The 51,044-nt window shown below is 71.5% G+C and carries 45 protein-coding genes and 1 pseudogene (1 of these 46 running past the window's edge); 18 read left to right on the top strand and 28 right to left on the bottom strand.

Annotation, left to right across the window (positions count from 1 at the left end; all coding sequences use genetic code 11):
* The 3 genes and pseudogenes from ACWD01_RS25930 to ACWD01_RS25920 all read left to right on the top strand — a co-directional run.
* Positions 1-483 (top strand): annotated as a pseudogene (locus ACWD01_RS25930) (2-oxoacid:ferredoxin oxidoreductase subunit beta); the annotation flags it as partial.
* A gap of 167 nt (positions 484-650) precedes the next feature.
* Positions 651-1,754: an EamA family transporter RarD gene (rarD, locus tag ACWD01_RS25925; RefSeq protein ID WP_451165196.1), complete on the top strand. Its 1,104-nt coding sequence runs from the start codon at positions 651-653 to the stop codon at positions 1,752-1,754.
* Positions 1,755-1,981: 227 nt separating this feature from the next.
* A complete protein-coding gene (locus ACWD01_RS25920; RefSeq protein ID WP_451165195.1) occupies positions 1,982-2,869 on the top strand; it encodes a membrane protein in 888 nt (295 codons plus the stop codon).
* 34 nt (positions 2,870-2,903) lie between these two features.
* Here the strand turns inward: ACWD01_RS25920 and ACWD01_RS25915 are convergent, their stop codons facing one another.
* Together ACWD01_RS25915 and ACWD01_RS25910 are read right to left on the bottom strand one after the other, a co-directional pair.
* Complete coding sequence (locus ACWD01_RS25915; protein WP_451165194.1) at positions 2,904-3,266, bottom strand: DUF6401 family natural product biosynthesis protein; 363 nt, start codon at positions 3,264-3,266, stop codon at positions 2,904-2,906.
* A 100-nt stretch (positions 3,267-3,366) separates the two neighbouring features.
* Positions 3,367-4,020, bottom strand: a complete 654-nt coding sequence (locus tag ACWD01_RS25910; protein WP_451165200.1) for a CGNR zinc finger domain-containing protein — start codon at positions 4,018-4,020, stop codon at positions 3,367-3,369.
* Positions 4,021-4,045: 25 nt separating this feature from the next.
* Here ACWD01_RS25910 and ACWD01_RS25905 point away from each other — a divergent pair, with 25 nt between their 5' ends.
* A complete protein-coding gene (locus tag ACWD01_RS25905) occupies positions 4,046-4,495 on the top strand; it encodes a VOC family protein (RefSeq protein WP_451165193.1) in 450 nt (149 codons plus the stop codon).
* Positions 4,496-4,688: 193 nt separating this feature from the next.
* Positions 4,689-6,020 carry a M28 family metallopeptidase gene (locus ACWD01_RS25900; protein ID WP_451165192.1) on the top strand — a complete coding sequence of 444 codons (1,332 nt, stop codon included), beginning with the start codon at positions 4,689-4,691 and terminating at the stop codon, positions 6,018-6,020.
* A gap of 55 nt (positions 6,021-6,075) precedes the next feature.
* On the opposite strand, the gene ACWD01_RS25895 is transcribed toward ACWD01_RS25900, so the two are convergent.
* Positions 6,076-6,579 (bottom strand): Pycsar system effector family protein, encoded by a 504-nt coding sequence (locus tag ACWD01_RS25895; protein ID WP_451165191.1) that lies wholly within the window; start codon positions 6,577-6,579, stop codon positions 6,076-6,078.
* Positions 6,580-6,846: 267 nt separating this feature from the next.
* Here ACWD01_RS25895 and ACWD01_RS25890 point away from each other — a divergent pair, with 267 nt between their 5' ends.
* From ACWD01_RS25890 to ACWD01_RS25860, 7 genes are all read left to right on the top strand, one after another.
* Positions 6,847-7,500 carry a Crp/Fnr family transcriptional regulator gene (locus ACWD01_RS25890; RefSeq protein WP_451165190.1) on the top strand — a complete coding sequence of 218 codons (654 nt, stop codon included), beginning with the start codon at positions 6,847-6,849 and terminating at the stop codon, positions 7,498-7,500.
* A 147-nt stretch (positions 7,501-7,647) separates the two neighbouring features.
* Complete coding sequence (locus ACWD01_RS25885; RefSeq protein WP_451165189.1) at positions 7,648-8,508, top strand: hypothetical protein; 861 nt, start codon at positions 7,648-7,650, stop codon at positions 8,506-8,508.
* Positions 8,508-10,694, top strand: a complete 2,187-nt coding sequence (locus tag ACWD01_RS25880) for a hypothetical protein (protein ID WP_451165188.1) — start codon at positions 8,508-8,510, stop codon at positions 10,692-10,694. Before ACWD01_RS25885 ends, ACWD01_RS25880 begins: the two co-directional genes overlap by 1 nt.
* The gene (locus tag ACWD01_RS25875) at positions 10,691-12,061 is read left to right on the top strand and encodes a hypothetical protein (RefSeq protein WP_451165187.1); all 1,371 of its coding nucleotides are present in this window, start codon (positions 10,691-10,693) and stop codon (positions 12,059-12,061) included. The genes ACWD01_RS25880 and ACWD01_RS25875 overlap by 4 nt, the downstream gene beginning before the upstream one ends.
* A gap of 632 nt (positions 12,062-12,693) precedes the next feature.
* Positions 12,694-13,494, top strand: coding sequence for a protein phosphatase 2C domain-containing protein (locus tag ACWD01_RS25870; protein WP_451165186.1), 801 nt, complete (start codon positions 12,694-12,696; stop codon positions 13,492-13,494).
* Positions 13,491-14,885, top strand: coding sequence for a hypothetical protein (locus tag ACWD01_RS25865; protein ID WP_451165185.1), 1,395 nt, complete (start codon positions 13,491-13,493; stop codon positions 14,883-14,885). The genes ACWD01_RS25870 and ACWD01_RS25865 overlap by 4 nt, the downstream gene beginning before the upstream one ends.
* 50 nt (positions 14,886-14,935) lie before the next feature.
* The gene (locus ACWD01_RS25860; RefSeq protein WP_451165184.1) at positions 14,936-15,634 is read left to right on the top strand and encodes a vWA domain-containing protein; all 699 of its coding nucleotides are present in this window, start codon (positions 14,936-14,938) and stop codon (positions 15,632-15,634) included.
* Between the two features lie 87 nt (positions 15,635-15,721).
* Here the strand turns inward: ACWD01_RS25860 and ACWD01_RS25855 are convergent, their stop codons facing one another.
* The 4 genes from ACWD01_RS25855 to ACWD01_RS25840 form a co-directional block, all read right to left on the bottom strand.
* Positions 15,722-16,615: an ABC transporter permease gene (locus ACWD01_RS25855; RefSeq protein WP_451165183.1), complete on the bottom strand. Its 894-nt coding sequence runs from the start codon at positions 16,613-16,615 to the stop codon at positions 15,722-15,724.
* A complete protein-coding gene (locus ACWD01_RS25850; protein WP_451165182.1) occupies positions 16,602-17,564 on the bottom strand; it encodes an ABC transporter ATP-binding protein in 963 nt (320 codons plus the stop codon). The genes ACWD01_RS25855 and ACWD01_RS25850 overlap by 14 nt, the downstream gene beginning before the upstream one ends.
* Before the next feature lie 224 nt (positions 17,565-17,788).
* Positions 17,789-19,027, bottom strand: a complete 1,239-nt coding sequence (locus ACWD01_RS25845) for a LolA family protein (RefSeq protein WP_451165181.1) — start codon at positions 19,025-19,027, stop codon at positions 17,789-17,791.
* Positions 19,028-19,210: 183 nt separating this feature from the next.
* Positions 19,211-20,221 carry a polyprenyl synthetase family protein gene (locus tag ACWD01_RS25840; RefSeq protein ID WP_451165180.1) on the bottom strand — a complete coding sequence of 337 codons (1,011 nt, stop codon included), beginning with the start codon at positions 20,219-20,221 and terminating at the stop codon, positions 19,211-19,213.
* Between the two features lie 225 nt (positions 20,222-20,446).
* On the opposite strand from ACWD01_RS25840, the gene ACWD01_RS25835 reads away from it, so the two are divergent.
* Positions 20,447-22,420: a CocE/NonD family hydrolase gene (locus ACWD01_RS25835; protein WP_451165179.1), complete on the top strand. Its 1,974-nt coding sequence runs from the start codon at positions 20,447-20,449 to the stop codon at positions 22,418-22,420.
* A 111-nt stretch (positions 22,421-22,531) separates the two neighbouring features.
* A complete protein-coding gene (gene fahA / locus ACWD01_RS25830; protein WP_451165178.1) occupies positions 22,532-23,758 on the top strand; it encodes a fumarylacetoacetase in 1,227 nt (408 codons plus the stop codon).
* A 97-nt stretch (positions 23,759-23,855) separates the two neighbouring features.
* On the opposite strand, the gene ACWD01_RS25825 is transcribed toward fahA, so the two are convergent.
* The 17 genes from ACWD01_RS25825 to ACWD01_RS25745 form a co-directional block, all read right to left on the bottom strand.
* A complete protein-coding gene (locus tag ACWD01_RS25825; RefSeq protein WP_451165177.1) occupies positions 23,856-24,149 on the bottom strand; it encodes a hypothetical protein in 294 nt (97 codons plus the stop codon).
* Positions 24,150-24,296: 147 nt separating this feature from the next.
* Positions 24,297-25,166, bottom strand: a complete 870-nt coding sequence (locus ACWD01_RS25820) for a dioxygenase family protein (protein WP_451165176.1) — start codon at positions 25,164-25,166, stop codon at positions 24,297-24,299.
* A 42-nt stretch (positions 25,167-25,208) separates the two neighbouring features.
* Positions 25,209-26,162, bottom strand: coding sequence for an AraC family transcriptional regulator (locus ACWD01_RS25815; RefSeq protein ID WP_451165175.1), 954 nt, complete (start codon positions 26,160-26,162; stop codon positions 25,209-25,211).
* Positions 26,163-26,390: 228 nt separating this feature from the next.
* Positions 26,391-28,046: an NADH-quinone oxidoreductase subunit NuoN gene (nuoN, locus tag ACWD01_RS25810; RefSeq protein ID WP_451165174.1), complete on the bottom strand. Its 1,656-nt coding sequence runs from the start codon at positions 28,044-28,046 to the stop codon at positions 26,391-26,393.
* A complete protein-coding gene (locus ACWD01_RS25805; protein WP_451165173.1) occupies positions 28,043-29,614 on the bottom strand; it encodes an NADH-quinone oxidoreductase subunit M in 1,572 nt (523 codons plus the stop codon). The genes nuoN and ACWD01_RS25805 overlap by 4 nt, the downstream gene beginning before the upstream one ends.
* A 2-nt stretch (positions 29,615-29,616) precedes the next feature.
* The gene (gene nuoL / locus ACWD01_RS25800) at positions 29,617-31,560 is read right to left on the bottom strand and encodes an NADH-quinone oxidoreductase subunit L (protein WP_451165172.1); all 1,944 of its coding nucleotides are present in this window, start codon (positions 31,558-31,560) and stop codon (positions 29,617-29,619) included.
* A gap of 15 nt (positions 31,561-31,575) precedes the next feature.
* Positions 31,576-31,875 (bottom strand): NADH-quinone oxidoreductase subunit NuoK, encoded by a 300-nt coding sequence (nuoK, locus tag ACWD01_RS25795; protein WP_451165171.1) that lies wholly within the window; start codon positions 31,873-31,875, stop codon positions 31,576-31,578.
* Positions 31,872-32,729, bottom strand: a complete 858-nt coding sequence (locus tag ACWD01_RS25790; protein WP_451165170.1) for an NADH-quinone oxidoreductase subunit J — start codon at positions 32,727-32,729, stop codon at positions 31,872-31,874. The genes nuoK and ACWD01_RS25790 overlap by 4 nt, the downstream gene beginning before the upstream one ends.
* Positions 32,726-33,373, bottom strand: a complete 648-nt coding sequence (gene nuoI / locus ACWD01_RS25785; RefSeq protein ID WP_451165169.1) for an NADH-quinone oxidoreductase subunit NuoI — start codon at positions 33,371-33,373, stop codon at positions 32,726-32,728. Before nuoI ends, ACWD01_RS25790 begins: the two co-directional genes overlap by 4 nt.
* Positions 33,366-34,763, bottom strand: coding sequence for an NADH-quinone oxidoreductase subunit NuoH (nuoH, locus tag ACWD01_RS25780; protein ID WP_451165168.1), 1,398 nt, complete (start codon positions 34,761-34,763; stop codon positions 33,366-33,368). The genes nuoI and nuoH overlap by 8 nt, the downstream gene beginning before the upstream one ends.
* Complete coding sequence (locus ACWD01_RS25775) at positions 34,760-37,249, bottom strand: NADH-quinone oxidoreductase subunit G (RefSeq protein WP_451165167.1); 2,490 nt, start codon at positions 37,247-37,249, stop codon at positions 34,760-34,762. Before ACWD01_RS25775 ends, nuoH begins: the two co-directional genes overlap by 4 nt.
* Positions 37,250-37,346: 97 nt before the next feature.
* Positions 37,347-38,729 carry an NADH-quinone oxidoreductase subunit NuoF gene (nuoF, locus tag ACWD01_RS25770; protein ID WP_451165166.1) on the bottom strand — a complete coding sequence of 461 codons (1,383 nt, stop codon included), beginning with the start codon at positions 38,727-38,729 and terminating at the stop codon, positions 37,347-37,349.
* Positions 38,726-39,559, bottom strand: a complete 834-nt coding sequence (gene nuoE, locus ACWD01_RS25765; RefSeq protein WP_451165165.1) for an NADH-quinone oxidoreductase subunit NuoE — start codon at positions 39,557-39,559, stop codon at positions 38,726-38,728. The genes nuoF and nuoE overlap by 4 nt, the downstream gene beginning before the upstream one ends.
* Positions 39,556-40,878, bottom strand: coding sequence for an NADH-quinone oxidoreductase subunit D (locus ACWD01_RS25760; protein WP_451165164.1), 1,323 nt, complete (start codon positions 40,876-40,878; stop codon positions 39,556-39,558). The genes nuoE and ACWD01_RS25760 overlap by 4 nt, the downstream gene beginning before the upstream one ends.
* Positions 40,875-41,603, bottom strand: coding sequence for an NADH-quinone oxidoreductase subunit C (locus ACWD01_RS25755; RefSeq protein WP_451165163.1), 729 nt, complete (start codon positions 41,601-41,603; stop codon positions 40,875-40,877). The genes ACWD01_RS25760 and ACWD01_RS25755 overlap by 4 nt, the downstream gene beginning before the upstream one ends.
* A gap of 88 nt (positions 41,604-41,691) precedes the next feature.
* Complete coding sequence (locus ACWD01_RS25750) at positions 41,692-42,246, bottom strand: NuoB/complex I 20 kDa subunit family protein (RefSeq protein WP_031141109.1); 555 nt, start codon at positions 42,244-42,246, stop codon at positions 41,692-41,694.
* A gap of 18 nt (positions 42,247-42,264) precedes the next feature.
* Entirely contained in the window at positions 42,265-42,624 is a 360-nt protein-coding gene (locus ACWD01_RS25745; RefSeq protein ID WP_451165162.1) for an NADH-quinone oxidoreductase subunit A, read from the bottom strand.
* 734 nt (positions 42,625-43,358) lie between these two features.
* Here ACWD01_RS25745 and ACWD01_RS25740 point away from each other — a divergent pair.
* The 3 genes from ACWD01_RS25740 to ACWD01_RS25730 all read left to right on the top strand — a co-directional run bounded on the left by ACWD01_RS25740 (position 43,359) and on the right by ACWD01_RS25730 (position 46,024).
* Positions 43,359-44,174 carry a C40 family peptidase gene (locus tag ACWD01_RS25740; protein ID WP_451165161.1) on the top strand — a complete coding sequence of 272 codons (816 nt, stop codon included), beginning with the start codon at positions 43,359-43,361 and terminating at the stop codon, positions 44,172-44,174.
* Between the two features lie 231 nt (positions 44,175-44,405).
* Positions 44,406-45,197, top strand: coding sequence for a class I SAM-dependent methyltransferase (locus tag ACWD01_RS25735; RefSeq protein ID WP_451165160.1), 792 nt, complete (start codon positions 44,406-44,408; stop codon positions 45,195-45,197).
* A gap of 374 nt (positions 45,198-45,571) precedes the next feature.
* Positions 45,572-46,024, top strand: coding sequence for a hypothetical protein (locus ACWD01_RS25730; protein ID WP_451165159.1), 453 nt, complete (start codon positions 45,572-45,574; stop codon positions 46,022-46,024).
* Positions 46,025-46,057: 33 nt separating this feature from the next.
* On the opposite strand, the gene ACWD01_RS25725 is transcribed toward ACWD01_RS25730, so the two are convergent.
* The 3 genes from ACWD01_RS25725 to ACWD01_RS25715 all read right to left on the bottom strand — a co-directional run bounded on the left by ACWD01_RS25725 (position 46,058) and on the right by ACWD01_RS25715 (position 48,742).
* On the bottom strand, positions 46,058-46,801 hold the full coding sequence (locus ACWD01_RS25725; protein WP_451165158.1) for an SDR family oxidoreductase: 744 nt from the start codon (positions 46,799-46,801) through the stop codon (positions 46,058-46,060).
* Between the two features lie 88 nt (positions 46,802-46,889).
* Positions 46,890-47,459 carry a GNAT family N-acetyltransferase gene (locus ACWD01_RS25720; RefSeq protein WP_451165157.1) on the bottom strand — a complete coding sequence of 190 codons (570 nt, stop codon included), beginning with the start codon at positions 47,457-47,459 and terminating at the stop codon, positions 46,890-46,892.
* Entirely contained in the window at positions 47,456-48,742 is a 1,287-nt protein-coding gene (locus tag ACWD01_RS25715; protein WP_451165156.1) for a geranylgeranyl reductase family protein, read from the bottom strand. Before ACWD01_RS25715 ends, ACWD01_RS25720 begins: the two co-directional genes overlap by 4 nt.
* Before the next feature lie 122 nt (positions 48,743-48,864).
* Here ACWD01_RS25715 and ACWD01_RS25710 point away from each other — a divergent pair, with 122 nt between their 5' ends.
* On the top strand, positions 48,865-49,392 hold the full coding sequence (locus ACWD01_RS25710; RefSeq protein ID WP_451165155.1) for a GNAT family N-acetyltransferase: 528 nt from the start codon (positions 48,865-48,867) through the stop codon (positions 49,390-49,392).
* A gap of 21 nt (positions 49,393-49,413) precedes the next feature.
* Here the strand turns inward: ACWD01_RS25710 and ACWD01_RS25705 are convergent, their stop codons facing one another.
* Positions 49,414-51,044, bottom strand: the 3' portion of a protein-coding gene (locus ACWD01_RS25705; RefSeq protein ID WP_451165154.1) for a zinc ribbon domain-containing protein. It continues 808 nt past the right edge of the window; only the last 1,631 of its 2,439 coding nucleotides appear in the window; its start codon lies beyond the right edge, outside the window; it ends in the stop codon at positions 49,414-49,416.

Below are 51,044 nucleotides of genomic sequence, written 5' to 3'. Positions count from 1 at the left end.
CTCACCGAGGTACTGCGCCAGGCGGCCGACCACCAGGGCACGGCGCTCGTGGAGATCTACCAGAACTGCAACATCTTCAACGACGGCGCCTTCGACGTCCTCAAGGACAACGAGCAGGCGCTGGAGGCCGTCATCCGGTTGGAGCACGGGCAGCCGATCCGCTTCGGCGCGGACGGCGGGAAGGGCGTCGTGCGCGACCCGTCCACGGGCGACCTCGAGGTCGTCCGGGTCACGCCGGAGAACGAGTCGCGCGTCCTGGTCCACGACGCTCACTCCACGTCCCCGACCACGGCCTTCGCGCTCTCCCGGCTGGCCGACGCGGACACCCTGCACCACACCCCCATCGGTGTGCTCCGCAGCGTCGAGCGTCCCGTCTACGACACGCTCATGTCCGACCAGCTCGACGCGGCGGTCGAGCGCGACGGCAAGGGCGACCTCGCCGCGCTGCTCGCCGGCAACGACACCTGGACGGTCGTCGGCTGAGACCGGTCCACCAGCGGTGAGGGGAGGCTCCGGCCTCCCCTCACCGCTGTCCGGGGCCGCCTCGGGGACAGCCGCGGCCGTAATGACCGTATGGCAATACGGGCATGACGCCGGACCCTCGCCGGGCGTACCTTGAGGGGACGCGCGGACGCAGGGCAGGAGGGTCAGTGAAGTCGGAGACAGAACAGCGGGCAGGGCTGCTGTACGGGATCGGTGCCTACGGAATGTGGGGCCTGGTCCCTCTTTTCTGGCCGCTGCTCAAGCCGTCCGGCGCCCTGGAGATCCTTGCCCACCGGATGGTCTGGTCGCTGGCGATCGTGGCCGTCGCGCTCCTGGCGCTGCGGCGCTGGGGCTGGATGCGGGAACTGGTCCGCCAGCCGCGCAAGCTGGGCCTCGTCGCCGTCGCCGCCACGGTGATCACCGTCAACTGGGGCCTCTACATCTGGTCCGTGAACACGGGCCATGTCGTCGAGGCGTCGCTCGGCTACTTCATCAATCCGCTGGTCACCATCGCGATGGGCGTGCTGCTCCTGAAGGAGCGGCTCCGCCCGGCGCAGTGGGCGGCCGTCGGCATCGGCTTCGCCGCGGTCCTGGTGCTCGCCATCGGCTACGGGCAGCCGCCGTGGATCTCGCTGACGCTCGCGTTCTCGTTCGCCACGTACGGGCTGGTGAAGAAGAAGGTCAACATCGGCGGCCTGGAGTCGCTGGCCGCCGAGACCGCCATCCAGTTCCTCCCGGCGCTGGCCTTCCTTCTCTGGCTGGGCACGAACAGCACGGGCACCTTCGCCGCGCAGGGAGCCGGTCACGCGGCGCTGCTCGCCGCGACCGGTCTGGTGACGGCCGTGCCGCTCGTCTGCTTCGGCGCGGCGGCGATACGGGTGCCGCTGTCCACGCTGGGGCTGCTGCAGTATCTGGCCCCGGTGTTCCAGTTCCTGCTCGGCATCCTCTACTTCCACGAGGCGATGCCCGCGGAGCGCTGGGCGGGCTTCGCCCTGGTGTGGCTGGCTCTGACCTGCCTGACCTGGGACGCGCTGCGCACGGCCCACCGCAACAAGGCGGCGGCCCTGCGGCTGGCGGCCGCGGCGCCGGCCTCCGGCGCCCAGCCTGCGACTGGCGCGCCCGAGACCGGCGCCGCGGCGCAGGCCGGTACCGTCGCGCAGTCGGGGAGCGTCACGCCGCAGACCGGTACCGCATCGCAGGTCGGCGCCGTCGTGCCGGAACCGGTCGCGGGCGGCCCCCGTGCCGCGCAGGAGGCCGGCCCGGCGGCCTGACCGCCACGCCCGGCGCGGCCGCCGACGGCCCCAGGTCCACGAGACGCGGCGAGGCCCGACCTACCCGCGCGGCTCCCGGGCGGACGCACCCGTCGGCACCGAATCTCCACCCGAACAGCCCAGCTTCGCCCCTCGGCGCAGGCCGGGGCCGGCCGCCCGGTGCTACCACCGGAAGTCCAGGCCCCGGTCGCCGGACCGAGGTAGCCCAAGAGCGAAGAGAGTGCGTCATGCAGCAACCCCTCGCGCTATCGGTCGACTTCGGTCAAGGCATCAGCGACGCATGGTCGGCCGTGGCCAAGTTCATTCCGAAGCTCATCGCCTTTCTGGCGATCCTGGTCATCGGCTGGATCATCGCCAAGGCCATCGCCAAGGTGGTCGACAAGCTGCTGCGCAAGGTCGGCTTCGAGCGGATGTCGGAGCGCAGCGGCATCTCGAACACCCTCAGAAACTCCTCGTACGACGCCACCGGGGTCATCACCAAGATCCTTTACTACGCGATCCTGCTGATCGCCCTGCAGCTGGCCTTCGGGGTGTTCGGCCCCAACCCGGTCAGCAACATGATCAACTCGGCCGTCGCCTGGATCCCGAAGGCGATCGTCGCCTGTGTCATCGTCGTCGTTGCCATGGCCATCGCACGCGCCGTCCGCGACATCATCCAGGGGGCCCTGTCGGGGACCTCGTACGGCCGGACCCTGGGCACGATCGCCTGGGCCTTCATCGTGGCGCTCGGTGCGATCGCCGCGCTCAGCCAGGCGCAGATCGCCACCTCCGTCACCGGTCCGGTGCTCTGGGCGGTACTCGCCGCGATGGCCGGCGTCGTGATCGTCGGTGTCGGCGGCGGCCTCATCGGCCCGATGCGGCAGCGCTGGGAGGGCTGGCTCGCGACGGCGGAGGCCGAGACCGGCCGCGCCAAGGAGAACGTCTCCGCGTATCAGCGCGGCCGCGCCGACGCCGCCGCCGGCCAGCCGGCCGCCGAGCGCCAGGCCAGCAGGCAGGGCATGGGCCAGGGCGGACAGCCGGGCCGCGACACCGGAGGCAGCCACGACATGGGCCGCGGGCGCGGCACGGGACGTGACGAGGGCCCGCCGCTGGGCAACGGCCGCGACCCCATGTGACCCACGGCCGCGACCCGCGCACTGCCGCGAAACGTCAGTCGCCGAGCAGATCGTGCTCGCGGATCAGCCAGCAGACGGCGGTGAGCCGCAGCGTCGCGAAGTCGTAGCCGACCTGCTCCGACCAGTCCGTCTCCGACAGCCAGTCGGTGAACCCGAGCACATAGTCCGCGAGATCCTCGCGCCGCACCATGCCGTACGGCTCCTCCCGGGGAGCCTGGCCGGACCGGCGGGGAGCGGGCACCAGCGGTACGAGAGCATCGCGCACGGCCGCCGCGTGCTGGTCGACGGCCGCGACGAGCCCCGGCTCGAAGGAGAACTCCGAGAGCCGGGGCATGTACGTGGCGGCCACTCCGACCAGCGGGCAGCCGGGCGGCCCGCTGTGGGGCAGTGCGTCCATCCCTACACGGTAGACGCGAATCGGCACCCCCAAGACGTGACTTCCGTCGCAAACCGGCCCATGGATACGCGGCGCCCAGGGATCCGCACCCGTCCATCGCTCAGCGATCGGGCCGTTCCGGGTCGCCCCGGTCTCCTCCGCCCCCTCCGGCCTCTGCGTCCGGACGGCGGGCGCGGTGCGCCCGCGCCTTGTTGCGGTTGCCGCACCGCTCCATCGAGCACCAACGACGGCGGCCGGGACGCGAGGTGTCGACGAAGAGCAGCTGGCAGTCGTGCGAGCCGCATTCACGGACACGGTCCGCGTAGGGGCCGGTGAAGAGCTCCACGGCATCCCGGGCCACCGTCGACAGCAGCTGCGTGGCCGTCGCGCCCGGCGCCCACTGCCTGGAGCCGTCCGCTCCGATACCGGCCACCAGCGGCGGCGCCGCCGCTGCCGCGTTGACCCGCTCCACGTCGGCCGGGTCCGCATCGCGGCCGTGCGCCCTGGCCGCGGCCAGGCCCCACAGGGCGTCGCGCAGCGCCCGGGCGGCAGCCACGTCCGTGTCGTCCGGGGCCAGCCGCAGACCGGCCGGCAGCCGGCTTGCGGCCACCCAGCGCAGCACCGCGTCCGGGTGGTGCAGGACCTCGTACGCGGCGAGCCGGCCGGGACCTCCGGTGGTCAGCAACTCCAGGCACAGAGCGCCCGGGTCGAAGACGAAGGCGCCGCCGGAGGGCGGTCGCATCAGCAGTCCCGGCGTGTCCGTTGCACTCGTCATCACGTAACCAGTATAAGTGGTTACCATGACGATGCACTGGAAGCTCGTGATCGACGCCACCGACCCGCACGCCCAGGCCGACTTCTGGGCCGAGGCGCTCGGATATCTCGTCGAGGACAACAGCCCCCTCATCGAACAGCTCCTCGGGCAAGGAGCGGTGCCGGTCGAGGCGACGGTCGAGACGCACGGCCGGCGGGCATGGCGCGATCTGGCCGCGGTCCGGCATCCGGACGACGCCCACGACGAGCTGAGCGGCGCGGGACACGGGCGCAGGCTGCTGTTCCAGCGGGTGCCGGAGCCGAAGACGGTGAAGAACCGGCTCCACATCGACGTGCACGCCGAACCGGGACAGCGGGACGCCGAGACCGCCAGGATCGAGGCGCTGGGGGCCTCGGTGGTGCGGCGGGTCAGCGAGCCGGGCGGGGAATGGGTCGTACTGACCGATCCCGAGGGCAATGAGTTCTGCGTGCAGTAGGCATCCGCTATGCGAACGGGCGTGACCGATTTCCGCCCTTGACGCCACGTCAGACCGTCCTCGAACATCAGCACGCACAACGCACGTGTACACGCATCACGTTCGACATTCAGCTCCAGCGCCCCGGGATCAGCCGTCCCGGGGCGTTCCTGCACGTTCCGTCCTGTCCCCATACGGAATCCGGAGCCCCCACATGAACCTCTCCGTTCCCAGACGTGTCCCCGTGGTCACCGCGTTCGCCCTGGCCGGGCTGCTCGCGACCGCCGCCCCCGCGGTGTCGGCCGGGCCGACCGACGCACCGCCGGCGCCGATATCCGCGCTCGCCGCACCCGACATACCCCTCGCCAACGTCAAGGCGCACCTCAGCCGGTTCCAGTCCATCGCCGGCTCCAACGGCGGCAACCGCGCCCACGGCCGGCCCGGCTACAAGGCCTCGATCGACTACGTGAAGGCCCAGCTGGACGCCGCCGGATTCACCACCACCGTGCAGCAGTTCACCTCCAACGGCGCCGTCGGCTACAACCTGACGGCCGACTGGCCGGGCGGTGACGTGAACCAGACCGTGATGGCCGGCGCCCACCTCGACTCGGTCAGCTCCGGCGCCGGGATCAACGACAACGGCTCGGGCTCCGCAGCCGTACTGGAGGCGGCACTCGCCGTCTCCCGGGCCCAGTTGCAGCCCACAAAGCATCTGCGCTTCGGCTGGTGGGGCGCGGAGGAACTCGGCCTGGTCGGCTCGAAATACTACGTCAACAGCCTCTCCACCACCGAGCGTTCGCGGATCGCGGGCTATCTGAACTTCGACATGATCGGCTCGCCCAACCCGGGCTACTTCGTCTACGACGACGACCCCGTGATCGAGCAGACCTTCAAGGGCTACTTCGCCGGCCTCGGTGTCCCCACCGAGATCGAGACCGAGGGCGACGGCCGCTCCGACCACGCGTCGTTCAAGAACGTCGGCATACCGGTCGGCGGCCTGTTCACCGGCGCCAGCCGTACGAAGACCAGCGCCCAGGCCCAGAAGTGGGGCGGCACGGCCGGTCAGGCGTTCGACCGCTGCTACCACTCGTCGTGCGACACCACGGCGAACATCAACGACACCGCCCTGGACCGCAACAGCGACGCGATCGCCCACGCGATATGGACGCTCTCCGCGGGCGGCACGACCGAGCCGCCCGGTGACGTCTACGAGAACACGGCCGACGTCGCCGTCCCCGACGCCGGCGCCGCGGTCACCTCCACGGTGACGGTCTCCGGCCGCACCGGCAACGCCCCCGCCGCACTCAAGGTCGGCGTGGACATCAAGCACACCTGGCGCGGCGACCTCGTGATCGACCTGGTGGCCCCGGACGGCACCGCGTACCGGCTGAAGAACTCCAGCGGGAGCGACTCGGCGGACAACGTCATCACCACGTACACCATGGACGCGTCCGCGGAGACGGCGAACGGCGCCTGGAAACTGCGCGTACAGGACGTGGCGCGCTACGACACGGGCTACATCGACAGCTGGAAGCTGACCTTCTGACGGTTGCTCCCGTCCCGCCGCGGCGCCTGCACGTGACCGCGGCGGGATCCGTCTTTCAGGCGAGCACCCCGGCGAAGGCGACCGCCACCAGCCCGGCTGCGGCGAGCGCCAGGGACGCCTGGGTGCAGCGATGCTTGTACCAGGCGATCCTGGACATGGTGACCAGTTGCCTGCTGAGGGCAGGCAGCGGATCGGCGGTACGCAGGGTCTGAACCAACTCGTCCGGCTTCAGCGCGCGGATGTGCCCGAAGTAGATGAAGTCGGGCGTCGGGTGCCGGGCCGCCCGGTCGACGTTCATACGAGGTGCGACCGCGAGGACCGCGAGCAGTACAGCGGCCCCCAACAGGGCCGCTCCCGCGGCCAGGAGAACCGATGAGCCGGCCGACGGGCCGCCGAACGGCCGCGCTCCGGAGTGCAGGGCCGCCGTCGACGCGAGAGCCGCCGATTCAACGGTCAGCGCGAACGCGGCCTTGACATCCACCTTTCCCGTCCAGTCGACGAGCACGGAGTGAATACGCCAGGCGGTCTCCTGGCCGTGCCGGTCGGCCTCGTCCGGCACATGCGTATCGGACCGTGGAGGAACCGGAGGAACTTCGCCCACATTGTTCGATCGTATGGGCGACGGATGCGCTAAAAAATCGGACATGCGTTCCTCCATTGTGGCGCCGCTGCTTCGTCTTCGTTTCTATCCCGCTCTTCACGAGACCGTCTGCCGCATTCGACACATACCGACTCCCCGGCTGCATAGACTGATTCGGCCGCGCACAAGGGTTACGGGGGAGGCCTTTTCGTGCCAGGGGAGCATTCTGCGAATGACCGCCGTACGGTGTACGAGCCCTTCACCCCGGACGAGTTGCTGCTCTTCCGTGGCGCCGGCCGGGTCCGTAGCTGGGAGCGCGGCGACTCGCTGATGCGCGAGGGCGGCCGACCGGACCACATCGTCCTCATCGTGAGCGGACTCGCCAAGGTCACCGCCGAGTCCGACAACGGCTACACCAGCGTGCTCGCGCTGCGTGGCCCCGGTGAACTCGTCGGCGAACTCTCCTGCCTCGACGGCACCAAGCGTTCCGCGACGGTGACCGCTCTCGAACACCTCTCGGGAGTGGCCGTCGGCAGCGAGGCGTTCCACCGGCTCCTCGAGAACCACGCGACGCTCACCCTGGCTGTCCTGCGCAGCGTCGTGGCCCGGCTCAGGGACTCGGACAGCCTGCGTACTCAGCAGGGAGCCCGGTCCTCGCGCTCCATGCTCGCCCGGGTCCTGCTCGACACCGCCGTACGGCACGGGGTGGAGGTCGACGAACCGGCCGGCGCACTCGAAGTGCGGATGAACCAGCAGGAACTCGCGGGCGCAGCCGGTGTCTCGCGTGAATCCGTGGTGCGCTCGCTGCGCGCGATGCACGCGGCCGGACTGGTCACCACCAGGCGTGGCTCTACATATGTCCTGAACCTCACCGGCGTACGGCGCTGGGCCGAGGAATGACACCGGGGCCCGTTCCCGCCCCCCGAATGCGTCATCTGACGCTGTGCGGCACCCGGCCGCCGGATACCCATGACACCGGACGCCGTGGACCACCGGTCACGGGGGCGGTGGTCCACGACGTCGCACCGTGCGGAAGGACGGAATTACATGCGGCCAAAAGCCCAGCACTACTCGATACTCGTGGTCGACATCGCCGGATTCGGCAGCCGTGCCAATCCGATGCAGCTCTGGCTGCGGGAAAGGGTCTACGCGATCACCGAATCGGCATTCACGGAGGCCGGTCTCGATCACCGCAGCGCGCCTCGGCCCTCCGACCGCGGCGACGGTTTCTTCTGGCTCCTTCCCGGCACTGTCGACCGGACGGATCTCACCGGCCGGTTCGTCGAGGTCCTCAATCACCGGCTGAGGGACCACGCCAGAACCAGCAGTGAGGAGGGCGCGCTCCGGCTGCGAGTCGCGCTGCACCAGGGCGACGTGGCACGGGACGGACATGGATGGGCCGGAGCGGAACTCAACACCGCCTGCCGTCTGGTGGACATCGACCCCCTCCGCTCGGCGCTCGCATCCGGAACGCGCGCCGGACTCGCGCTCGCCGTCTCCGCGGACTGGCACCGACAGATCGTCCGGCACGACGATCCCTCGGTGGCGAGCGAGACGTTCCGCCGCGTGCCCTTCGACGCCAAGGAGATTCAGGGGGCGTACGCCTGGATCCGGGTGCCTGGGTACGACGCCCCGCCCGGTCTCACGGAGACGGAGACCGCGCCGCCCGCCGCGCCTTCGGGCCCCTCCCGTCCGGCGGCACCGGGTCGGGTGCCGCCCGGCCGGACGGCACCCGACCCGAACCGTTCCGGCACCGACGGCTCCGGCCCCTTCGCAGGCGCCGTGTTCGACCGCGTCGGCCAGGTGTTCGCGGGTGACCAAGTGGTCCACGGCACGCAGAACTTCCGGTGGAGCCCCGAACCGGAGGACGACGACGCCCCGGGCCGCACCCCGAAGGCAGGTGCCTGATGGCCGAAGAGCCACAAGGCGCCGCTCCGGACCCGGCAGCCGAACCCGCCCCCGACGGCCAACCCGCCGACGCCCGGCAGGGCCTGCGCGAGGGCATGTCGGCACTGCGTGGTGTGCGGGGCGCCTCCGGGGAGCGCCTCGACGTCGAGCGCGACGCCGTGAGCGGCCTGCGTGTCTCTGCCGACCAGGTGTTCGGCGGCGACAGCTATGTCTTCAACATGACTCCCGGAGCCACCGGGCTGCGCTCCTACCGGCTGACGGCAGAGGAACTCGACGAGGTTCAAGAGGCCTTCGTGGCACCGGACGGCTTCGAGTCCCTGGTCGGGGGGATGCGGCTCCGCACTGTCACCGTCCTGCGGGGGCTGCCCGGCACGGGCAAGGAGGCCGTGGCCCGCGCCGGTCTCGGCCGGGCCGGTCATCGCACGCTCCATCTGCTCGATCCCACCACTGATCTCGCCCGGATCGAAAGGGCCGATCTGCGCCGCGGCTCGGGCTACATACTCGCCGGCCTCACCCAGCGCGCCGCCGACGCGCTGACCCCGTTCGAACTGAGCCGGCTGGACGCAGAGTTGCGTGCATGCGACTGCCGGCTGGTCCTCACCGCCACGGCCGGCGTCCAGTTCGCCGATCCGCGCGTGCAGCACCACGTGGTCGACGTTCCCCGGCCGCCCGCGAGCGAGGGGATCGTCGCCGCCCACCTGGGCTGGCGGCTCGGCGTCGCCGCCGCCGCACGCGGCCGTCGGCTGCTGGCCCGGCGCGACCTGCGCGAACTGCTGCGAGAGGAGCTCGACAAAGGCGGGGCGGGCGCCGCGGCCGACCTGGGCCGTGCCCTCGCCGAGGCTGCCGGAGCCGTCGGCGACGACCAGGTGGCCGACCGCGTCCGTGAGCGCAAGGCGCTGCAGGGCGAACGGGCCGTCGCCCACTGGCTGCAGAACATGGAGAACCTGCCCCAGCAGTGCCTCGCCATCGGGATCGCGGCGTTCGGGGGCGAGGCGTACGAGATCGTCGCCAGCCTCGCCCGTGATCTGGAGGAGCGCCTGCAGGTCGCGGAGAGCCCCGACAATCCCGTACGGGCCAGAGGCGTCAAGCTCACCGGCACCAGGACGGCCCGGCTCGACGCCGTTCACGGCACCCTGGTCGACTCCGAGGTGGCCACCCGGCACGGCGGCGCACGCGGGAAGGTCGTCCGCTTCCGGGACCCCGGTCTCGCCGTGAAAGTGCTCGAACACATCTGGAGCGAGTACGACGAGATCCGTGAGGTGCTGCCCGGCTGGCTGCGCGACTCGGCGGCCGGCGTACTGCCCACCGTCGGGGTACGGGCCGCCGTCGCCGCGGGAGTCCTGGCGCGACACGGTTTCGAGACGGTACGGGCACGGATCCTGCAGCCCTGGGCCGCCGCCAAGAACGCCGAGCTGCGAGACGCCGCCGCGATCGCCCTCGGCGTCGCCGCGAAGGAGTCCGGGCACGCCGCCGCCGCCTACAACCTGGTGGTCGCCTGGTCGGCCGACAGCGCGTCGGCCCAGCTCCAGGCCACGGCCGCACGTGCCTGGCGGGTGGTCTTCGAGCACGACGGCGATGAGCAGGCGTGGGCGTGGCTGCACCATCTCGCCGGTATCGAGGAGGTACCCGTGGTCGAGGCGCTGTGCCGCAGCCTCACCGAGTACATGGCCCTGGACGGCGGACGCTACCGGTCCGACGCCCTTGACCTCCTCGACCAGTGGGCCGTCACCGGCATGCACGGCACCCTGCGCAGAGCGGTGGGCGAACTGGCCTTCCTCTATGCGGCCGGTGACCTGGTCGACTCACCGAAGGCCCCAGGAGACCCGTACGACACCGACGGGTCCGGCACCACGCCACGGCTCTGGCCGGCCCTCCTCACCGCGACAGAGCGGGACGGGGCACAGCGGGCGGAGATCGCCGCCCTGTGGTGCCAGACAGTCAACTCGGCTGTCAGCTACGGCGTCGCCCATGAGGTGCTGACCGACTGGGCGGCTCTCGTCGAGACCGATGCCCGTGGGCGTGCGGCACTGGCCGCCCTGCTCGACGTCACCGCCGCCGACCGGCGGACGGAAGTGATCGTCCGCCACCTGGCCGCGTCCTGGGTCAGCGGCGCCGAGGGCCGCGGAGCACCGCGGTCCGGACACCACGTCCTTGCCCATCTCGACGGAAGGATCGGCACGCCGTGACCGAACCCCAGACCCCCGTTCAGCAACTCTTCACCGGGCCGGCACCGGTGAGCATGGGCGACCGCGGCGGTCCCGTGCGCCCCGGCCAGACCCTGCTGTTCAGCACCGAGGACGGCGCGCTCGTCGAACTGCCGCGCAAACCCACCCCGTTCGGGTCGCTCCGCTACCGGTTCCGCTACGAGGTCGATCTCGTGGACCGCACGGTCAGCTGGTCGGAGGCGCTGCCCAGCGGTACCGGCGGATTTCCCTTCCAGGCCTCCTTCGAGGCCCGGTGGCGGGTCACCGAGGCCGCCGAGGTGGTCCGCCGGGGCATCCGGTCGGTTGCCGACGGGCACGCCGCCGTGTGTGTCGCCATGCGCGACCTGCTGTGGCCGCATGCCACGTCGTACGGCATCGAGCAGCTCCAGGAGTTCGCCGACTACGTCCGTACCTCCGTGTGCGACCGCCCCCACCGGCTGCCGGTCGGGCTCACCGTGGACACCCTCATCGTCCGCCTCTATCTCGACAGCCATGCCTCGGACCATCTCCGGGCCCTCAAGCAACGGGAGTTCGACACCCAGATCGCGGTGGCCGAGCGTGATGTCGCGCTCACCACGCACAGCGTGGAGGCCGAACTTCAGGCCAAGCGCGAGGAGGTGCTGCTCTCGGCCGCACGCGGCGAAGGGGGGCTGCTGCTGCACCTGATCGCGCAGGACCCGTCGAAGCTCCACGAGATCATGTCGGAACTCGGCAACCGGCACGACGTGGCGGTCGAGCAGAAGGCCCAGATGCTGCGGGAACTGGTCGGCGCAGGCATGATCCAGCCGGCGGAGGCGCAGCAGCTGTGGCACGAGATGCAGCGGCCTGCGCTGCTCTTCGACACCGGGACCGCCGCACTGCCGGCGCCGGGCGCGGGGACGTCGCACGCACCTGCCCAGCTACCGCCGGGTGCGGGACCGGCGCTGCCAGGGCAGCCGGGACCGGCCGGAGCACATCCGGCGGCGCATCCGACGCAGCACGCCGTGGTCGCAGGCATGGTGGTCCCGCAGGCCGGTCCAACCGCCCCGCCCCGCCCCCGGCGCCGTCCCGGCCCGGCCTCTCCGGCGCAGGCGCCGGCCGGCGACCCGCCTGCGGCGCCGCCGCAGGGACCGCCGCAGGGACCGGCGGCGGCCGGTCCGGGCGGGGCGGCCGACAACCAGAGCGCTGCCGTGCCGGACGGTGCGGCGCATGCACCCGCTTCCTCCACCGAGCCGTCCCCGCCGGGCGGCGGCTCCTCCGGCGGAAGCGCGACCGGGGGCGGCTCCGCCAATGTCACCGGAGCGACCCGGGTCGGGCAGCGCCGCAACGGCCAGGGCGGCGGGCAGAGCGGGCCGGGGGCCGGGTCATGAGGGCACATCAGGGCCAGCACCGCGCCACTGATCCGCCCTGGGAGCTCGCGGGTGGTGGTGCCCGTCCGGGCACGGGCCGCCTTCCCCGTCGTGCCCGGTTGACGCTGACCTTCGTTGTGGCCGCCACTCTGTTCATCGCGGGAGGAAGCCTCTTGTTCGGATGGAAGGGTCTCGGCGTCACGGCCCTGACCACCGGTGCAGTGGCCGGAGTCTGCCGACGGCTCCTTCGGCCTGCAACGCCCGACGGGCCCGGGGACCACGGTCACGGCCGGTCCCGGGCCCCGCACGGAAATCCGCAGGCACCCGGGGCCGAAGACCGGCACCAGGATCCCGGCCCGGCCGCTCCGCGGTACGGACCGCAGGAGGACGCCGTCGGTCCGTACGGCGAGGGGGTCGGGCGGCACGACCCCGCCGGGTGCGACCCGTCCCGCGGGCATCACGCCCCGCACGTCTCCGGCTCGCCGGACGACGGGCCGGCCCCCCTCCACGAGCCCGGCCTTCGCCGGCTCCCGCCGTCCGGTGCGGCGGTTCCCGCCGGGTTGGCGCCGGACGGACCGGCCTCGCCGGCGCCCCCGAAGGACGACGGCCCGCCCGTCCTGCTGAAGGCCTCGCGTGCCTCGCGGGCACCCTGGTTGCTGCCTGCCGAGCCGGGCCCGCCGGGCCTGGCGGCCGACGAGGCCGTGCTCGGCGGGCTGGTGGTCCGGGCCGCGTCCGTGATCGGCCCCGGTCACCGGAGTCAGGGGAAACCGCGGCAGGACGCCTACCGCATCGGCAGGGACCGCGCCGGCCGGCATCTGGTGATCGCCGTGGCGGACGGCATGTCCGACAGCGTGCACTCGGACGTCGGCGCGCAGGTGGCCGTGTCGGCCCTGGTCAACTGGCTGCGTACGGCGCTGGACTCGGGCACCCCGCTGGAACGGCTCGACCATCGTGAGGCGTTTCTCGCCGCCGCCGGCCAGATGGACGCCGTGGCCGAGCAGCGCCACTGGGACGCGGACCAGGTGCGGGCCGTCGCGCTCGCGGCGGTGGTACCCGCGCTGCCGCACGAGAACGGCAAGCGCAGGGTCTGGCTCGCCGCGGTCGCCGACGTGAGCGCCTGGCGGCTGTTTCAGGGCCGCTGGGAGCGGCTCATCGGCGAGGAGAAGAGCGGCTTCGACCCGTCCGCCGTCTCGCAGTTCCTGCCGCACCGTCCGGACGGCGTCTCGTGGGGGATCGCCGAGTTGGAGCCCGAGTGCGCGTTCGCGGTGACGACCGACGGAGTGGGTGACGCCCTCGCCGCCGGCCCCGGGCCGCAACAGTGGTTCGCCGAGCGGTGGGCCGCCCCGCCCGCCCTCGGGACCTTTCTGGGGGAGGTCGGATTCGATCAGGTCCAGATGCACGACGACCGCACGGCCGTCGTCGTCTGGTGCGGGAACGGGGGGCGGCACGCGTGAAGGCCTGGTCCGACAGCCCCTTCCGGTCCCGGGTGGAGGTCGGCGACGTCCCGCAGGGGACGGTGATCGCCCGGGACAACGGGGAGTCCCGGCTGGTCTACGAGATCGCGGGACATCCCGGCTGGCTGGCCAAGATCTACAAGGAACCCGCCGGAGCGGCGCGTTCCTCCGATCTGCAGCGCCTCGTCTATCTGCCGACCGTCATGTCACAGGCCGACCAGGTGCTGGTCGACCGCTCCCTCTCCTGGCCGACGACGCGCGTCTACGACGGCACGGAGCTCGTCGGAGTCGTGATGGCCAAGGCGCCGGACCCGTTCTACGCCCGGCTCAAGGCGCCGTCCGGCCGACAGGATTCGGCGCCGCTCGAAGTGGACTGGCTGGCCATGTCCCCGGCCAAGTGCGAGGCCGCCGGACTCCGGCCGCCCGACACCGGCGTGCGCATCCGAGCGGTGCGCGAACTCCTCGAAATCGGTGCGCTGTTCGCCCGCCACAACCTCGTGTACGGGGACTGGTCGTACCGCAACGCGCTGTGGGACCACCGTACCGGCCAGGTCTTCGTCATCGACATGGACTCGTGCGGAATCGGCAGCAGGGACTGGGTCGAGTCGTACGGCTGGCAGGACCCGCTGTTCCAGGACCGGTCACGGCGGCTGACGGTCCACAGCGACCGGTACAAGCTCGCCATGATGGCGGTGCGCTGCCTCACCGCCGTCCGCCACGACCCATTGGAAGCGCACCGCGAACTGGTGGCCACCACAGGTTCCGACGCATTCACCGACGCTCTCGGGGAAGCGCTGAAGGCCGCCTGTGAAACCGACCGGCCGGACCCCGACCACCTGCTGGCCGCGCTTCGGCGAACCCGCGACACGACGGCCACCGCCTCGACCGCCTCGACCGCCTCGACCGCCACGTCCCCGCGTGCGGCTGCCGGCAACGTGACAGGAGGGATCAAGGTCGGGCCCACGAAAGCGGCCCGCAAGGCGCCGCCCCGCCCCGGCCGGACCGAGAACGGGGCGGCCAACGTGACGGGAAGCGTCGATCTGCGGGGCCGTCTCGTCACCGAGGGCCGGAGTGCGCAACGGCCCGCCGAGCCGACCGCGCCGCCCGAGCCCGAGCCCGCACCGGCACCGGCACCCGCACCCGCACCCGCACCACCGGAACCCGCCGGCGTCACCCCCCCGAGTACGTCCCGTGCTGCGGCCCGCCGGGAGGCCGCGCGCACCGCGTCCCAGAGTTCCCGCCCGGCCGCGGCCGGCGGCCGCCGCCCCGCTTCTGCGCTTCGGCCTCGGCCTCGGCGAAAGAGCTTGGTCTCGCCGACGCGCATCGCGGCCCTGTTGTTCGTGGTCGCCGCCCTGTACTGCATCGCCCGCTTCGTCCTCGGCTGGATATGACCCGGCCGGGCCGAACACGCGGACACGAGAAGGAAAGAGAAGGAGAAACAATGAGCGAGTACGGCCCGGAGACACCGCCGACCGGATTCAAGGCGAAGGGACTACCGACCTATCTGGTCCTGGACACGTCGGGGTCGATGAAGCGCCACGAGCAGCTGCTGAACGCCACGCTGCTCAAGATCTACGACACCCTCTACACCAGCCCGCAGTTGTCGGAGTTCATCCACCTCTCGGTGATCTCCTTCAACACGCAGCCTCATGTCGTGACAGCGATGACGGACATCGAGATCTTGGAGAGCCTGCCCACGGTGACCTGCGAGGGCCTGACCAACGTAGGCCCGATGCTGGAGCTCGTACGCGGCCGGATCGTCGAGGACGTCAGGACCCTGTCCGAGGCCGGCACCGAGGTGCTGCGCCCCGTGGTGTTCCTGCTGACCGACGGCATTCCGACCGACGACCCCCGGGGCGCCTGGAAGCGTGACCTGGACGCCCTGCAGGACCGCTCGTGGAAACCCCGGCCGAACATCATCACCTACGGATTCGGGGATGCGAGCGAGGCAGTGCTGAGCACCATCGCCACGGCGGCCGCCTACATCGCCGAGGACGACGGGGAACACACCGGGGCGGCGCTCTCCGAGGCCATGAGCAGCCTGCTGAACTCGTTGGTGGCATCCGCACGTGTGCAAAGCCTGCAGGTGCCGGAGAAGGTCAAGGGGTACCGGACCCTGCCGCTGGACTTCGTGGGCTGACGATCCGGTTCGGGAAGCGGCGCGGCTGCGTGCGTGTGCTGGATGGGCCGCGCACGCACGCAGCCGGCCTCCGCGGACGGTGCCCGGCTACGAGGTGACGTCCTTCGAGGTGAAACGGGCCCAGGCCGCGGAACCGAAGACCGCCGCGTACACGGCCTGCAGGCCGAGGTTCCGCAGGACCTCGTCCCACAGGAGCGGCTCGCGCATCAGGTCCGCGAAGGACAGCCAGTAGTGCGGGAAGAGATAGGGGTGGACGGCGTCCAGCTGCGGGATCGTGTCCAGGATCTGCACCGTGATCAGCAGCCCCACGGTGGTCGCCATCGCCGCGACGCCGCTGCCGGTGAGGGTCGACACGAACAGTCCGATCGCGGCCAGCCCCACCAGTGACCCGGCGACGACCGCCGCGATCAGCAGGGCGCGCCACAGCCCCTCCGTGAACGGCACGGGGACGCCCGAGATCGTCGTGACCTCCCCGAGCGGGAAGAACAACGCCCCCACTGCGAGCGCGGACAGCGCCACGACCAGGGTCGCCACCAGGCAGAAGACGCAGACGGCGGCGAACTTGGCGAGCAGCAGCCTGGTACGTCCGGCCGGAGCGACCAGCAGATAGCGCAGCGTGCCGGAGTTCGCCTCGCCCGCGACGGCGTCGCCGGCGACGACACCGACCGCCATCGGCAGGAACACGGGCAGCGTCGCGGCGAGGGCCGCGAAGACCAGGAACAGCCCGTTGTTGGTGATCTGGGTGACGAAGGCCGGCCCGCCGCCGCCCTCGGGACCACCCCCGCCCGCCGTGCCGCCGCCGCTCGTCTCGATCCTGACGGCGACGCCGATCAGGACCGGTACGGCCGCCAGCACCCCGAGCAGGGCGAGCGTGCGCCAGCGGCGGAAGGTCAGCGTCAGCTCGGAGCGGAACAGCCCGAGCGAACGCAGCGGGCGGCGGATCCGCGGGGTGGCCTGCGCCGCCGTCTCAGCCTGCGACATCGAAACCCTCTCCGGTCAGCGCCACGAACGCGTCCTCCAAAGAGGCGCGTTCCACTCCGAAGCCCCGTACCCGCACTCCGCCGTGCACGAGGGCGGCGTTGAGCTCCGCCAGCTCGGCGTCGTCCGCCGGCGGGTCACAGGTCACCCGCTCCCCTTCGTGGCTCACCGCGACCAGGCCGCGTTCCTTGAGGATCCGGGCCGCGTCGGCCGCGTCCGGGGACAGGACGGTGAGCCTGCCCCGGGCGCCCGCGGCGAGCTCCGCGACCGGGCCCTGGGTGATCAGCCGCCCCTGCGCCATGACGGCGGCGTGCGTGCAGACCTGCTCGATCTCGTCCAGCAGATGCGAGGACAGGAAGACCGTGGAACCGTCCGCGGCCAGCTCGCGCACCAGGGCACGGATCTCGCGCATGCCCTGCGGGTCGAGCCCGTTCGTCGGCTCGTCCAGCACCAGCAGCCGCCGGGGCTGGAGCAGCGCCGCGGCCAGGCCGAGGCGCTGCTTCATCCCGAGGGAGTACGCCTTCGCCTTCTTGCCCGCCGCCTGGCTGAGCCCCACCCGGTCCAGCGCGGCCGCGACCCGCGCCCGGCGGGTACGGGGGTCGGCGGTGGGATCGGCCGCGTCGAAGCGCAGCAGGTTGTCCCGGCCGCTGAGGAACCCGTACAGCGCGGGTCCCTCGATCAGCGCGCCCACGTGCGGGAGCACGGTGCCCGCCGAGCGGGGCATGGGCCGGCCGAGGACCGTGGCGCGGCCGGCGGTGGGGGCGATGAGGCCCATCAGCATCCGGATGGTGGTGGTCTTGCCGGACCCGTTCGGCCCGAGGAAGCCGAAGACGCTGCCGGCCGGCACGCTGAGGTCCAGCCGGTCGACGGCCAACTGCCCGCCCCGGTAGCGCTTGGTGAGCCCCGTCGTCTCAATGACGGCCGTCTGCGTCTCTTCAAGGGCTCGGTTCACCTCCGGGGCGCTCTCAGCGTCTGCCGACGGTCGATCGTGCTCGATCACTCGTACCTCGCGATCTCCGCGCTCCCCCTGCCTTCGGCGGGGGTACCCCCACTCTCTTTCGGCAGCCGCGCGCCCTTCGGTTCGCTCGCCGGCCTTCCGGCGGCTCCGTCCCTACGCCCCGCCGCAGCGAGCCTACGACGGGGCGCGGAGCCGACTCGCCGCCCCGACCGGTTGTGCTACTTGCCTTCGTTCGCTGCCTTGACCAGGGCGTCCTTGGTCACCGCGCCGGCGTAGACCGTGCCGTCGTCCGTCATCAGGACGTTGACCAGGCGCGTGGTGAAGACCGTGCCGGAGCCGAACTTGCCCTGGACCTTGTCGCCGAGCGCGTCGAGGAACTGCTGGGCCTCCGCCGGGACCTCGTTCTCGGCGTCCTTGCCGCCGGTCGGGCCGCCCGCCTCGCCGCCCGGGCCCTCGATCTTGGCGATGGACGTCCAGCCCTCGCCGATCACGTTCAGGCCGCCCAGGTCCTCGAGGCCCTCGAACTCCTCGGGGGCGTGCTCCGGGGCCCGCTCGTGCTCGGTCTCGTCGGCCTCCGTCACCTTGGCGCCCTTGGGCGGGGTGAAGTCGAAGGTCGAGGCGGCCGGCCGGGAGAAGTCGACCTTGGTGAAGCCCGCGTCGATCACGGCCTTGCCGCCGCTGCTCGGCGTGAGCGTGAACTTGAGCGGCACGCCGTGCTCCGCGTCCACCGCGACGGTGATGGAGCCGATCGTCGAGCCGGCCTGCTTGGGCTTGACGACCAGCTTGTACGCGTCGCGGCCGGCGACCTGTGAGGTGCCTCCGACGGTGATGGACGTGGTGTCGCCGGCGGCCTTCAGCACCTCGTCGGCGAGGTCCTTGGGCGTGGTCGGGAAGTCCTCCGGCAGGTCCTCGGGGGCCCTGCCGTCCTTGCCGTGATCGCCCTCGCCCCGGCCGTCGTCCGTGGCGTGGTAGACCTCGTTCGAGGCGCTGTCGTAGCCCCACACCTCGTCGCCGTTGTGGATGAGGCTGTACTCGGAGGAGTCCTGGAGGATGGACACCTTCTGCCGGTCCGGGCCGTCGGCCGCGACCCGCAGCGTGTGGGTGCCGGTGGCGAGCTCGGTCAGCCTGGCGTCGGGGGCGGCCGACGAGTCGCCGCCGTCCTCGCCGCCCATCGCGCCGGCGAGACCGCCGAGCGACGGCAGCCCGAGGTCGGTACTGATCTTGACCGTGCCGGAGAACTGCTCGGTGTCCGACGCGGCGATCTTCTCGATGAGTTCCTGCGCAGTGATCTTCGGCAGATCCGGGTCACCGGAGGCAGCGAGCGCCGGGACGAGCCCGATGGTCGCCGCCGCCACTCCGGCCACCGCGACCGGGACGAGATAGCGGGCGGCCCTGCGGGGCCGTACCGCGAGGTCCTTGGCCTCTTCGGTGGTCTGTGTGCTGTCGTTCGGTGCCATGGTGTGCCCTACCTCCGTGGTTGTCAGGGGTGGTGCAATCCATATGAACAAATGGGCGGCCCGGAAGCGTCAGACCCCGGGCGCAACTTGGCGTACCTCTCTGGGATGAGACATCGCGCCCGCAACTCCCCCGTCCCGTAAGGGACAAGAGCGCCGAGCACGATGCGCCCGACCGGGGAACGGTCAGCCGGCGCGGTGGACCACCGCGTCGCACAGCTCCTCCAGGGCGGCCTTGGCCGAGCACTCCGGCAGCGGGGCGAGCAGCGCCCGCGCCTCCTGCGCGTACCGCACGGTGTCCCGGCGGGCCTGCTCGAGCGCCGGGTGCACGCGCAGGCGGCGCAGCGCCTCCGCGTGCCGCAGGTCGTCGGTCAGGTCGCCCTCGAGGAGCTTCACGAGCTCGAGGTCGTCCGGCCGGCCCTCGGCCTCCGCCAGGGCGCGCAGGCGCAGCACCGGCAGGGTCGGGACGCCTTCGCGCAGGTCGGTGCCGGGGGTCTTGCCGGACTCGTGGGAGTCGGAGGCGATGTCGAGCACGTCGTCGGCGAGCTGGAAGGCGACGCCGAGCCGCTCGCCGTACTGGGTGAGGATGTCGACGACATGGTCGTCCGCGCCGGACATCATGGCGCCGAAGCGCACGGACACGGCGACGAGCGAGCCCGTCTTGCCGGCCATGACGTCGAGGTAGTGGTCCACCGGGTCGCGGCCGTCGCGGGGGCCCGCGGTCTCCAGGATCTGGCCGGTCACCAGCCGCTCGAACGCCTCCGCCTGGATGCGTACGGCCTCGGGGCCGAGGTCGGCCAGGATGTGGGAGGCGCGGGCGAACAGGAAGTCGCCGGTCAGCACGGCCACCGAGTTGTCCCAGCGGGTGTTGGCGCTGGGCACGCCGCGCCGCACGTCCGCCTCGTCCATGACGTCGTCGTGGTACAGCGTCGCGAGATGGGTGAGCTCGACGACCACGGCGGAGGGCACGATCCCCGGCGCGTACGGATCGCCGAACTGGGCCGCGAGCATCACCAGCAGCGGCCGGAACCGCTTCCCGCCCGCGCGCACCAGGTGCTGCGCGGCCTCCGTGATGAACGGGACCTCGCTCTTCGTGGCGTCGAGCAGGCCCGCCTCGACGGCCGACAACCCGGTCCGGACATCGGCCTCAAGAGCCTGGTCCCGCACGCTCAGCCCGAACGGCTCGACGACGGTCACGAGGGGATCTCCTGTCTGCTGACGATCACACGGATTGTCGATGTGTCGCTGGATTCACTCAAGTCAGCGTATCCGGTCGCCTTTCGATCACCATGAGCGCCTTCCCGCCGCGCCCATATGTTCGAGAACAGGATCAATGAAGAGAAATGCGGCATTTGCTCGATACCGTCGGACCACGCTCCGCCGTGCCGCCTTCCTCCCCTCCCGCGCCACCGAGGTCCCGCCATGCGCATCCGCACCGATTTCCCGTACGAGACGGTCCACGCGGATGTCCGCGTCCCGCTGCCGGACGGCACCGAACTGCACGCGCGCGTGTGGCGGCCGGTCACCGACGAGCCGGTGCCCGCGCTGCTCGAATACGCGCCGCACCGGCTCACCGACGCGACGGCCGTGCGCGACGGCGAGCGCCACCCCTGGTACGCGGGACACGGTTATGCCTCCGTACGGGTCGACGTGCGCGGCCACGGGAACAGCGGCGGCGTGCCGGGCGGCGAGTACGACGCGATCGAGCTCTCCGACGGCGTCGCCGTGATCGAGTGGCTGTCCCGCCGGCCGTGGTGCGACGGCCGGGTCGGCATGTTCGGGATCGGCCGGGGCGGGCGGAACGCGCTGCGGATCGCGGCCCTCGCGCCGGATCCGCTGAAGGCCGTGGTCGTGGTGGACGCGACGGACGACCCGTACGACAACGACGGCCCCTATACCGGCGGATGCGTCGCCGGGCAGGGGCTGCACTCGCGGGCCGCCCGGCGGCTGGCGCTCGCGGCCAGGCCGCCGGACCCGCTGCACACGGGCGACGAGTGGCTCGCGATGTGGCTGGCGCGGCTGGAGTCGCTGACGCCCGTGGTCCACACCTGGCTGGCCCATCGGCTGCGCGACGAGTACTGGCTGAGCGCCGGGGTCAGCGACGACACCGCCGCCGTGGCGGCGGCCGTGCTGGCGGTGAGCGGCCTGCACGACCCGTGCCGGGACACGGTCCTCCGACTGGTCGAGCGGCTGCCGGTCGACCGCGTGCGGGGGCTGATCGGGCCCTGGCCGCACCAGTACCCCGACCGGGAGCCGGAGCGGGGCGGGCGCGGCGAGGCGGTCGGCTTCCTCCAGGAGACGCTGCGCTGGTGGGACCAGTGGCTGAAGGACAGGGACACCGGCGTGATGTCCGAGCCGCTGCTGCGCTGCCGGCTCGATGCGGCCGAGCCGGCGCTGGGCCGCTGGACGGGTGAGCCGGCCTGGCCCTCCCCGCACGTCACCGTCGTCCCCTACGCGCTGGGCGGCGGACCGGTCCTCGTCGACTCCCCGCAGCACACCGGGGTGGACGCGGGCCGCTTCCGGCCGGCCGGGCACGACGCCGACCTGCCGCCGGACCAGCGGGAGGAGGACGCACGGTCGGTGTGCTTCGAGTTCCCCGTCGGCGAGGAGCCGATCGGCGTCCTCGGCCGGCCCCGGCTCACCCTGCGGCTGACGGCCGCGGGGCAGGGCGGCTTCGCCGTGGCGCGGCTCTGCGACGTCGCCCCCGACGGCGCGGCCCGGCTCGTCACCCGCGGCGCGCTGAACCTCGCGGCCCGCGAGGGCCCGGACCGGGCGGTGCCGTGGCCCCACGGCACCACCCAGGACGTGAGCTTCGACCTGGCCGCCGCCGGCCACGTCTTCGCGCCGGGACACCGCATCCGGCTGGCCGTCTCCTCCGCATACTGGCCCTGGATCTGGCCGCACCCCGGCCCGGCGGGCTTCACCCTGGACCCGGCGGGCTCCCGACTCGAGCTGCCGGTCCGCGGACCGGAGCAGGAGAGCGCGGGCTTCGCGGAGCCGGAGCACGCCCGGCCGCCCGCGGTCGCCGTCCCGCAGACCCTCGACCCGCCGGCGCCGCGGCTGCTGCTCGTGCGCGACGTGCCGGCCGGGCGCTGGACCGTGGAGGCGACACCGCACCGGGGCGGCGCCCATGTCCACCCGGACGGCCTGGAGTACACCGAGGAGTGCCACGAGACGTACACGATCGAGGACGCCGACCCGCTGTCCGCCCGCGCCCTGTCCGAGTGGACGGTGCGGCTGCACCGGCCGGAGGAGGCGTGGGACGTCCAGGTCTGGACGCGCTCCGAAATCGGCCGGGACGAGGCGGGGTTCGTCACCTCGGACGAGCTGGTCTGCAGGAGCGGCGACGAAATCGTCTTCCACCGGACCTGGGAGCGGCGCATCGGCACGCCCTGACGCCCGCACCGGCCGCCGGGGACACGGAACCGGGCGCCGGGCGCACTGCCGGGGCCGCCGGACCGCCACGTAACGTGTCCCCTACATCCGTGGAAAGCGAGGCAAGCACCGATGCCCGAGCAGAGCCCGCTCGATCTCGCCGAGGGCGATCCCTTCGGCCCGCACAACCTTCCGTACGGCGTCTTCACCACGGCCGGCGAACCCGAGCGCCGCAGGCTCGGTGTCCGGATCGGGAACCATGTGCTCGACGCCGGGGCCGCCGCCCGGGCACTCGGCTCCCCCTACGCCGGGCTGCTGGCGCAGCCGAGCCTCAACCCACTGCTGGCCGCCGGGCGTACGGCCTGGCGCGACGTGCGCAGGGCGCTCACCGCATGGGTGACGGTGCCGGCCCACCGGCCCGACATAGAGCCGCTGCTGCACCCGCTGGACGCCGTGACGATGCACCTCCCGTACGAGGTGGCGGACTACGTCGACTTCTACGCGAGCGAGCACCATGCCACCAACGTGGGCCGCATCTTCCGTCCGGACGGCGACGCGCTCACCCCCAACTGGAAGCACCTGCCGATCGGTTACCACGGCCGGGCCGGCACGGTCGTCGTCTCCGGCACCGACGTCGTGCGTCCGTCGGGGCAGCGGAAGGCGCCCGCAGACGCGGCGCCGGTGTTCGGTCCCTCGGTGAAGCTCGACATCGAGGCGGAGGTCGGCTTCCTCGTCGGCACGCCCTCCGAGCCGGGCAGCCCGGTGGCCCTCGGGGACTTCCGCGACCACGTCTTCGGGATGTTCCTGCTCAACGACTGGTCGGCGCGCGACATCCAGGCGTGGGAGTACGTGCCGCTCGGTCCGTTCCTCGGCAAGTCCTTCGCCACGTCGGTCGCCGCCTGGGTCACCCCGCTGGAGGCGCTGGACGCCGCCAGGACCGCGCCGCCCGCCCGTGACGTCCAGCCGCTGCCCTACCTCGACGACTCCGAGGCGGAGGAGCCGGGCGGCTTCGACGTCCGGATCTCGGTGGCGATCAACGGCCGGCTCGTCGCGGAGCCGCCGTTCGCCACGATGTACTGGACGGCCGCCCAGCAGCTCGCCCACATGACGGTGAACGGCGCGTCGCTCCGTACGGGCGACCTCTACGGCTCCGGCACCGTCAGCGGCCCCGAGGTGCACCAGCGGGGCTCGCTGCTGGAGCTCACCTGGAACGGCCGCGACGCGTTCGAACTCCCGGAGGGCAGGCGGACGTTCCTGGAGGACGGCGACGAGGTGACCATGACCGCGTGGGCACCCGGCCCGGACGGCGTCCGCGTCGGCCTCGGCGAGGTCCGCGGCCGCATCGTCCCCGCCCGCTGACCCGCCCCGTCCGGGGCCCCGCTGCTCGGCCGAAGGGGCCCCGGACGGCGATCACCGTCGCGTGCGGCCCGCCCCTCAGCCCTCCACGAACCTCCCGTCAGCCCTCCACGAGCCTGACCACGAGCGCGAACGAGCCGCAGGCCAGCACGAGCAGCGCGAACGCCGCCTTCCACAGACGGCGCCGGCGCACCAGGTCCCGGGCCGCCCCGGCGACCGCGACTGCCGCGCAGGCCACGCCCACCCCACCGACCACCGCCGCGGTCCAGTAGGCCCAGGCGTGCTCCCCCAGGAAGCGGAGCAGCAGCAGGGCGGGGACCAGGAGGCCGAGGGGCCACGTGTGGTCACCGCCGGACTCCTTCACCACCTCGGTCCGGATCTCCTGCTCGGTCATGTCTCCCCCTCGTCGACGGCTGTCGGGTCCGCTCCGGTAGGACGCGCCACCGTGTCGGGGGGTTGCCTGGACACGGCAGAGACCCGGCACCCCCGGCTCAGGGGTGCCGGGCCTTCGCGCGGCCCCCTCAGCCGCGCCTCGCCGTGGTCACTCGGTCCGCCAGAGCGCCGGGACCGACGGCGGCTCCCAGCCGGGCTGGGCCACATGCGCCTGGCGGCACACATACGCGCTGCCTCCATAGGCGACCCGGGCTCCGACCGCGTAGGTCGTGCCCACCGCCCATGTCCCGCTCGGCGGTGGTGTGGTGGGGCCGCCGGTCGGGCCGGGTCCCGGGTTCTGCGGCACATTGAGCACGAAGTCGAAGGCCGCCTCCTTGGCGCCGCCGCTGTCGCGCACGGTCATCAGCAGCCGCGCGTCGAACAGTGCGTCGGTGTTGTTGCGGGGCTCGCCGGGGAAGTAGAGCTGGGTGGTGAGCACGGGCCGGCCGGGCGCCTGCGCCTTGACGTGGAGGTGCCGGGTGCGGCCCGGATACAGGCCCGGCACGATCGTGGTGAGGGTGAACGCGCCCCGGGCGTCGGTGAACTGGTGGCCACGGAAGCGGAAGCCCACGTTGTCGTACGCGCCGTTGACGTCGGCCTGCCAGAAGTCGAGCAGGACCCCGCTCAGCGGGAGGCAGGCCAGCCCGAAGACATGGCCGGTGACGGTCAGGCGCGTGCCCGTTGTGCCCGGCTGCCACAGCGAGGTGCGCCGCGGGGAGTTGGGCTTGAAATAGGGGCCCTCCATCTGCGGCGGCGTCGGATCGTCGCCGTCGTCACACTCGGGCGTGAGGGCCGGGGCCGCACCGGTCGCCGATGCGGTGCGTGCCAGCGCGGGTATGCCGATCAGGGCGATCGGCGCGGCCGCGGACGCGGCGAGCGCCGCCCGCAGCACCGTCTTGCGGCTCGGATGCGGAACCGGTGTGCCGTGCGTGCCCATCTCCTCCGGGTGTTCCCCGGTCCTGCCGGTGGCGCCGTCCATGCCTGCTCCTTCGTGGGGGGGCGTCGGGGATCGGCACCGAACCTACGCAGACGGGCGCGGCCGGACGATGGACGGGAGCCGGTGGTCGTGGTGCTTTTCTCCTCCGACGTCCCCGCCGCGCCGGAAGTCACCGGGGCTCACCCCGGTCTCCCGCCTGAAGAAGCGGCAGAAGTACGCCGGATCGGCGAGACCCACCCGGCCGGCCACCTGCCGCACCGTGAGATCCGTCCTGGCCAGGAGCCGTTTGGCCTCGTGGGTGCGGGCCTCGCAGATCAGCCGGCCGGGGGTCCGGCCGGTGGCCTCCTTGACCGCCTCCGTGAGGTATCCGCCGCTCACCCCGATCCGGTCCGCGCAGCCGCTCACCGACCACAGCGCGGGATCGTTGCGGTGGATCAGCCGCAGGAACTCCGCCGCGACCGCGCCCGGCCGGGACGGCGGCCGCGCGGGCGCTGGCCCCGGCAGCCGGGCGGCCCGTACGACGAGGACGTGCAGCAGTGCCCGCAGTACGCCGGCGAACCCCTCGGCGCCGGTGCGGTACTCGTCGTCGAGATCGGCGATCAGCCGGGCGGTCCGCTCGTGGGCCGGCCCGTCGAGGTCCCGCCAGGGCCGCTCCCCCAGGCGGCGCAGCAGCTCACGGTCGCCGGGGTGGTCGAGCAGGAAGTCCTCGGTGAACAGGACGACCGACCCGGCCAGCCCCCTGGCCCCTTCCCAGTGGTGCACCTGGCCCGGCGCGATCACGCCGAGGTGGGGCGGCCGCAGCTCCCGGCGGGCCAGGTCGACGACGTGGGCGCCGGTACCGGCGGTGACGTGGACGATCTCGTAGAAGGTGTGGCGGTGCGGGAAGTCGGCCCGGGACATCGGGCCGATGGTGTCGAAGGTGCCGATGGCGAAGGGCATGGCATTGGGCATCGGCACCTCCAGCCGGTGCATGGGCGGCACGCCCTCGCGCGACGCCCGGCAGGGCGCCGCCCCCGGTAACACCGTCATACCGCGCATGGTCCCGCTCCCTCTCCCGCCGGCCAGTAGATCCAGACCAATTGGCGCCGTAAGGGCCGCCCAGGTCAACACGGCGTGACTCGTTCACACGGCCCCGTTCCCCGTCGACCTCGACCTGACCGCGATCGTCCCGAAGCGCAGGCGCTCGCGCGAGCAGCGGTAACACGACGAAGGTCCGGCCTCTCCCCCGAGGAGACGCCGGACCCTGCCGTTGTGCGGGCCGCCCAATCAGCGCACGAACACACCCGCCTGGCTCGCCAGGTCCAGGAAGTACTGGGGGGCGACGCCGAGGACCAGGGTCACCGCGACGCCGACGCCGATGGTCGTCATCGTCAGCGGCGAGGGGACGGCGACCGTGGGGCCCTCCGGCTTCGGCTCGCTGAAGAACATCAGCACGATGACCCGGACGTAGAAGAACGCGGCGATCGCGGACGAGATCACACCGACCACGACCAGCGCTCCCGCGCCGCCCTCCGCGGCCGCCTTGAAGACGGCGAACTTGCCGGAGAAGCCGGAGGTCAGCGGAATGCCGGCGAAGGCCAGCAGGAACACCGCGAAGACGGCCGCCACCAGCGGTGAACGCCGTCCGAGCCCGGCCCACTTGGACAGGTGCGTCGCCTCTCCGCCCGCGTCGCGCACCAGGGTGACGACGGCGAACGCGCCGATGGTCACGAAGGAGTAGGCGAGCAGGTAGAAGAGGACGGACGAGATGCCCTCCGGCGTCGTGGCGATCACACCGGCGAGGATGAAGCCGGCGTGCGCGATCGAGGAGTACGCCAGCAGCCGCTTGATGTCGGTCTGGGTGATGGCGACGATCGCACCGCCCAGCATGGTGACGATCGCGACCGCCCACATGACCGGCCGCCAGTCCCAGGCGAGGCCCGGCAGCACCACGTACAGCAGCCGCAGCAGCGCGCCGAACGCGGCGACCTTGGTGGCCGCGGCCATGAAGCCGGTGAGCGGGGTCGGCGCGCCCTGGTAGACGTCGGGCGTCCACATGTGGAACGGCACCGCGCCGACCTTGAACAGCAGGCCCATGATGATCAGCGCGCCGCCGATCAGCAGCAGCGCGTCGTTGCCCATGGTGTCGGCGAGCGCCGGGTCGATGGTGCGGACGCTGCCCTCGACGACCTCGGCGATCCGGGCGTACGAGACGGAGCCCGCGTACCCGTACATCAGGGCGATGCCGAACAGCAGGAACGCGGAGGAGAACGCGCCCAGCAGGAAGTACTTCACCGCGGCCTCCTGCGACAGGAGCCGCTTGCGGCGGGCCACCGCGCACAGGAGGTAGAGCGGGAGGGAGAAGACCTCGAGCGCGATGAACAGGGTCAGCAGGTCGTTGGCCGCCGGGAAGACCAGCATGCCGGCGATCGCGAAGAGCAGGAGCGGGAACACCTCGGTGGTGGTGAACCCGGCCTTGACCGCGGCCTTCTCGTGCTCGCTGCCGGGCACGGCGGCGGCCTCCGCGGCGAACGAGTCGACGCGGTTGCCGTGCGCCACCGGGTCGAGCCGGCGCTCGGCGAAGGTGAAGACCGCGACCAGCGAGGCCAGCAGGATGGTGCCCTGCAGGAACAGCGCCGGTCCGTCGACCGCGATGGCGCCCATCGCCGCGATCTGCTTCTCGGTCGTGGCGTACCCGTTGGCGGCGAGCCCGACGATCGCCGCGAAGGCGGCCCCGAGCGCGACGACGGTGAGGAACACCTGCGTGTAGTAGCGGGCCCGGCGCGGGACGAACGCCTCCACGACGATGCCCAGGACGGCCGCACCCGCGACGATCAGCACGGGTGCCAGCTGGGTGTACTCGATGTGGGGCGCGGGGATCCTGCCGAGCGGCTCGACTTCCGCAGCCGTTGTCCACAGGTTGTGGACAGCTGTAGCGCTCACTTGGCCGCCTCCACATCGGGCCGGGGGTCCTGCTTCTGAACGTCGGACATCGTGTGCTCCACGGCCGGGTCGATGATCTCCGTCAGCGGCTTCGGGAAGACGCCGAGGAAGAGCAGCAGTGCGATCAGCGGGGCGACGACCGCCAGTTCACGGACCCTGAGGTCCGGCATCTTCCGGACCTCGGCCTTCACCGGCCCGGTCATCGTCCGCTGGTAGAGGACGAGGGTGTAGAGCGCGGCGAGCACGATGCCCAGGGTGGCGATGATCCCGACGACGGGATAGGCGGCGAACGTGCCCACCAGGACCAGGAACTCGCTGACGAAGGGCGCGAGTCCCGGCAGGGAGAGCGTGGCCAGACCACCGATCAGGAACGTGCCGGCGAGCACCGGGGCGACCTTCTGCACACCGCCGTAGTCGGCGATGAGCCGTGAACCGCGCCGCGAGATCAGGAAGCCGGCCACCAGCATCAGCGCCGCCGTGGACAGTCCGTGGTTGACCATGTAGAGCGTCGCGCCGGACTGGCCCTGGCTGGTCATCGCGAAGATGCCCATGACGATGAAGCCGAAGTGGGAGACCGACGCATAGGCGATCAGGCGCTTGATGTCGCGCTGGCCGACCGCGAGCAGCGCGCCGTAGATGATGCTGATCAGCGCCAGCACCAGGATGGCCGGGGTGGCCCACTTCGACGCCTCCGGGAACAACTGGAGGCAGAAGCGCAGCATCGCGAACGTGCCGACCTTGTCGACCACCGCCGTGATCAGCACCGCGACCGGGGCGGTCGCCTCACCCATGGCGTTGGGCAGCCAGGTGTGCAGCGGCCACAGCGGCGCCTTGATCGCGAAGGCGAAGAAGAAGCCGAGGAACAGCAGCCGCTCGGTGTTGGTGGCCATCCCGAGCTCGCCGCTCGCCCGCGCCTCGGCGATCTCGGAGAGCGAGAAGCTGCCCGCGACCACGTACAGACCGATGACTGCGGCCAGCATGATCAGTCCGCCGGCCAGGTTGTACAGCAGGAACTTCACGGCCGCGTAGGAGCGCTGGGCCGCCGCGTTCTCGTCGGTGCCCGCGTGGGCGCGGTCACCGAAGCCGCCGATGAGGAAGTACATCGGGATCAGCATGGCTTCGAACAGGATGTAGAAGAGGAAGACGTCGGTGGCCTCGAAGGAGAGGACCACCATCGCCTCGACCATGAGGATCAGGGCGAAGAAGCCCTGGGTCGGCCGCCAGCGCGACGACTTGGTCTCCAGCGGGTCGGCGTCGTGCCAGCCGGCGAGGATCACGAACGGGATCAGCAGCGCGGTCAGCGCCACCATCACGACCCCGATGCCGTCCACGCCGAGTTCGTACCGGACGCCGAAGTCGGCGATCCAGGCATGCGACTCGGTGAGCTGGTACCGGTCGCCGCCCGGCTCGAACCGTACGAGGACGGTCGCGGCGAGCGCCAGGGTGCCGAGCGAGACGAGCAGCGCCAGCCACTTGGCCGCGTTCCGCTTGCCGGCCGGTACGGCGGCGGTGGCGATGGCCCCGAGGGCCGGGAGCACCGCCGTGGCCGTCAGAATCGGAAAGGACATTGTCAGACCGCCCTCATCAGCAGGGTGGCGGCGATCAGGATCGCCGCACCGCCGAACATCGAGACCGCGTAGCTGCGGGCGTAGCCGTTCTGCAGCTTGCGCAGTCGGCCGGAGAGCCCGCCGAACGAGGCGGCTGTCCCGTTCACCACGCCGTCCACCAGGCTGTGGTCCACATAGACGAGGGACCGGGTGAGGTGCTCGCCGCCGCGGACCAGGACCACGTGGTTGAAGTCGTCCTGGAGCAGGTCGCGGCGGGCGGCCCGGGTGAGCAGCGAGCCGCGCGGCGCGGTGACCGGCACCGGCCGGCGCCCGTACATCAGATAGGCGATCACGGCGCCGGTCAGCAGGACCACCATCGTGGCGGTGGTGATGGCCGGGACGCTGATCACCGGGTGCGGGTGCTCGAACCGGGTGACCGGGGCGAGCCAGTTGGCGAACCGGTCGCCGATCGAGAAGAACGCTCCCGCGAAGACGGAGCCGAAGGCGAGCACGATCATCGGGATCGTCATCGACCTGGGCGACTCGTGCGGGTGCGGCATCTCGCCGGCGTGGGACTCCGCGGCCGGCTCGACGCCGGCCGCCTTGTCCGCGTCGGGCGCCGGCTGCCAGCGCTTCTCGCCGAAGAAGGTCAGGATCATCACGCGCGTCATGTAGAACGCGGTGATCCCGGCGCCGAGCAGCGCCACGCCGCCGAAGATCCAGCCCCGGATTCCGTCGTCGTAGGCGAACGCCGCCTCGATGATCTTGTCCTTGGACCAGAAGCCGGACAGGCCAGGGAAGCCGATGATGGCCAGATAGCCGAGGCCGAAGGTGACGAAGGTGATCGGCATGTACTTGCGCAGGCCGCCGTACTTCCTCATGTCGACCTCGTCGTTCATGCCGTGCATGACCGAACCGGCGCCGAGGAAGAGCCCGGCCTTGAAGAAGCCGTGCGTCACCAGGTGCATGATCGCGAAGGCGTATCCGATCGGACCGAGGCCGGCCGCGAGGATCATGTAGCCGATCTGCGACATCGTCGACCCGGCCAGCGCCTTCTTGATGTCGTCCTTCGCGCAACCGACGATCGCACCGAAGAGGAGCGTGACGGCGCCGACGATGACGACCGCGAGCTGCGCGTCCGGCGCGGCGTTGAAGATCGCGCCGGAGCGGACGATGAGATAGACGCCCGCGGTGACCATGGTGGCGGCGTGGATGAGGGCCGAGACCGGGGTCGGGCCCTCCATCGCGTCACCGAGCCAGGACTGCAGCGGCACCTGGGCGGACTTGCCGCAGGCGGCAAGCAGCAGCATCAGGCCGATGGCCGTCAGCATCCCCTCCGAGGTCTCGCCCGTGGCCTCGAGAACCGGTCCGAAGGCGAAGGTGCCGAAGGTGGTGAACATCAGCATGATCGCGATCGACAGGCCCATGTCGCCGACCCGGTTGACGAGGAACGCCTTCTTCGCCGCGGTCGCCGCGCTGGGCTTGTGCTGCCAGAAGCCGATGAGCAGGTAGGACGCGAGACCGACGCCCTCCCAGCCCATGTACAGCAGCAGGTAGTTGTCGGCGAGGACCAGCAGGAGCATCGCCGCGAGGAACAGGTTCAGGTAGCCGAAGAAGCGGCGGCGCCGCTCGTCGTGCTCCATGTACCCGATCGAGTAGATGTGGATCAGGGTGCCCACACCGGTGATCAGCAGGACGAAGGTCATCGACAGCTGGTCGAGCTGGAAGGCGATGTCCGCCTGGAAGCCCTCGACGGGGACCCAGCTGAACAGCCGCTGGTGCAGGGCGCGTTCCTCCCCGCCCTTGCCGAGCATGTCCATGAACAGCACGGCGCCGATGACGAACGAGGCCCCGGCGAGCACGGTGCCCAGCCAGTGGCCCGCCTTGTCGAGGCGGCGTCCGCCGCAGAGCAGGACCGCCGCTCCGAGCAGTGGCGCCGCGACGAGCAGCGCAATCAGGTTCTCCACGATTCTTCCGACCCCTTACAGCTTCATCAGGCTGGCGTCGTCGACCGAGGCCGAGTGGCGGGAGCGGAACAGCGACACGATGATCGCGAGACCCACCACGACCTCGGCGGCGGCGACGACCATCGTGAAGAACGCGATGATCTGGCCGTCGAGATTGCCGTGCATACGGGAGAAGGCGACGAACGCGAGGTTGCAGGCGTTGAGCATCAGCTCCACGCTCATGAACACCACGATCGCGTTCCGCCGGATCAGGACTCCTGCCGCCCCGATGGTGAACAGCAGGGCGGCCAGATACAGGTAGTTGACCGGATTCACCGCTTGGCCTCCTGTCCGTCCCGGTCGTGCTCGTCCCGGTCGTCGTCCTCGCTCCGGTCACGTCCCAGGCGCTCCTCGGAGCGCTGCTCCAGCGCCTTGAGGTCGTTCAGCGCCTCGGTGGAGACGTCCCGGATCTGACCGCGCTCGCGCAGCGTCCGGCTGACCGTCAGCTCGGACGGGGTGCCGTCCGGGAGCAGACCGGCGATGTCCACCGCGTTGTGCCGGGCGTAGACGCCGGGGGCGGGGAGCGGCGGGAGGTGCTTGCCCTCCCGTACGCGCTGCTCGGCCATCTCGCGCTGGGTCATGGCCCGCTCGGTGCGCTCCCGGTGGGTGAGCACCATCGCGCCGACGGCCGCGGTGATCAGCAGCGCGCCGGTGATCTCGAAGGCGAAGACGTACTTGGTGAAGATGAGCGCGGCCAGGCCCTCGACGTTCCCGCCGTGGGCCGAGTTGGCGGCGCCCAGGCCGTTGAAGGTCTGCAGTGAGGCGTTCCCGATGCCGGCGATCAGCAGGATGCCGAAGCCGAGGCCGCAGGCGACCGCCAGCCAGCGCTGGCCCTTCAGCGTCTCCTTGAGGGAGTCGGCGGCGGTGACGCCGACGAGCATGACGACGAAGAGGAACAGCATCATGATCGCGCCGGTGTAGACGACGATCTGGACGACACCGAGGAAGTACGCGCCATTGGCCAGGTAGAACACCGCGAGGATGATCATCGTCCCGGCCAGGCAGAGGGCGCTGTGCACGGCCCGCTTCATCAGGATGGTGCAGAGCGCCCCGATCACGGCGATGGTGCCGAGCACCCAGAACTGGAATGCCTCGCCGGTGGAGGTGACGGAGGCGGCGAACGTGTTCATGCCCCGATCACCCTCTTGGACGCGGGCTCGTCCTCGCCGAAGGTCGACTCGCCCTCCTGCACCTTCCCGTCCTTGGAGTCGGCGGCCTGCTGGACCGTGCCGGGCGCGGCCTCCGTGACCAGGCCCCGGTAGTAGTCCTGCTCGTCCATGCCGGGGTAGATCGCGTGCGGCGCGTCGACCATGCCCTCGTCCAGACCGGCGAGCAGCTGCTCCTTGGTGAAGATGAGGTTCTCGCGGCTGGTGTCGGCCAGTTCGAACTCGTTGGTCATCGTCAGCGCGCGCGTCGGGCACGCCTCGATGCACAGACCGCACAGGATGCAGCGGGCGTAGTTGATCTGGTAGACGCGGCCGTACCGCTCGCCCGGGGAGTAGCGCTCCTCCTCGGTGTTGTCCGCGCCCTCCACATAGATCGCGTCCGCCGGGCAGGCCCAGGCGCACAGCTCGCAGCCGACGCACTTCTCGAGCCCGTCCGGATGGCGGTTGAGCTGGTGCCGGCCGTGGAAGCGCGGCGCCGTGACCTTCTCCTGCTCCGGATACTGCTCGGTCAGCCGCTTCTTGAACATGGCCTTGAAGGTCACGCCGAAGCCGGCAACCGGATTCAGGAACTTGCTCTCGGATTCCTTGCTCTTGGATTCCTCAGACACCGTCAGCCTCCTTTCCGTCCCGAGGTTCATCACTGTCAGTATTGGGTCCACCACTGACAATCAGTTCGCGCTCCTGCCGGGACCGCCTGCGCGGGACCGGTGGCAGCTCCTGTCCGGGCAGCGGCGGTACGGGGAAGCCGCCCGCCATCGGATCGAAGGCGGGGGGCGCCGGCCTGGCGGCCTCCTCTGCCTTCTCCTTCTTGCCGCGGAAGACGTCGACCACGAACGAGAGGAGGAGCACCGCGATCACCGCGCCGCCGACGTACAGCACGATCTGCTGGAAGTCGTAGTTCTCGTTCCGCAGGGCCCGCACGGTCGCCACCAGCATCAGCCAGACGACGGAGACCGGGATGAGGACCTTCCAGCCGAGCTTCATCAGCTGGTCGTAGCGGACGCGGGGCAGGGTGCCGCGCAGCCAGATGAAGAAGAAGATCAGTACCTGGAGCTTGAGGAAGAACCACAGCAGCGGCCACCAGCCGTGGTTGGCGCCCTCCCAGAACGTGGAGACCGGGTAGGGGGCCCGCCAGCCGCCGAGGAACAGGGTCACCGCGATCATCGAGACGGTGATCATGTGGATGTACTCGGCCAGCATGAACATCGCGAACTTGATGGAGCTGTACTCGGTGTTGAAGCCGCCGACCAGGTCGCCCTCGGACTCGGGCATGTCGAACGGCGCCCGGCTCGACTCACCGATCATCGTCACCATGTAGATCAGGAACGACACCGGTAGCAGCACGATGAACCAGCGGTCCTGCTGCGCCCCGACGATCGCCGAGGTCGACATGGAACCGGAGTAGAGGAAGACCGAGGCGAACGCGACGCCCATGGCGATCTCGTACGAGATGACCTGGGCGGAGGCGCGGACGCCGCCGAGGAGCGGGTACGTCGAGCCGGAGGACCAGCCGCCGAGGACGAAGCCGTACACGCCGAGCGAGCCGATCGCCAGGATGTACAGCATCGCCACCGGCAGGTCGGTGAGCTGCATCGTCGTCCGTGTGCCGAAGATCGAGACCTCGTTGCCCGCCGGCCCGAAGGGGATCACGGCGACCGCCATGAAGGCGGGGATGGCGGCGAGGACCGGCGCGATGACGAACACGGCCTTGTCGGCCCGTTTGACGACGATGTCCTCCTTCAGCATCAGCTTGACGCCGTCGGCGAGCGACTGCAGCAGACCCCACGGGCCGTGCCGGTTGGGCCCGATGCGCAACTGCATCCAGGCGACGACCTTGCGCTCCCACACGATGGAGAAGAGCACGGTCACCATCAGGAAGGCGAAGCAGAACACGGCCTTGACGGCGACGAGCCACCACGGGTCGCGTCCGAACATCGACAGGTCCTCGAGCGAGAGGACGCTGCGCTGCGCTTCTGCCACATGAGCCAGCATGGTCATGACTGCACCTCCGGAGCGGGCGCGGCCGCGGGCGCGATACGGACGAGCTCGCCGGGGCGGGCGCCCGTGTCGGCGGTGACGCCGCCGCCCACGGAGTTCAGCGGCAGCCACACGACCCGGTCGGGCATCTCGGTGACCTGGAGCGGCAGCCGTACGGAGCCGGCCGGTCCGGAGACCTCCAGCTCGTCGCCGTCCTTGACGCCCGTCTCCGCCGCGGTGGCCGCCGACAGCCGGGCGACCGCGGCGTGCCGGGTGCCGGCCAGCGCCTCGTCGCCCTGCTGGAGCAGGCCGTGGTCGAGCAGCAGCCGGTGACCGGCGAGGACCGCCTCGCCCTCACCGGCCCGGGGCAGCGGGCGCGCCCGCTCCACCGGCTCGGTGGCCCGCGGGCCGTCCCAGCGGCCGAGCCGGTCCAGTTCGGTGCGGACGGACTTGAGGTCCGGGAGGCCGAAGTGCACGTCGAGGGTGTCGGCGAGCATGTGCAGCACCCGGGCGTCCGTGGGCGCGAGGCGGCGGATCATGTGATCGGGCTTCAGCGCCGCCTCGAACATCCGGGCCCGGCCCTCCCAGTTGAGGAAGGTGCCCGGCTTCTCCGCGACGGCCGCGACCGGGAAGACGACGTCCGCCCGCTCGGTGACCTCGCTCGGCCGCAGCTCCAGCGAGACCAGGAAGCCGACCGCGTCGAGCGCCTCGCGGGCACGCGCCGGGTCGGGCAGGTCCGCGACCTCGACCCCGGCGACGAGCAGCGCGCCCAGTTCGCCGGTGGCCGCGGCCTCCATGATCTGGCCGGTGTCCCGACCGTAGCGGTGCGGGAGTTCCCGTACGCGCCAGACCTCCGCGGTCTCCTCACGGGCCCGCGGGTCGGTCGCCGGCCGGCCGCCGGGCAGCAGCGACGGCAGCGCGCCGGCCTCCACGGCGCCGCGCTCACCGGCGCGGCGCGGGATCCACACCAGCTGCGCGCCGGTGGCGGTCGCCGCGCGTACGGCGGCGGTGAGGCCGCCGGGCACGGCGGCGAGCCGCTCGCCGACCACGATCACCGCGCCGTCGGCGCGCAGCGCCTCGGCGGCCCGTGCGCCGTCCCCGTCGAGGCCGGTGCCGGAGGCGAGCGCGTCCAGCCACTCGGTCTCGGTGCCGGGCGCGGCGGGAAGCAGCGTGCCGCCCGACTTGGCGAGGCCGCGGGTGGCGTACGGGGCGAGGGAGAAGGTGCGCTGGCCGTGCTTGCGGTGGGCCTTGCGCAGCCGCAGGAAGACCCCGGGGGCCTCCTCCTCCGACTCGAACCCGGCGAGCAGTACCGCCGGGGCCTTCTCCAGCGCCGTGTACGTGACGCCCGTGCCGGACAGGTCCCTTCCCTGTCCCGCGACGCGCGCCGCGAGGAAGTCGGCCTCCTCCGCGGAGTGCGTCCGGGCGCGGAAGTCGATGTCGTTGGTGTCGAGTGCGACGCGGGCGAACTTGGCGTACGCGTAGGCGTCCTCGACGGTCAGCCGGCCGCCGGTCAGGACGCCGGTGCGGCCCCTGACGAGGCCGGCGGCGGCGGCCTCCAGCGCCTCCGGCCAGCTCGCCGGCTCCAGCACGCCCTCCTCGTTACGGACCAGGGGGGTGGTGAGCCGGTCGCGCTGCTGGGCGTAGCGGAAGCCGAAGCGCCCCTTGTCGCACAGCCACTCCTCGTTGACCTCCGGGTCCTCGGCGGCCAGGCGCCGCATGACCTTGCCGCGGCGGTGGTCGGTGCGGGTGGCGCAGCCGCCCGCGCAGTGCTCGCAGACGGAGGGCGAGGAGATGAGGTCGAACGGGCGGGAGCGGAACCGGTAGGCGGCGGAGGTGAGCGCGCCGACCGGGCAGATCTGGATGGTGTTGCCGGAGAAGTACGACTCGAACGGGTCGCCCTCGCCGGTGCCGACCTGCTGGAGCGCGCCGCGCTCCAGCAGCTCGATCATCGGGTCGCCCGCGATCTGGTTGGAGAAGCGGGTGCAGCGCGCGCAGAGCACGCACCGCTCGCGGTCCAGGAGCACCTGGGTGGAGATCGGGACCGGCTTCTCGAACGTCCGCTTCTTGCCCTCGAAGCGGGAGTCGGCCTGGCCGTGCGAGACGGCCTGGTTCTGCAGCGGGCACTCGCCGCCCTTGTCGCAGACCGGGCAGTCCAGCGGATGGTTGATCAGCAGCAGCTCCATCACGCCCTGCTGCGCCTTCTCGGCGACGGGCGAGGTGAGCTGCGACCTGACGACCATGCCGTCCGTGCAGGTGATGGTGCAGGAGGCCATCGGCTTGCGCTGGCCCTCCACCTCGACGATGCACTGGCGGCAGGCGCCGGCCGGGTCGAGGAGCGGGTGGTCGCAGAAGCGCGGGATCTCGATCCCGAGCAGCTCGGCGGCGCGGATGACCAGCGTCCCCTTGGGGACGGAGATCTCCACACCGTCGATCGTCAGCGAGACGAGGTCCTCGGGCGGCACGGCGCCGCCGCCCGCGGCGGTGGAGCCGGTCGTGGTGACGGTCATGCCCGCACCTCCCCGCGGTACGGGGCGGCCTGCGCGGCAACGCCCGTGCAGCGGCCTGCGGCGGGGCCGCGGCCGGGATTCGGCGCGTGCGCCACAGTCATGCGGACACCTCCGTGGTGTGTCGGTCGGCCCAGGCCGTCGACCTGGCGGGGTCGAAGGGGCAGCCCTTGCCGGTGATGTGCTGCTCGTACTCGTCCCTGAAGTACTTGAGCGAGGAGAAGATCGGCGACGCGGCGCCATCGCCGAGGGCGCAGAACGACTTGCCGTTGATGTTGTCGGCGATGTCGTTCAGCTTGTCCAGGTCCGACATGACGCCCTTGCCGGCCTCGATGTCGCGGAGCAGCTGGACCAGCCAGTACGTGCCTTCGCGGCACGGTGTGCACTTGCCGCAGGACTCGTGGGCGTAGAACTCGGTCCAGCGGGTGACGGCCCGCACCACGCAGGTCGTCTCGTCGAAGCACTGGAGCGCCTTGGTGCCGAGCATCGAACCGGCCGCGCCGACGCCCTCGTAGTCCAGCGGGACGTCGAGGTGCTCGTCGGTGAACATCGGGGTCGAGGAACCGCCGGGCGTCCAGAACTTGAGCCGGTGGCCGGGGCGCATGCCGCCGCTCATGTCGAGCAGCTGGCGCAGGGTGATGCCGAGCGGAGCCTCGTACTGGCCGGGGCTCGCGACGTGGCCGCTGAGCGAGTACAGCGTGAAGCCCGGGGACTTCTCGCTGCCCATGGACCTGAACCAGTCCTTGCCCTTGTTGAGGATCGCGGGAACCGAGGCGATGGACTCGACGTTGTTCACCACAGTGGGGCAGGCGTACAGACCGGCGACCGCGGGGAAGGGCGGCCGCAGCCGGGGCTGGCCGCGGCGGCCCTCCAGGGAGTCCAGCAGCGCGGTCTCCTCACCGCAGATGTACGCGCCGGCGCCCGCGTGCACGACCAGTTCGAGATCGAGTCCGCTGCCCAGGACGTCCTTGCCGAGGTAGCCCGCCTCGTACGCCTCGCGCACCGCCTCGTGCAGCCGCCGCAGTACGGGGACGACCTCGCCGCGCAGATAGATGAAGGCGTGGCTGGACCGGATCGCGTAGCAGGCGATCACGATTCCCTCGATGAGGGAGTGCGGATTGGCGAACAGAAGGGGGATGTCCTTGCAGGTGCCCGGCTCCGACTCGTCCGCGTTGACGACGAGGTAGTGCGGTTTGCCGTCGCCCTGCGGAATGAACTGCCACTTCATCCCGGTGGGGAAGCCCGCGCCGCCGCGGCCGCGCAGACCGGCGTCCTTGACGTAGGCGATCAGGTCGTCGGGGGTCATGGCGAGCGCCTTGCGCAGGCCCTCGTAGCCCTCGTGCCTGCGGTACGTCTCGAGCGTCCATGACTCGGGCTCGTCCCAGAAGGCCGACAGGACGGGCGAGAGGAGCTTCTCCGGGCTGCCCTCCGCCGCTGCCTCCGGCCGCGAACCGCCGCCGTATTCGGTGGACACGGTCATCACTCCCCCTCCTCGGCCACAGGTCCGGCCGGGTTGTCCGGGTCGGACGCCGAAGTCTTCTGCGGTGCGTCGTGCGAGCTCAGGTGCTCGGAACCGGGCCGGGGGGGCTCCTGCGGGGCCTCGCCGCGCGGGTGGACCACCCGCGCGGGGGCGGTCTCGCCCTTGGCGAGCCGCAGACCGATCAGCGACGCCGGACCCGCGCCGCCGGTCGCCTCGACGGCGCCGGGGCGCTCGTCGGGGAAGCCGGCCAGGATGCGCGCGGTCTCCTTGTACGTGCACAGGGGCGCGCCGCGGGTGGGGCTGACCTGCTCGCCGGCGCGCAGGTCGTCGACGAGCCGCTTCGCCGACTCCGGGGTCTGGTTGTCGAAGAACTCCCAGTTGACCATCACCACGGGCGCGAAGTCGCAGGCGGCGTTGCACTCGATGTGCTCGAGGGTGACCTTGCCGTCCTCGGTCGTCTCGTTGTTGCCGACGCCGAGGTGCTCCTTGAGCTCCTCGAAGATCGCGTCGCCGCCCATCACCGCGCACAGCGTGTTGGTGCAGACGCCGACCTGGTAGTCCCCGGACGGCTTGCGCCGGTACATGGAGTAGAAGGTGGCGACCGCGGTGACCTCCGCGGTGGTGAGGTCGAGCATCTCGGCGCAGAACCGCATGCCCGTGCGGGTCACGTGGCCCTCCTCCGACTGCACGAGGTGCAGCAGCGGCAGCAGGGCGGACCGGCTGCCGGGATAGCGGGCGATGATCTCCTTCGCGTCCGCCTCCAGCCGCGCTCGCACATCGGCCGGGTAGTCGGGCGCGGGCAGTTGCGGCATGCCCAGCGATACGTCCGTCATCGGTCGACGCCTCCCATCACGGGGTCGATGGACGCGACGGCGACGATGACGTCGGCGACCTGGCCGCCCTCGCACATGGCCGCCATGGCCTGCAGATTGGTGAACGACGGGTCGCGGAAGTGGACCCGGAAGGGCCGGGTGCCGCCGTCGGAGACGACATGGACGCCCAGTTCGCCCTTGGGCGACTCGACCGCGGCGTACGTCTGCCCGGCCGGCACCCGGAAGCCCTCGGTGACCAGCTTGAAGTGGTGGATCAGGGCCTCCATGGAGGTGCCCATGATCTTCTTGATGTGGTCGAGGGAGTTGCCGAGGCCGTCGGGGCCGAGCGCGAGCTGCGCGGGCCAGGCGATCTTCTTGTCCGCGACCATCACCGGGCCCGGCTCCAGCCGGTCCAGGCACTGCTCGACGATCCGCAGCGACTGCCGCATCTCCTCGAGCCGGATGAGGAACCGCCCGTAGGAGTCGCAGGTGTCGGCGGTCGGGACGTCGAAGTCGTAGGTCTCGTAGCCGCAGTACGGGTCGGTCTTGCGCAGGTCGTGAGCGAGGCCCGCGGAGCGCAGGATCGGTCCGGTCGCGCCGAGCGCCATGCAGCCGGTCAGGTCCAGGTATCCGATGTCCTGCAGACGGGACTTGAAGATCGGGTTGCCGGTGGCGAGCTTGTCGTACTCCGGCAGGTTCTTCTTGAGCGTCTTCACGAGCTCGCGGAGCTGGTCGACCGCGCCCGGGGGCAGGTCCTGGGCGAGTCCGCCGGGCCTGATGTACGCGTGGTTCATGCGCAGGCCGGTGATCAGCTCGTAGACGTCGAGAATGAGTTCACGATCACGGAATCCGTAGATCATGATCGTGGTGGCGCCCAGCTCCATGCCGCCGGTCGCGATGGCGACCAGGTGCGAGGAGAGCCGGTTGAGTTCCATCAGCAGGACCCGGACGACCGACGCCCGGTCCGGGATCTGGTCGTCGATGCCGAGAAGCCGCTCCACGCCCAGGCAGTACGCCGTCTCGTTGAAGAACGGCGTCAGGTAATCCATGCGCGTGACGAAGGTGGTGCCCTGCGTCCAGGTCCGGTACTCGAGGTTCTTCTCGATGCCGGTGTGGAGGTAGCCGATGCCGCAGCGGGCCTCGGTGACGGTCTCGCCGTCGATCTCCAGGATCAGCCGGAGCACACCGTGCGTGGAGGGGTGCTGCGGGCCCATGTTGACGACGATCCGCTCGTCGTCGGCCCTGGCCGCGGCCTGGACGACCTCGTCCCAGTCGCCACCGGTGACCGTGTAGACCGGGCCCTCGGTGGTTTCGCGTGCGCTTGCAGACGGTGTAGTCACGAGTACGACCTCCGCTGGTCCGGAGCCGGGATCTGGGCGCCCTTGTACTCGACGGCGATGCCGCCGAGCGGATAGTCCTTGCGCTGCGGGAAGCCCTGCCAGTCGTCCGGCATCATGATCCGGGTGAGGGCGGGGTGGCCGTCGAAGACGAGCCCGAAGAAGTCGTAGGTCTCGCGCTCGTGCCAGTCGTTGGTGGGATACACCCGCACCAGGGACGGGACGTGCGGGTCGCTGTCCGGGGCGGAGACCTCCAGCCGCAGGATCCGGCCGTGGGTGAGCGAACGCAGGTGGTAGACCGCGTGCAGCTCGCGGCCCTTGTCCTCGATGTAGTGCACTCCGCTCACGCCGGTGCAGAGCTCGAAGCGCAGCGCCGGGTCGTCCCGCAGCGTCCTCGCCACCTGCACCAGGTGCTCGCGCGCGATGTGGAAGGTGAGTTCGCCGCGGTCGACGACGGTCTTCTCGATCGCGTTCTCGGGCACCAGGCCCTGCTCCTCGAGCGCGCCCTCGAGTTCGTCGGCAACCTCGTCGAAGTAGCCGCCGTACGGGCGGGAGGCCGGACCCGGCAGCCGTACGGAGCGTACGAGCCCGCCGTAACCGGACGTGTCCCCTCCGTTGTTGGCACCGAACATCCCGCGCTGGACGCGGATCTCCTCGCCGTTCTCGCCGCGCTGCCCGGGGAGGTTCTGCTCGGAGAGCTCCTTCTCCGGGTTCGGCTGGTCACTCATCGTGTCCCCCTGGTGGCTTCTCCGCCCGCGCGGCGGAGAGGCGCGGCTTTCGTGTTCGTCTGCGGCCCGGCGGCCGCGCGGGCGTCGCTCACCGCAGCAGCCCCTTCATCTCGATCGTCGGGAGCGCCTTCAGGGCCGCCTCCTCCGCCTCGCGGGCGGCTTCCTCCGCGTTCACACCGAGCTTGGAGCTCTGGATCTTCTGGTGGAGCTTGAGAATCGCGTCCAACAGCATCTCGGGGCGGGGCGGGCAGCCCGGCAGATAGATGTCGACAGGGACAATATGATCAACGCCCTGCACAATTGCGTAATTGTTGAACATTCCGCCCGACGAAGCGCAAACCCCCATGGAAATGACCCACTTGGGGTTGGGCATCTGGTCGTAGACCTGGCGCAGGACGGGGGCCATCTTCTGGCTCACCCGGCCGGCCACAATCATCAGGTCGGCCTGGCGCGGTGAACCGCGGAAGACCTCCATGCCGAAGCGGGCCAGGTCGTAGCGGCCGGCGCCGGTCGTCATCATCTCGATGGCGCAGCAGGCCAGGCCGAACGTCGCAGGGAAGACGGATGACTTGCGCACCCAGCCCGCGGCCTGTTCGACGGTGGTGAGCAGGAATCCGCTCGGCAGCTTCTCTTCGAGTCCCATGGTGTGCTCCTCAGCTCCTCAGTCCCATTCCAGGCCGCCGCGCCGCCACACATACGCGTAGGCGACGAAGACGGTGAGCACGAAGAGCAGCATCTCCACGAGCCCGAAGATCCCCAGGGCGTCGAAGGTGACGGCCCAGGGATAGAGGAAGACGATCTCGATGTCGAAAATGATGAAGAGCATCGCCGTCAGGTAGTACTTGATCGGGAAGCGACCGCCTCCCGCGGGCGTAGGCGTGGGCTCGATGCCGCACTCGTACGCGTCAAGCTTTGCCCGGTTGTACCGCTTGGGACCGATAAGCGTGGCCATGACCACGGAGAAGATCGCAAACCCTGCCCCGAGGGCGCCGAGCACAAGGATGGGCACGTAAGCATTCACCCTCCTCGCTCCTTCCAGTCGTCCTTGACCGTTGGACCGCACCGGGCAACCGACTCACCGCCCCGCAGGTGACACCGACTTCCGAAGATCGCGACCGGGGGTCGCACTCGAAGATCGTGTACATGTGAGGCAGTTCACAAGCCCGACTGCCCCGCATCCTATGCCTGTCGGTCTGTGATCTGCGACACGGGGTCGGTCATGGAGTTTGTGATCTCCACCACCCGACGAAGGATCATGAAGTCGGATGAGCGGTGATCTTCACACGCGAAGCGCTCGACCGATCACGAGGTGTGACATCGGTGGTTGTTACCGCTGGTCGGAGCGAGGGTGCCCTACCAAGCCGTGGCGACTACACGCAAATTGGAGATGGACCGCATCGGGTGATATTGGACGGCGGGTCACCCGGCAGTGGCATCGGGCGGACCGCGGTGGACGCGAGCGCCGCTTTCACAAGCTCGCGAGCGCCCCGGCGTTGACCATTCTGTGACCTGCGCCACTCACTCAAGAGTTCAACAAAAGCGGGCTTGGCCATGGACGTAAAGCGGTGGTAAGCCACCGGCAATTCGGACTTTTTACGGAAAGCCCATGATCACAGCCCTGATCATGCATGCCCGGTTTGCCCGTTACGGCGTCAATAAGGGTCCATGCGCAGCGGATTCAGAGGTTCCGGTCGCAACTGTGGCGCAACACACGTTTCTTGAAGGGAACCCTGATGCCCTGATAGCGGTTGTCCCATGTCCCACACCGCTCACATACCCAGCCACCGGAAACCCCGCCGCAACGCCTCGAGAATGGCGATACGGGCCGGAGTTGCCGGTGGCTTCCTCAGCACCATCGCGGTGGCCGGTGCCGCCGGGCCGGCGAACGCCGAGCCGGTGACCGAGACCATCGAGATGCCCCTTCTCACCCCGGACGCCGTCACCGCCGTCACCCAGGCCGCCGAAGCCACCGAGCAGGTCGCCCTCGACCTCGAGCTCCGGGCGCAGTTGCAGGCCCAGGAGGACGCCGCCGCGGCCAAGGCCGCGAAGGCCGCGGAGAAGGCCAGGGCCGAGGCGGACCGCAAGGCCGAGGCCGAGAAGAAGAAGGCGGAGGCAGAGGCGCGCGAGCGCGCGGAGGCCGCCGCCCAGGAGCGCGCGTCCCGCGACTCCGAGCGCACCTCCCTCTCCGCGTACAGCTCCGCCGGCAGCACCGCCACGGGCAGCGCCGCGACCGTCGTCGCCTTCCTCAAGGCGCAGCTCGGCGACGCGTACATCATGGGCGCCACCGGCCCCAACGCCTGGGACTGCTCCAGCCTGGTCCAGGCCGCCTACCGCACGGTCGGCATCGACCTCCCGCGCGTCTCGCAGGACCAGTCCGTGGCCGGCACCCAGGTCGGCACGTCCAACCTGCAGGTCGGCGACATCCTCTACTGGGGCGGCGCCGGCTCCGCGTACCACACGGGCGTCTACATCGGCGACGGCAAGTACCTGGACGCCGCCAACCCCAGCAAGGGCGTCGTCATCCAGGACCTGTCGGGCTACCCGGCGAGCGGCGCGGTCCGCGTCCTCTGACGTCGCTTCAGCGCGTACGGCGTCCCCGGTGAGGTGAGTCGTGCGCAGCGCGCCTGGAAGGGCCGTCGCTCCCTCGGGGGGAGCGGCGGCTCTTTCGCTTGTCCGGGGGCGACCCCGGGCCCCGCTCCCGTGCCGGCCCTCCCCTGAAGCCCCTGGTGTCGACCCCGGGCGGTGCGTGCCGTCCGTGGTTAGCATCCGAGGGGGCGGCCCACCAAGGCACAGGGAGGCAACATGCGGCACGGACCCGGATCGCGGCTGTCGACGAACCGTTCACGGCTCGGCCACAAGGCGCGGTACGCGCTGCGGCACCCCCGGCGCGTGCTGCCCTATCTACGCCGCGCCGGCCGGGACACCTGGCTGCGGCTGCGCCACCGCGGCGGGCACATCGCGTACTACCGGGCGGTGATGGCGTCGGACACCGCGCGGAGCCCGGAGGCGGCGGTGGGCGGAGGGCCCTCCCACGACCGGTGGCTCGCCATCGGGCAGCTGCAGTTCGACTACCTGAAGGAACACGGGTTGCGGCCGCAGGACCGGATGCTGGAGATCGGCTGCGGCAACCTGCGGGCCGGATGGCGGTTCATCGACCATCTGGAGCCGGGCCACTACTACGGGATCGACATCTCGCCGGACATCCTCGTCGAGGCCAAGAAGACCCTCGTCCGCTACGGCCTCCAGCACAAGCTGCCGTATCTCACCCCCGTCGAGGACCTCAGGCTCGACTTCCTCCCCGACGCGGCCTTCACGGTCGTGCACGCGCACAGCGTCTTCTCGCACTCGCCGCTGGAGGTCATCGACGAATGCCTCGCCCACATCGGACGGGTGCTGGCGCCCGGCGGCTTCTTCGACTTCACCTACGACCGCACCGAGACCCGTGAGCACCAGGTCCTGGGCGAGGACTTCTACTACCGCACGGAGACCCTGACCCGGCTGGCCGCGCGGCACGGTCTCGTCGCCCGCTTCATGGACGACTGGGAGCGGCTGCCGCACGGCCAGTCGAAGCTCCGCGTGACCCACGCCGCCTGACCGGCGCCCAGCCGTCCCAGGGGCCTGTCGTTCGGATCAGGCCGGATCAGTGAGCGGGGTCTGGTGCATGGGGTCTCCCCAGGCCCGCCACCGGCCGAGGCATGGGTCTCCCCAGGCCCGCCAGGGCCGAGGGGACACATCGCAAGGCGGAGGGATGAGGGTCCCCCCGCGAAGGCAAGGGGAGAGTCCACGCGGTGGGGGCACCTCCCGTGCCTGAAGGGCTACGGGGGAGTCGGCGACTGACGGCAACCCAGCGAGGTGCGGTGCCAGGGCACGCGGGCCCGGCAAGCTCCGAACGAGAGGCCCCAGGCGTCGCCGGGCCCGGCGGCGGGCATGCATCCCGCGTCCTGGCCCGAGAACCCGGGAGCGTCCCGATGCCCTCCACCGTCCACCGCCTGGAAGCCGCCCTGTGCGCCGCCGCGGTGTGGCTGATGCTGACCGGGTGCGGGGGCCCGGAGTCCGACGACTCCTCCGCCGCCAAGCCCTCTGCGGCCCCGTCACCGCTGTCGTCCCCCTCTCCCCCGGTGTCCAGCGCCCCGGCTCTGCCCGAGCCGGCCGACGGCACGGACCTGACGGCCTGCGCGGACGGCCGCTGCGAGGTGGCGGTACGGGCCGGGGACACGATCGCCTTCACCGGCGACGAGGTCGCGCTGAAGAGCTTCACCGTGGTCCGCGTCGCCGGCAACGCGCTGACCCACAAGGCGGCCGGTCCCCCCGGCTACACCTTCAGCGGCAGCATGAGCGCCTCGGGCACCTCGGTCGTCAACGGCCTGAAGGTCAAGATCGTCGCCGTCGACGGCGACCGGGCCGTCATCCGCATGTCCTGACCGAGCGACCACGCGGCCTTGTCGGCGCTCCGGTCACGTCCCGCGCTCCCGCAGCCAGTCCTGGAACGTCTGCGTGCCCCGCGGGCCCGGGCCGCCGGGGAGCTGCGCCCCGGACGCCATCGCGCGGCCCGCGCGGCCGGGCAGGGGGACGGGGAGCACCAGGCGGCGCTCCCCGCGCAGCGGGAGGACGCGGCGCACCATGTCGAGGAGCTGTTCCTCGCGCGGGCCGGCCAGTTCGGGGGCCATGCCCTGGGGCGGGCCCTCCGCGACGGCGACGAGGGCGCGGGCGACCTCGCGGACGGCGACCGGCTGGGTGCGCATGCGTGGGACGAGGGCGAACGGGCCCGGCATCTGGTCGAGCACCTGGTCCGCGAACTCGTGGAACTGCGTGGCCCGCAGGACCGTCCACGGCACCGGACCGGCGGCCACGGCGCGTTCCTGGGCGAGCTTGCCCTGGTAGTAGCCGTGGCCGACGCGCTCGATGCCGACGATCGACAGCACGATGTGGTGCCGTACGCCCGCCCGTTCTTCGGCGGCGAGCAGGTTGCGCGTCTCGGCCTCGAAGAAGGCCACGGCCTTGGCGCGGCTGATGGTCGACACGTTGGCGGTGTCGATCACCGCGTCCGCGCCCGCCAGCGCCTCGTCCAGCCCCTTGCCCGTCGTGACGTCCACGCCCGCCGAGCGGGCGAGCACGACGGGCTCGTGCCCGGCCGCCCGCAGCTCCTCGACGACGTGCCGCCCCGCCGTCCCCGTACCGCCCGCTACCGCCACCCGCATCCCGGTCTCCTCCCGTCGTCCCCCGTCGGGGGCTCGGAGCCATCCTGCCGGTCCCGGGCCCGCGAGCCCGGGACCACCGGGCCGCCCGTCAGGCGGGCGGCGGGGCGTCGTGGAGGATGCGTTGGAAGAGGCGGTGGTCGCGCCAGGCGCCGGCGATGTGGAGGTAGCGGGGCGCCAGGCCGATGGGGGTGAAGCCGCACTTCTCCAGCACCCGTTGCGAGCGCGCGTTCTCCAGCAGGGTGGACGCCTCGATCCGGTGCAGGCCCAGTTCGTCGGCCGCGGCACGGCACACCGCGGTCACCGCCGCCGTCGCCAGTCCCCTGCCCTGCCGGTCGCCGGCTGTCCAGTAGCCGAGGGAGGCGCTGCAGAACGGGCCGCGGGTGATGCCGGTGAGGGTGATCGTGCCGACGACGCGCCCGTCGCCGGCCACCAGCAGCCACGGCACCAGGCGTCCCGCCTCGTACTCGCGCAGCCGCTCGGCGAGGCGGCGGGCCTGGCCGTCGACGGTGAAGAACTCGTCGGGGCGGCGCGGCTCCCAGGGCGCCAGGTGCTCCCGGTCGGCCGCGTACGCCGCGCACAGCGCCTCGGCGTCGCCGGGCGCGGCCGTACGCAGCGTCACGTCACCGGGGAGCCCGGCGGGGAGTCCGGCCGGGTTCACGCCTTCGGGGCGACCTTGGACAGGCCGTTGATGATGCGGTCCATCGCGTCGCCGCCCGTCGGGTCGGTCAGGTTGGCCAGCATCTTCAGCGTGAACTTCATCAGCACCGGGTGGGTCAGTCCGCGCTGGGTCGCGATCTTCATGACCTTCGGGTTGCCGATCAGCTTCACGAAGGCGCGGCCCAGAGTGTAGTAGCCGCCGTAGGTGTCCTTGAGGACCTTCGGGTAGCGGTGCAGGGCCATCTCGCGCTGGGCCGGGGTCTGCCGGGCCTGGGCCTGGACGATGACGTCGGCCGCGATCTGGCCGGACTCCATCGCGTAGGCGATGCCCTCGCCGTTGAACGGGTTGACCAGACCGCCCGCGTCGCCGACCAGCAGCAGACCGCGGGTGTAGTGCGGCTGGCGGTTGAACGCCATCGGCAGGGCCGCCCCGCGGATCGGGCCGGTCATGTTCTCCTCGGTGTAGCCCCAGTCCTCGGGCATCGACGCGCACCAGGCCTTGAGGACCTCGCGCCAGTCCAGCTCCTTGAAGGAGGCGGAGGTGTTGAGGACGCCGAGGCCGACGTTGGACGTGCCGTCGCCCATGCCGAAGATCCAGCCGTAGCCGGGCAGCAGCCGGTCCTCGCCCGGTCCCCGCCGGTCCCACAGCTCCAGCCACGACTCGAGGTAGTCGTCCTCGTGGCGCGGCGAGGTGAAGTACGTCCGGACCGCGACGCCCATCGGGCGGTCCTCGCGGCGGTGCAGACCCATGGCGAGGGAGATCCGGGAGGAGTTGCCGTCGGCGGCGACGACGAGCGGGGCGCGGAAGGTGACCGGGGTCTTCTCCTCGCCGAGCTTGGCGTGCACCCCCGTGATCCGGCCGGTGCGGTCGTCGATGACCGGCGCGCCGACGTTGCACCGCTCGTACAGCCGCGCGCCCGCCTTCTGCGCCTGCCGGGCCAGTTGCTCGTCGAAGTCGTCGCGCTTGCGGACGAGACCGTAGTCCGGGTACGAGGCGAGATCCGGCCAGTCGAGCTGGAGCCGCACCCCGCCGCCGATGATCCGCAGGCCCTTGTTCCGCAGCCAGCCGGCCTCTTCCGAGATGTCGATGCCCATGGCGACCAGTTGCTTGGTCGCGCGCGGGGTGAGGCCGTCGCCGCAGACCTTCTCGCGCGGGAACGCGGTCTTCTCCAGCAGCAGCACGTCCAGTCCGGCCTTCGCCAGGTGGTACGCGGTCGTGGAGCCGGCCGGGCCCGCCCCGACGACGATCACATCGGCAGTGTGCTCGGTGAGGGCTTCGGTCACGGCGGCTTCTCCCGAGGATTCGATGGGGCTTTGTCGATATCGCGTACCGAACGGCACAGGACAGGTGCAGTCTTGTGCAGTCTAAGGTGGCGTACCGATCTACCGACCGAAGGGCTCCGTCTATGACCAGCAGGCCGCTCCCCGTCATACAGCTGCGGGTCCCCACGGACGAGGACGCCGTCGCCTGGCACCGGGCCTTCGACGACCCGGACGTGATGGAGTTCCACGGCGGGAAAGCGGCCGAACTGTCCGTCTACGAGGAGCTCACGGCCCGCCAGCGCCGGCACGACGCCGAGCACGGATTCTGCCTCTGGACGATGCTCGACGAGCAGGGCGACGTCATCGGCTTCACCGGCGCCCAGCCGTGGCCGCACGAGAACTTCGGCCCCGTCGGCGAGATAGAGATCGGCTGGCGGCTGGCGCGCGCCGCGTGGGGCAAGGGGTACGCGACCGTGGCCGCCCGCACCACGCTGGAGCGGGTACGGGCGGCGGGGGTGGAGCGGGTCGTGGCGATGGTGGACGCCCGCAACGAGCGTTCCATCGCCGTGACGCGGCGGCTCGGCATGGAGCTCGCGGAGACGTTCATGACTCCGACGTCCCAGCAGCAGGGCTTCTGCTTCCGGCTGGAGCTGGGTGCCGCCCGGCCGTGACCGGCCGGGCGGCCCCTTGGCTCAGCCGAGCTCGAACGTGCTGACCGCGGTGGAGAACACCAGGTCCCTGGCCGGGTCCCAGTGGTCGGCGCGGACGGCGGCGAGGATCGCGTACTCGGTGCCGTCGGCGGCGACGAACGCCTGGTCGATCACATGGCGCCGCAGGGGGCTCTCGTCGGGCTCGGGGATGTGGGTGAACTCCCAGATCGCGCCCGGCCGTCCCTGGTAGGTGTTCTCCTCCAGCCGGACCCGTTCGTAGTCGCTCTCGGTGTTCGCCAGGTGCTTCTTCTCCAGGCCGGTGAAGTTCTCGTAGCTGGTCATCGGTGTGTCCCTGACGATCCCGACCTGGATGTACGCACCGCCGGTGGGCGCCTCGTAGAAGATCTGGCTGCCGGTCTGGCGGCGGGACCAGCCGTCCATCACGCCGATGGTGAACCCGGCCGGGTCCTGCTTCAGCACGAATCCGGCCGGAAGCGCGGCGTCGGCGCCGGACGCGTCGGACGCGTCGGGGGACGGCTCGGCGGACGGAGTGGTGGGCGCTGCCGAGGGCGGCGGGGTCGGCGAGGGGGAGGCGGACGCCTTGGCGTCGGCACCGGGCGTTCCGGCGATCTCGATCGACGGGTCGGCCCGGTCCTCCCGGTCCTGAAGCATCAGCACGCCCGCGGTCGCGCCACCGCCGACGACGAACGCCGCGGTGAGCGTGGCCGTCCACACCATGACGCGCCGCTTGCGGCCCCCGTCGGCGGCGGGCTCGTCGTACGCGCCGGGGAGCGGGGGCTGCGGCGCGTACGGCGCGGGTACGTAGGCCGCGGCGCCGCCGTCCACGCTGGTGGGGGTCGGTACGGGGGCGGCGACACCGGCCGGGGGCGCGGGCGTGGCCGGCAACGGCGCGGTCTCGTCCAAAGCAGGCGGGGCCTGCGCGGGGGCGGGGCCGTAGGGGGTCATGGGGGCCTGGCCGGGGGCGGGCAGGACCGGCGCGGGCGGAGCCTGCCCGGTGGCCGAGCCGCCGGCCCCGAGGCGCAGCAGCACCGGGGCCAGCAGCAGCGAGCCGCCCACCCACAGCAGACCGAACAGCAACGCGTCCGGAACGCTCGGAGCCACCTCGGTCCTGCCCAGGCCGCCCAAGTCGCCGAAGGCGCCCGCCAGATCGGAGGTGATTCCGCTGAAGCCGGTGAACACCAGGATCAGCCCGAGCGCGAACGCCCCGGCCAGCACCTGCTCACGCCGGTCGGCCGAGCGGCGGGCCGCCCAGATGCCGATGGCCAGCGCGCTCACCACGCCCAGCGCCACCATGCCGGTCACGGCGCCGCCGCCCCACTCGTCGCCGATCTCGCCGAGTCCGACGGTGCCGCGCTCCATGGCGGAACCACCCCAGCCGACGCTGCCCCGGAAGCTGTACTCCACGGGCACGCCCCAGCTCAGCCCGAGGACCGCGAAACCGATGTTGGGCAGGATCGGCAGGGCGAGGAGCAGCGCCGTCCCGTCGACGTCCTCGGTGTTCGCGTAGACGACGAAGCCGACCAGCGAGCACAGCGCGACCACCGCGCACACCGCGCCGATCGCCGTGCTCAGCGCACGCACCGCCGACCCGGCGGCCGGGCGCTCTGCGAGCCGCGCCGCCAACCGGTCGCGCTGCAGCACCCCGGCCGTCA

This window comes from Streptomyces sp. NPDC002835, from assembly GCF_053591995.1.
Note: the sequence above shows the minus strand (reverse complement) of the source record. Positions and strands in the feature narration are given on the sequence as shown.

What these genes read in the sequence shown, in the direction of transcription:
- ACWD01_RS25920 (WP_451165195.1), top strand. Translation starts at nt 1,982, where the DNA reads ATGCAGCAACCCCTCGCGCTATCGGTCGACTTCGGTCAAGGCATCAGC.
- ACWD01_RS25915 (WP_451165194.1), bottom strand. Translation starts at nt 3,266, where the DNA reads ATGGACGCACTGCCCCACAGCGGGCCGCCCGGCTGCCCGCTGGTCGGA.
- ACWD01_RS25910 (WP_451165200.1), bottom strand. Translation starts at nt 4,020, where the DNA reads ATGACGAGTGCAACGGACACGCCGGGACTGCTGATGCGACCGCCCTCC.
- ACWD01_RS25905 (WP_451165193.1), top strand. Translation starts at nt 4,046, where the DNA reads ATGACGATGCACTGGAAGCTCGTGATCGACGCCACCGACCCGCACGCC.
- ACWD01_RS25900 (WP_451165192.1), top strand. Translation starts at nt 4,689, where the DNA reads ATGAACCTCTCCGTTCCCAGACGTGTCCCCGTGGTCACCGCGTTCGCC.
- ACWD01_RS25885 (WP_451165189.1), top strand. Translation starts at nt 7,648, where the DNA reads ATGCGGCCAAAAGCCCAGCACTACTCGATACTCGTGGTCGACATCGCC.
- ACWD01_RS25880 (WP_451165188.1), top strand. Translation starts at nt 8,508, where the DNA reads ATGGCCGAAGAGCCACAAGGCGCCGCTCCGGACCCGGCAGCCGAACCC.
- ACWD01_RS25860 (WP_451165184.1), top strand. Translation starts at nt 14,936, where the DNA reads ATGAGCGAGTACGGCCCGGAGACACCGCCGACCGGATTCAAGGCGAAG.
- ACWD01_RS25855 (WP_451165183.1), bottom strand. Translation starts at nt 16,615, where the DNA reads ATGTCGCAGGCTGAGACGGCGGCGCAGGCCACCCCGCGGATCCGCCGC.
- ACWD01_RS25845 (WP_451165181.1), bottom strand. Translation starts at nt 19,027, where the DNA reads ATGGCACCGAACGACAGCACACAGACCACCGAAGAGGCCAAGGACCTC.
- ACWD01_RS25835 (WP_451165179.1), top strand. Translation starts at nt 20,447, where the DNA reads ATGCGCATCCGCACCGATTTCCCGTACGAGACGGTCCACGCGGATGTC.
- fahA (WP_451165178.1), top strand. Translation starts at nt 22,532, where the DNA reads ATGCCCGAGCAGAGCCCGCTCGATCTCGCCGAGGGCGATCCCTTCGGC.
- ACWD01_RS25825 (WP_451165177.1), bottom strand. Translation starts at nt 24,149, where the DNA reads ATGACCGAGCAGGAGATCCGGACCGAGGTGGTGAAGGAGTCCGGCGGT.
- ACWD01_RS25820 (WP_451165176.1), bottom strand. Translation starts at nt 25,166, where the DNA reads ATGGACGGCGCCACCGGCAGGACCGGGGAACACCCGGAGGAGATGGGC.
- ACWD01_RS25815 (WP_451165175.1), bottom strand. Translation starts at nt 26,162, where the DNA reads ATGCGCGGTATGACGGTGTTACCGGGGGCGGCGCCCTGCCGGGCGTCG.
- ACWD01_RS25805 (WP_451165173.1), bottom strand. Translation starts at nt 29,614, where the DNA reads ATGTCCTTTCCGATTCTGACGGCCACGGCGGTGCTCCCGGCCCTCGGG.
- ACWD01_RS25790 (WP_451165170.1), bottom strand. Translation starts at nt 32,729, where the DNA reads ATGAACACGTTCGCCGCCTCCGTCACCTCCACCGGCGAGGCATTCCAG.
- nuoH (WP_451165168.1), bottom strand. Translation starts at nt 34,763, where the DNA reads ATGACCATGCTGGCTCATGTGGCAGAAGCGCAGCGCAGCGTCCTCTCG.
- ACWD01_RS25775 (WP_451165167.1), bottom strand. Translation starts at nt 37,249, where the DNA reads ATGACCGTCACCACGACCGGCTCCACCGCCGCGGGCGGCGGCGCCGTG.
- nuoE (WP_451165165.1), bottom strand. Translation starts at nt 39,559, where the DNA reads ATGACGGACGTATCGCTGGGCATGCCGCAACTGCCCGCGCCCGACTAC.
- ACWD01_RS25755 (WP_451165163.1), bottom strand. Translation starts at nt 41,603, where the DNA reads ATGAGTGACCAGCCGAACCCGGAGAAGGAGCTCTCCGAGCAGAACCTC.
- ACWD01_RS25750 (WP_031141109.1), bottom strand. Translation starts at nt 42,246, where the DNA reads ATGGGACTCGAAGAGAAGCTGCCGAGCGGATTCCTGCTCACCACCGTC.
- ACWD01_RS25740 (WP_451165161.1), top strand. Translation starts at nt 43,359, where the DNA reads ATGTCCCACACCGCTCACATACCCAGCCACCGGAAACCCCGCCGCAAC.
- ACWD01_RS25735 (WP_451165160.1), top strand. Translation starts at nt 44,406, where the DNA reads ATGCGGCACGGACCCGGATCGCGGCTGTCGACGAACCGTTCACGGCTC.
- ACWD01_RS25730 (WP_451165159.1), top strand. Translation starts at nt 45,572, where the DNA reads ATGCCCTCCACCGTCCACCGCCTGGAAGCCGCCCTGTGCGCCGCCGCG.
- ACWD01_RS25725 (WP_451165158.1), bottom strand. Translation starts at nt 46,801, where the DNA reads ATGCGGGTGGCGGTAGCGGGCGGTACGGGGACGGCGGGGCGGCACGTC.
- ACWD01_RS25710 (WP_451165155.1), top strand. Translation starts at nt 48,865, where the DNA reads ATGACCAGCAGGCCGCTCCCCGTCATACAGCTGCGGGTCCCCACGGAC.